Here is a 56,827-nt window from a genome sequence, read left to right on the forward strand (position 1 = left end):
GAGGAGCGCGGCTCCCCCTTCCTCGAAGGCGCGAGCGTGACGGTGGCTGGCGCCGCGCTGGCCGAGCGCGTCGCCGCCGCGGCCGATGCGGCCGGCGGGCATCTCGTCTCCTCCAGCGTGGAGCTGGGCGCCTCGCCGCTCGGCCCGGGCTTCGTGGCGGTGGCCGCGACCGTCGATATCGGGCAGGAGGATTTGCAGAACCTGCTATATGATATCGAGAGCGGCCAGCCCTTCCTGTTCATCGACCCGCTCGTGGTCCAGGCGCAGGGGCAGGGTGCCGTATTGGGGCAGCTGGACACCGAAGGGACCGAGGGACGGATGCAGGGGGATGGCGCGGAAGCACGGGGGCAGGAGGGGCGCATCCAGGTGATGCTGACCGTCCATGGCCGCTGGCGGGGGGCGCGATGATCGCCCCAGCTCAGACTCCCGCGCGCCCTTTGCCCGCGTGCCGCTTCTGCCGGCTCCCCCTCGTCGTGGCGGGCCTGATCGCCGGCATCGCGGCGGCCTCGGCCGAGGTGGAAGCCCCCGTGCCGCAGGTGGACTTCGTTGTCCCCGGCCAGCCCTCCACCCGCGCGGCGACGGCTCCGGCCGATCGCGAGCGGGGAAATCCCCTGTGGACCGTTCCCATCGAAAGCCTCTCGGCGACCCGCGATCGCCCGCTGTTCACGCCATCCCGCCGTCCGCCCGAGCAGCCTGTCGCCCTTGCGCCGCCGCCGCTCCCCTCCGCTCCCCCCGCTGCCGTCTCGCCACGGCCGCAACTGGCGCTGATGGGCACTGTGGTGAGCACGGCGGGCAGCATCGGCATCTTCACGGATCAGGCGAGCGGGCAGATCGTGCGCCTGAAGGTGGGCGATGCCCATGGCGGCTGGACCCTGCGCAGCGTCGGCCCGCGCGACGCGGTGCTGCACACGGGCGCCGACACCGTGACGCTCGCCCTGCCGGTCCCCGGCAAGGGCAGTCCCCAGCCGCCGCGCGGGTCCGAGGGTCCGTTCGCCGCCGCGCAGGTGGGCGGGGCGAAGCCCGTGGCCGGGCAGGTGGTGGTACCGCGCCGCACCAGGCCGTCGCCGGCGGATCTCGATTCCAGCCACTGAGCTTGACGCCGACGTTCATCGTCAGGACGTCATCGTGGGGGCGTCATCGTCGGGTCATGGCCCATGGGGAAAGTGCGCCGTCTTCCCGTCTCGCGCACATCGGCCGGCCTGTCGTGACCCAGCTCATCGGACTTTTCCCCACCCCCGTGATGCGCGTCGAGGGCCTCATCGGCCCCGCCGACGTGGAGGCGCTCGCGGCCGAGGTGGCGGACCGCACCTCCCTCACCAACGCCTATTCGGACCTCCTCTCCCACACCCCGGTGGCGGGCGACCAGTCCGACACGCTGCTGTCGCGGCTCGGCGCGCTGGTGCTGCCCAAGGTGGCGGAGTTCGGCGAGGTGCTGTTCGGCGAGGCGCTGAGCTGGCAGATCAAGGAAATCTGGGTGAACGTGCTGGAGCCGGGCGGCCATCAGGCCATCCACACCCACGCCAACAGCTTCATTTCCGGCGTCGTTTACCTGACGGAGGCGCACCCCTCCGCCAACATCGTCTTCCACAAGGCCATCGGCGGCAGCGGCTTCATCTTCGGCAACACCAATCCCGGCGCGCGCATCAACGCGTTCAACGGCGGCAAGTTCGCCATGCCGCAGACGGGTGCGGGCGACCTCGTGATGTTCCCGAGCTATCTGCTGCACGAGGTGCCGGTGAACAAGGGCGGGCGGCGCATCTCGGTGGCCTTCAATGCCATTCCCGACCGGCTCGATAATTTCGGCTACGCCATCCACTTCTCGTGAACGCAAGCCTTTTCAGGGAGAGGCCCATGCGCCTTCATGCAGCAATCGCGGTGCTGGTCCTCACGTGCCTCGCGGCGACGGGGGCGCGGGCACAGTGCGCGTTCGACCAGTCGGTGCCCAACGCCAACGAGGTGCTCACCGAGACCCAGCCGGAAGTCACCATCGACTTCACCGACGAGTTTCGGCTCGATGACGTGCGCGTGGTGAGTCTCGACGACAAGGCCGAATGGCCCACCGACTGGGCCCGCCCCTCCGAGGAGGTGCGCCAGACCGCGTTCCGCATGGCCAAGCCCCTGCCGCCCGGCAAGTATCTGGTGGAGTGGAACGGCTATCTGCGCCGCCATCACCATGCGGATGGCGGCTCCATCGCCTTCACCGTGGCGAAGCCCGGCGAGATCCCGCCCGCTACGCCGGCGGTAGCTGAGCCAAGAGCCGCCGCGCGTCGGGGCGGCTCGGGTTCGCCCTATCCAATGCTTCTAGGAGCCGCCGGGCGCCCGAAGGATCAGTGACGGCGAGCTGGCGCGCCATGGCCAGCACGGGGGCGTAGGCGGCATCGAAATCCGGGCTGATGCGCACCAGCTCGATGAGCTGCGGCGCCAGCGTGCCGATGACGTCGCGCGGTCCCTTCGCCGCCAGCGCCCGGGCGCCCATGCCGATATAGCCGTCCCGCGCCTTCCAGTAGTTGGAAAGGCGCGCCTGGGTGGCGGGATCGGCACCCGCCAGCAGCGTCGGCGGCGCCGGGTGAAGCGCCGCGAGGAGCGCCACCAGACGGTCGGCGGGCCGCTCGCTTGCGGCATAGGCGGTGCCCGGCGCGGAGGCCGTCACCACCGGCCGGTCATCGGTGTTCAGGGGGGCATTGCCGGCGAAGCGGGCGAGGTCCGCCGGGCCGGCAAGGTGCAGGCCGAAGAGCGCGAAGCTGCCGTCCATGTCCACCGCCTTCAGCCCCGTCGCCAGCGCGCGGTCGCGCACCCGGCGCTCCACCCAGTCGGACGGGTAAGTCGCGGGCGCGCGGCGGCCGATCAGGGCGACGAGGGGCGTCTCCACGCTGAACTGCGCAAGCCACGCCGTCGTGTCCGGGAACACGTCGAGGAAGGTGCGCACGATCACCTTCAGCGTCTCCATGTCCAGCTGGTGCAGCGGCAGCCATTGGCAGAACAGCCCGTCCGGCGCGAGGCGGTCGCGGATGGCGGCGAAATGCTCGCGGGCATAGAGGGCGCCGGAGCCGTCCACGGAGGGGTGGTAGAGGTCGGCGACGATCACGTCATAGGGCGCGGTGCCGGCGCGCACGAAACGTCGTGCGTCGGCCACATGGATGCGGATGTCCGGATTGCCGGCGAGGCGCGGCGGCGTGCGCTCGAAATAGGGGAAGCTCTCCACCACCTCGGGCACCAGCTCCACGCCCTCTATCCTGAGGCCCGGATGGTCGCCGGCGGCGGAGAGCGTCGCGCCGGTGCCGAGGCCGAGGAACAGCGCGCTGCGCGGGTTGGGATGCAGCAGCAGGGGGATGTGCGCCTGCCGGTGGTCCGAGCGCATAGAGGCGCTGCCGCCCATGCGGAAATGGTTATTCACCTGAAGATGGCGGTCTCCGGCGGCATTGCGCACCACGCTCACCGCCGCCATCACGCCGTCGCGGTGCCATTCCAGCGCGCCGCCTTCCGGCACCTGCACGAAGCGCAGGGAGACGGGCGCCAGCACCAGCGCCAGTGTCGCCGCGAGCGTCAGCCCGCCACCGGCCAGCGCGGCGCGGCTCCGGAGCGGCAGCGCCAGCACATAGGCGGCGGCGAGGAGCGCGAAGGCATATTTGGCGCCCATCAGAGGCAGCAGGACAGGGCCGAACAGCATGGGCGCGAGCGCCGCACCGAGGGTATTGGCCGCAAGCCCCGGCCCGACGCCGCCGAGGCGGTCGGATGCGCGCTGGGCAAGCGCCGTGAACAGGGCGCCCATGGCGATCGTCGGCGGCAGGAAGGCCACCGAGGCCATGGCAAGTTCGGCGGAGAGACGCCCGGCCACCGTCACCGGCAACGCGGCCTTGAGGGCCGAGAGAATCTGCCCCGACGCCCCGAGCAGCCCCGCGCCGGCGAGGCAGGCGAGGGCGGTGAGGGTGACGAGGAGGGCCACTGAGCCGTCCGCACCCGGCCCGCGAATGGACCGCCACCTGGCATAGAGGGCGGCGCCCAGCGCGGTGCCCGCGAGGTAGCAGGCCAGGAGCACGGCAAAGGTGTAGATGGTGTTTTCCAGAATCTGGCTCAGCACCCGCACCGTCAGCACCTCATAGCCGATGCCGAGGAGGCCGGTGAGGAACAGGGGCGCGAGGACCGGGAGCAAGGCCGAGCCGGTTTCGGGCGCGCGAATCGGGCGTGCCGCCGGCGCTGAGGCCGAATCGCGGGCCACGGCCAGCATAGCCGCGGCGCAGACCGCATTCAGCACGGCGCACAGCACCAGCGTGGCGGAGAGGCCGAGCGCGGGGATGATGAGGAAGGCGGTGGCCAGCGTTCCCGCCACCGCGCCGAACGTGTTGGCCGCATAGACGTGCCCCACCGCCGCGCCTGAGGCGAGACGCGGCGCCAGCACGGCCTCCAGCGCCGGCAGGGTGGCGCCCATGGCCAGTGTCGCCGGCAGCAGCAGCACGAAGGGCAGAGCGAAGGCGACGGACCATTGCCGCAGCGCCGAGGCATCCACCGGTACCAGCGCGGGCACGAGGTCGCCGAACAGCGGCGTCGCGCCGATGAGAACCAGCGCCCACGCGCCGATCACCAGTTCGAGGCCGGCGTACCAGGCGGCCGGCCGGCGGCTCCCGGCGATGGCGCGGCCGAGCAGCAGGCTGCCCAGCGCGAGGCCGCCGAACAAAGCCGAGATGACCCCCAGCACCGCCACCAGTTCATGGCCGAGGCTGACCGCGAGCATGCGGGTCCAGACGATCTCGTAGCCGAGGCCGGCAAAGCCCGAGAGGGTCGCGACCAGCGCGATGGCGATGCCCGTGCGGGCGTTTTGGCCGAGCGTCAGGCGTTGCGGCGCGGCGGATTCGGGTTCCGAAGCCTGAACCTGGGACATGACAGAAACCGTTCCTGAAAGCGAAAGAAGCCGGAGGCCCGAAGGCCCCCGGCATCCGAAGGTCTCGCGCCGGCCGTGGCCGGCGCTTGTCTTCTGTCAGTTCACCATCACTTTGGCGAACGTCACTTGGCGAGGGAGACCGCGAGCTTCTCGTTGGTCTCGACGAGGAGTTCCGGCTGGTCGGAGACGCGGATGAAGACGGGGTTCGTGTAGAACCACAGGTCCGACCACGCGGCCACGTCGTAGCTGGAGATCTTCTGGCCGTCGCGCACCACGAGGTGGGACGGGCAGGCGGCGTCGTTACAGGGCACGAACGGGCCCTGCGCGGCGTTTTCCGGATCCCAGTCGTTGAGCGGGTTGCCCTGGGCGTCCGTTTCGGCCGGCACGGAGGCCGGCAGGTTGGAGCCACGCACGCGGACGTACATGTTGTTCTGCACGTTCGGGATGGTGACGGTCATGGTGCGCTTGGTGCCGCGCGCCTTCCAGGTAGTCGGGCCGAAGGTGGCGATGATCGCCGCCGAGGCATTGGTGCCGGCGGTGTAGTTGGCGCTGCCGGGCGCGACGACGCCGGTCACGTCACCCTTGATGAACTGCACCTGGCGGAGCGTCGGCTTGTTGAGGGGCTCCTGGATGCCGATCTGGGCCAGCGACGGGTTGTTGAAGGTGTAGGGCGAGTAGTTCGGGTTCGTAGGGACATTGACCTCGAGGGTCAGCGTCACCGACTTGCCGCGCTTCACCACCAGCGTGTCACCCATGCCCGCCTTGGCGCCGAAGCCGGCCTTGGCGTTGTAGGTCAGCTCGCCGGTGATCAGGTCGCCCTGCACCGAGTAGACGTTGCCGGAGCGCACGCCGTCGACCACCACCTGCGGGCGCAGGGCCACATTCCGCTTGGGACGCGGGATGTAGAGCTTCTGGAACTCGCCCGGATAGAAGTCGTTGGTGGTGCCCTTCTCGTAGATGGAGAAGGCGCCGCGGTTGTGCCAGTCGGAGCTGGCGAAGAAGAACCAGTTGCGGCCTTCACCCAGCATGGCGTCCCACACGCCGCCGATCTTGGCGGCATAGATGCCGGTGCCGCCGAAGGTGGTCACGCCCACCGAATCGCAGCCATTGCCGCAGAAGCCGGCGCGGTATTCGCCGCGGTTGTTCGACGCCTGGTGGCCGGGCTGGCTCTCGAAGCCCACCGCGACGGTCGGGCCGGCATTGTTGAAGTCGCGGAAGTGCTCGATGTTGAAGCCGTTGTTCTTGTCCGGATTGAACACGCCGGCGCGCTCCACGTGCGCGGGCACGTAGTAGCTGTCGAGCGGGTAGTACTTCTGCAGCCACTGGACGGAGGGAACCGCCTTGGCGTCGTGGTTCTTCTGGCCCGAGCCGGAGCCGGAGGCGTTGGCCACCTTGCCTTCCCAGTTGTGGGTCGGCGCGCCCTTGCTGAAGTCCGAATCGGAGCGGTCGAAGCGGTATTCGAACTCGGCCACGGCGCTCGCGTTGCCGGTGTCCTTGTCCTTGTTCTTGTTGCCGAACAGGCCCTTCTTCTCGATGGCGTTCTGCGGCTTCTGATTGCCGATCACCGCCATGGAGGTGTGCTCGTGGCCGGGCACGTTGGTCTCGATGCCGGCATAGAGCATCGGCACGCCGGTTTCCTTGGCGAGGCGGACGAGCTCGGGGAAGATGATCTCTTCCGCGCTCTGCCAGCGCCACATGGAGCGGTGGCCCTGCGAGGTGGCGGTGTCGCCCTTGATGACCAGGCCCTGGACCTGATCGAAGAAGCGGCCCTTGCCGGTGGTGGAGCCGTCACCTTCCGGATCGTCCACGCGGCAGTCGCGCGGGCTGGAGCCGCCGTGATCGGCCGCGCCGAGCCATTCCAGGCCGTAGCTCTGGACCGCCTTCTTCACCATGGTCTCGACCGACGAGCGGCCGTCCGAGCACGGCGTGTGATTGTGGAAGTCGCCGGCCATGTAGCTGTCGGCGAACGCCTGCGTCGGCGCAAAAGCCGCTCCGCCGGCAACAACGAGGACCGACGCCCCCGCGATGAGCTGCTGTGTCAGCACCCCGCCCTTCATGCTCCAACCCCTAATTTCCCACGGACGCCAGTCCGCCCGTAGGGGCCTCCTAGCCGCGTTCTGTGACCGCGTGCTGAAGGTTCTGTGACGCCGGGGAAGGTGAGCCGGGAAACCTTGCGAGACCTTTCGGACCCTGCGTCCGCCGCAACGCTGTCATCAAGCCGACACCGGTCCGCCGCTAGGGGATGCGCCGTCAGCAGGCGTGGAAGCACGACGTGGCGGGGATGCGCTTTTTCGCGTCCCTGTGGGCGGGGGACGAGTCTTGACGTCATCGGGTTTGAATACGGGCGCGGATGCCCCGGCCGGCACCAGGAACAAGAGCCTCATCCGGCGGCTGATCGGCGAGCCGCTGCTTCAGTTCATGGTGCTCGGCACCATGATCTTCGCGGCCCATGCGGCGGTGACGCCGGCGATCCCGAAGGAAAAGCTCATCGAGGTCACCCCCGAGGTGCGCCAGAGCATCGTCGATGCCTTCAAGTCCACCCACGAGGGCCGCGAGCCGGGGGCGGACGAGTATCGCAAGCTGGTCGACGTGTGGGTCCTGAACGAGATCACCTTCCGCGAGGCACTGGCGCAGGGCCTCGACAAGGGCGACGAGATGATCCGCGACCGCATCGTCCACAAGATGCGCCTGCTCATCTTCAACGGCGTGGAGGTCAAGGAGCCGACCCACGCCGAGCTCGAAGCCTGGTACGAGAAGCGCCGGGCGCAGTATGACGTGCCTGAGACCATCAGCTTCATCTCCGTGCCCTTCACCGGCCCGAACGCCGAGGCGGACGCCCGCGCGACGCTGGAGCAGATCGTCGCCGGCGAGGAAACCGAAGAGACCCAGAACCGCGCCCTCATCTTCGGCGAGAGGCCGCGCAAGTCGCTGGAGCCGTCGTTCGGCACGCCGTTCGTGGAGACGCTGGTGGCGCTGCCGCAGGGCGAGTGGCGGGTGGTCCCGTCGAAGGACGGCTGGAACGTGGTGCGGCTCGATGCCTATGCGCCCGGCCATCCGACCGACCTCGACGAGGTGTCCGCCCAGGTCGCGCTTGCTTGGAAAGACGAGCGCCGCCGCATCCTCGGCATCGCCGCGACCAAGGACCTGGGCAACGCCTACGTCATCCGGCGTGGTGAGCCATGATCGCCGGAGCCATAACGGCGCGAGCACCCCGCGCCTTCCGGTCCGGCCTGCTCGCGGTCCTGGCGCTGTTCTGCGCGCTTCTCCTGCCGTCGCTGGCCGCACAGGCGCATGAGGCGACCATGGCGGTCATCACCCTGCGCGAGATCGCGCCGGGCCGCTTCATCGGCCAGTGGACCATGCCGCCGGCGGACGTGACCCTGCAACCCATTTTCCCCGCCCACTGCCAGTGGAACCCGCCCGAGCTGGTCTGCGGCGAGCGCGGGCTCACCGGCCGCCTCAGCTTCATGGGCCTCGGCAGCAAGCAGTCGGTGGCCACCATCCGGGTTGTCCCGCGCGAGGGGCCGGCCGTCGTCTACACGGTGAGCGCCGCCAAGCCGACCATGATGGTGGCGAGTGAGCCGGGGACCAATCTCGCGGTGTGGGCTGATCTCGCCGACACCTACGTCAATCTCGGCATCGACCACATCCTGCGCGGCATTGACCACCTCCTGTTCGTGCTGGGCCTGATCTGGATCGTGAAGGGCGGCTGGCGGCTGGTGAAGACCATCACCGCCTTCACCGTCGGCCATTCCATCTCGCTCGCCGCCGCCACCTTCGGCTGGGTCGGCGTGCCGGAGCGGCCGCTGAACGCCGCCATCGCCCTCTCCATCGTTTTCGTGGGCGTGGAGATCGTGAAGCTGCAACGGGGCGAGCCGGGGCTGACCGCGCGCTATCCCTGGATCGTCGCCTTCGCTTTCGGCCTCCTGCACGGCCTCGGCTTCGCCACGGCGCTGACGGCGCTCGGCATCCCGCAGGCGACGCTGCCCATCGCCCTGCTGTTCTTCAACGTGGGCGTCGAGATCGGCCAGCTGATGTTCGTTATGGCGGTGCTCGCCCTCATGTGGGCCCACCGGCAGGCACAGGCGCTGCTGCCCCGCTGGGGCGCGGCCATCCCGGCCTATGTCATCGGCTCCGTCGCGTCGTTCTGGTTCCTCACCCGCATCTGACCCTGCCTGGGGCGCACACCTTGGAAGGACATTCGTCATGAAGTCCCACAGCCCGAACCCGGCGCTCGTCCTCGCCGGCCTTCTCGCCATGATCCCCCTGTCGCCGGCCCTCGCCCATACGGGCACGGGCACGCAGATCGGCCTTGAGAGCGGTTTTCTCCATCCGCTCTCCGGCGCGGACCACATCATCGCCATGGTGGCGGTGGGCCTGTGGGGCGCGCAGCTCGGCAATCCGGCCATCTGGGTGCTGCCCATCACCTTCCCGCTGGTGATGGCGGTGGGCGGCCTGCTCGGCGTCATGGGCATCGACCTGCCCTTCGTCGAGCTTATGATCGCGCTGTCCGGCATCGCGCTCGGCGCCATGGTGGCCCTGAACATCCGCCCGCCGCTGTGGGTGGCGGCGACCATCGTCGGCGTGTTCGCCATCTTCCACGGCTATGCCCACGGCAAGGAGCTCCCGGATGCGGCCGATGCGGTGGCGTTCGCGGTGGGCTTCGTGGTGGCCACCGGCATGCTGCACCTGCTCGGCATTCTCATCGGCGTCGCGGTGCGCTGGGAGGCGGGGGCCAAGGCGGTGCGCGCCTGCGGCGCCGCCATCGGCTGCCTCGGCGTCTACTTCCTGCTCGGTGCCATCGGGATCATCGAATGACACGTCTTGCCCGTCGCGCCGGCCTTGCCGGCGCGGTTGCCCTGGTTCGTCGCGCCGGCTCCGTCGGCGCGCTTGCTCTCGTCTTCGCGCTCACCCCCGGCCTTGCCCACGCCCATCTCGTGGACACGCGGCTCGGCGATTTCTATTCCGGCGCGCTGCATCCGCTGACGGATTTCGAGCAGGTGCTGCCCTGGCTCACGCTGGCGGTGCTCGCCGCCTTCCAGGGACCGCGCACGGCGCGCTGGGTGGTTCTGGTCTTCCCGCTGGCGCTGGCCGTCGGAGGGGTGCTGTCGCTGGTGCTGCCGCCGCCGCCCTTCGCGCCGGTGGCGGGCGTGACGCTGGTGGCGCTCACCGGTCTTGCCGTCGCCGCGCAGCTGAGGCTGCCGCTCGCGGCCCTGCTGGTGCTGGCGGTGGGGCTCGGCCTGCTGGACGGCTACCAGAATGGCGCCGCCATGGTCGCCACCACGGACCAGTTCCTGTTCCTGTCGGGCGTGACGGTCATCGGCTACGCCTTCGTCACCCTCGCGCTCGGCTGCGCCATCGCCTTCCTCGCTGGCGTCGGCGGCTGGCGGCCCATCGCGCTCCGGGCGGCGGGAAGCTGGGTCGCGGCGGTGGGCATTATGGTGCTCGGCCTGCATCTGGTGTCGCGCGGGGTCGGCTGATCCCGCGCCGGAGCGTGGTTCACGGCATCGCGAGCGACATTACGGAAGCTTAATCCGGCCGCCAGATTGCCGTAACGATCCAACGCATAGGTTGCGTCTCGAACCTGCCCGGCATGGCAGGCAACAGAGAGACGCGACGCATGACCCGCTCCCCCTCCACCCCTTCCGTGACGAAGCGCAACCGCCGTGCCATGCTCGCGAGCGTTTTCGGTCTCGCCCTCGCCGGCGTCGTTGCCGGCCAGTTCATCCCGCCTGCCAATACGCCTGCCCTCGCGCAGATCACCACCAGCCAGCCGGCCAACACCTTCTCCTTCGCCGACATCGTCGAGAAGGTCTCGCCCGCCGTCGTCTCGGTGAAGGTGAAGAAGGACATCGGCGACCAGCAGATGGCCATGGGCGGCGAGGGCCTCGGCGGCAACGTCCCGCCCCAGATCGAGGAATTCCTGAAGCGCTTCGGCTTCGGCCAGGGCGGCCCCGGCATGGGTCCCGGCGGCCCGGGTGGTCCCGGTATGGGTCCGCGCGGCGGCATGGGCCCCAAGGGTGAGCGCCCCGTGGTGGGCCAGGGCTCCGGCTTCATCATCTCGGCTGACGGTTATGTCGTCACCAACAACCACGTGGTGGATGGCGCCGACGAGGTGGACGTGACCACCACCGACGGCAAGGAATACGTCGCCAAGGTCATCGGCACCGATCCGCGCACCGACGTGGCCCTGCTCAAGATCGACAACGTCACCAACATGCCGTGGGTGAAGCTCGCCGATGGCGCCCCGCGCGTCGGCGACTGGGTGATCGCGGTCGGCAACCCGTTCGGCCTCGGCGGCACCGTGACCGCCGGTATCGTCTCGGCCCGCGGCCGCGACATCGGCTCCGGCCCCTATGACGACTTCATCCAGATCGACGCCCCCATCAACCGGGGCAACTCGGGCGGCCCGACCTTCTCGCTGAACGGCGAGGTGATCGGCATGAACACCGCCATCGTCTCCCCCTCGGGCGGCAACGTGGGCATCGCCTTCGCCATCCCCTCCGAGACGGTGAAGACCGTGGTGACCCAGCTGCGTGACAAGGGCTCGGTGGCCCGCGGCTACATCGGCGTCCAGATCCAGCCGGTGACGGAGGATCTCGCGTCCGGCCTCGGCATCAAGAGCGCCGAAGGCGCCCTCGTCGCCCAGGTGCAGCCCAACACCGCCGGCGCCAAGGCTGGCCTCAAGGCCGGTGACGTGGTGGTCAAGGTGAACGGCGAGCCGATCAAGGAAGCCCGCGAGCTGTCCCGCAAGGTGGGCATGATGAAGCCCGGCGCCGAGGTCCAGCTCTCGGTGATCCGCGACACCAAGCCCATGGACATCAAGGTGGTGCTCGATCAGCTGCCCAACGAGCAGGTGGCCTCCCGCACCAACACCCCGCAGGGTGAGGACGACAGCGCCGGCAACAAGGACATGCCGCGCCTCGGCCTTCAGCTCGCTCCCTCCAAGAGCGTGCAGGGTGCCGGCGGCGAGGGCGTGGTGGTCACCGGCGTCGAGCCCAACGGCCCGGCCGCCCAGCGCGGCCTGAAGACCGGCGACGTGATCCTGAAGGTCGGCGACAAGACCGTCGCCACCCCTAAGGACGTGCGCGACGGCCTCGCGGCCGCCAAGGCCGAGAACCGCAAGGCGGTGCTCATCCAGGTGAAGAGCGGCGAGGGCGTGCGCTTCGTCGCCATCTCGCTGGAAGGCAAGGCCAAAGGCTGAGCCAAGATCGGCTGAGCCCGCTCAGCCGGCCTGAGACAAGGCCCGACCGCATGACACGCCGGGGGCAATCCCCCGGCGACGGGCCTCCGGACCGAGGTGGATATCGCCATCGCCCCTGATGCCGCTTCGGCTCCGCAGGCGCGGGAAGCTCCAGAGGGCTTCCCGCGCCACTTTTTTCGGTGCGCACCCCTCGCATGGACCTGCCTGAAAGGTGAGCTAGAGTGATGACAACGAATCTCGATCCGGGTCCGCTCTCCGCCATGCGCCTTCTCCTGGTCGAGGACGACCGCGACGCCGCCGAATATCTGCGCAAGGCCTTCCGCGAGGCCGGTCACGTGGTGGACCATGCCGCAGACGGCGAGGAGGGGCTCGCCCTCGCGCTCGACGGCAAATACGACGTGATGGTGGTGGACCGGATGCTCCCCGCCCGCGACGGGCTCTCCCTCGTCACCGAGCTGCGCGGGCGCGGGCACACGACGCCGGTGCTGATCCTCTCGGCGCTCGGGCAGGTGGACGACCGGGTGCAGGGCCTGCGCGCCGGGGGCGACGACTATCTGCCCAAGCCCTACGCCTTCACCGAGCTTCTGGCGCGGGTGGAGGCGCTGTCGCGGCGCGGCGTCAGCCAGGGCGCGGAAACGGTCTACAAGGTGGCGGACCTCGAACTCGACCGCCTTGCCCATCGCGTCACCCGATCCGGCAAGGAGATCCCGCTCCAGCCCCGCGAGTTCCGGCTGCTGGAATATCTGATGCGGCACGCCGGGCAGGTTGTGACGCGCACCATGCTGCTCGAAAACGTCTGGGACTATCATTTCGACCCCCAGACCAACGTCATCGACGTCCACGTCTCCCGCCTCCGGTCCAAGATCGACAAGGGCTTCGACGTGCCGCTGATCCACACCGTCCGCGGCGCCGGCTACATGGTGCGGGCGGGGCTGGTGGCGTGAAGGGGGAGGGCGCCCCGGCGGGTGCAGGTCCGCTCGGCAGCGGGGGGAGGGGGCACGGCGCGATTGCCAGCCCCATCGCCCACGCGGCGCGCCTGGTGCGCACCACGGCGTTCAAGCTGCTCGCCGCCTATCTCGTCGTCTTCGCGCTGTTTGCGGTCTCCGTCATCGTCTACACCGCGTGGCACACCCGCGCCCTGATCCAGGGGCAGGTGGCGGACGACCTCGACCGCGAGGTCGTCGGGCTCTCCGACCAGTACCGCATCGGCGGCATCCAGCGGCTCGTCTATGTCATCGACCGGCGGACGCGGCGGCCGGGCTCGTCCATCTACGTGCTCTCCAATTTCCAGGGCGAGGTGCTGGCCGCCAACGTGACGGACCTGCCCATCGGCCTCCTCGACAAGGAGGGCACCCGCTTCACCACCTACAACCGGCCGGACGATCCCGTGGCCAAGAGCCATGTGGCCTTCGTGCAGACCATGTTCCTGCCCGGCGGCTATCGCCTGCTCGTCGGCCGCGACATCGAGGAGCGCGACACCCTGCGCGATCTCGTGGCGCGGCCGGCTCAATGGGCCGTAGTGCTGATCGTGGTGCTGGGCCTCGCCGGGGGCGTGTTCGTGACGCGGCGGGTGCTGAAGCGCATCGATTCCATGACCGCGACGGCCGAGACCATCATGGCCGGCAACCTCTCCGGCCGGCTGGCGCTGGCCGGCACCGAGGATGAGTTCGACCGCCTCGCCCACTCCCTCAACGCCATGCTCGATCGCATCGAGGGGCTGATGGTGGGACTGAAGGAAGTCTCCGACAACATCGCCCACGATCTGAAGACCCCGCTCACCCGCCTGCGCAACCGTGCCGAGGAGGCGCTGCGCACCGCCCACACTGAGGAGGCCTGGCGGGCGGCTCTGGAGGCCACCATCGAGGAGAGCGCCGGCCTCATCCGCACCTTCGACGCCCTCCTGATGATCGCCCGCGCCGAGGCGGGGCAGGGGCGGGCGACCATGGGCGACGTGGATCTCGCCGAGATCGCCGAGGCGGTGTCCGAGCTTTACGAGCCGCTGGCGGACGAGCAGGGGCTCGACCTCACCGTCAGCGCCGTGCCTGCTACCGTCCACGGGGTGAAGGAACTGCTGGCGCAGGCGCTCTCCAACCTCATCGACAATGCCATCAAATACGGCCGCCCGGCCGACGGGGGGCGGGGGCGCATCACCGTGACGCTGACGCGCGACGGGGCAGAGGCGGTGCTGGCGGTGGCCGACACCGGTCCGGGCATCCCGGCCGCCGACCGGGAGCGGGTGGTGGAGCGATTCGTGCGGCTGGAGGCGAGCCGCACCCGTCCCGGCTCCGGCCTCGGCCTGTCGCTGGTGGGGGCGGTGGCGCGGCTGCACGGGGGTACGCTGGCCTTTTCCGACAACAAGCCGGGGCTCGTTGCGACCTTCCGTTTGCCGACGAAATGACAGCGGGACGTGAACCAAGCCGTCGGCGCGGGCGTTAACCTCCGTAATGACCTCTTCATTCCCCACTCACTATGATGCGTGCCGTGCCTCCCGCTGCGGCACTTCGATGAAAGAAGGCTTGCGCGCGGCAAGTCGCTGGTGCCTTTAGACCTGACCATGCGTTGGCCCACGGAACCGGATTCGGCGGACCGGCCGCCCCTCGCCCTGCAGATGCGGGAAGCGCCCGTCGTGGCGGATGCGAAGGCGGCAAAGATTAAGCTTTCCCACGCCATCGAACGGCTGGCGCCGGAGACGCGCGCCGCCCTTGATGCGCTGTTCGCCGAGTCGCCCTGTGCCGAACAGGTCTGTCTCGGGATCGCCGAAAGTTCGCCCTTCCTCACCGAAGTGGTCCGCGCCGAGCCGGAGCGGCTGTTGCGCGTGCTCGGACGCTCGCCACACGCCCACCTCGATGCGCTCGTCGCCGAATGCGCGGCTGTGGATGGCTCGGAAGCCGATGTGATGCGCGCGCTGCGGCGGATGCGCAGCGAGGCGGCCCTGCTGATCGCCATCGCCGATATGGGTGGCGTGTTCGGCCTCGTGGAGGTGACGGCGGCGCTGACCGACGTGGCCGACGCGGCGGTGCGCAAGGCGCTGTCCTTCCTTCTCGGCGAGGCGGTGAAGGCCGGGCGGCTCATGGTGCCCGATCCCGCCGATCCGCAGGCCGGCTCCGGCCTCGCGGCGATTGCCATGGGCAAGCACGGCGCGCGGGAACTCAACTATTCCAGCGATATCGACCTCGTGGTGGTCTACGACCGCGAGAAGGCGCAGCTCGCCGACAGCGTGTCCGCCTCGCCCTTCTTCGTGAAGATCACACAGGGGCTGGTGCGGCTGCTGCAGGAGCGCTCCGCCGACGGCTATGTGCTGCGCGTGGACCTGCGCCTGCGCCCCGATCCCGGCTCGACGCAGGTCGCCCTCTCCACCGTCTCGGCCCTCGACTATTACGAGCGCGAAGGCGCCACCTGGGAGCGCGCCGCCTACATCAAGGCGCGCCCCGTGGCGGGCGATGCGGAGGTGGGGCGGCAGTTCCTCGCCGATCTCTCACCCTTCGTCTGGCGCCGCGTGCTGGACTTCCAGGCCATCGCCGACGTCCACGCCATGAAGCGCGAGATCCACGCCTTCCGCGGCCATGACGTGGTGGCGGTGGAGGGGCACAATGTGAAACTCGGTCGCGGCGGCATCCGCGAGATCGAGTTCTTCGTCCAGACCCAGCAGCTCATCGCCGGCGGGCGCGATCCCTTGCTGCGCACCAGCCGTACTCTCGATGCGCTCGATGCGCTCACCGCCCATCGCTGGATCGAGCCGAAGGTCCGTGACGATCTCGCCGAGGCCTATCTCTTCCTGCGCCGGGTGGAGCACCGCATCCAGATGGTGGCGGATGCGCAGACCCATTCGCTGCCGGAAAGCCGCGAGGCCATGGAAGGCTTTGCCCGCTTCATGGGCTATCCCGACCGGGACGCCTTCGCTGCCGCCCTCGTCCAGCGCCTGACGACGGTTCAGGGCCACTATGCCCATCTGTTCGAGGATGCGCCGCCGCCGGCCGTGCTCGACGCCGACCTGCTCTTTCCGCCGGACGAGAACGACCGACCGACGCTCGCCGCCCTTTCGCGCCTCGGTTTCAAGGACCCGGCGGCGGCGAGCGGCATCGTCCGGCGCTGGCTTGCCGGAGGGCCGCGCGCGCTGAAGACCGAACCCGCCCGCGCCCATCTCGCCCGCATCGTGCCGCTGATGCTGGAGGCGCTCTCGCGCGGCGGCGACCCGGACGGCGCGCTGATCGCGGCCGACCGTTTCCTCACCGAGCTGCCGGGACCGCTCCTCCTCACCGCGCTGGACCGCCACCCGGACCTCGTGCGGCTGCTCGCCACCATCCTCACCGCCGCCCCGCGCCTCGCCGAGACCCTGGCCCGCCGCCCCTCCCTCACCGACGCACTGCTCGATCCCGCCTTCTTCGATGTGCTGCCCGACGAGGCGAGCCTGTCCGAGCACCTCGAACTGCTGCTCGACACGGCCGAGACGGACGAGGAGCAGTTCGACCGCGCCCGCCGCTTCCGGCAAGAACAGCATGTGCTCATCGGCGTGCGCATCGCCTCCGGCACGCTGCCGGCGGCGCGGGCGGGCGAGGCCTATGCGACGCTCGCCGAGGTCATCATCCGCGCCCTGCACCGGCGCGTGTGGGAGCGCTTCTGCGAGGCCCACGGCCGCATTGCCGGCGCCGAGACGGCCGTGCTCGCCATGGGCAAGCTCGGCGGCCGCGAGATGACGGCGGGCTCTGACCTCGACCTCATCGTGCTCTATGATTTCGATCCCGAGGCCGATCCCACCTCGGACGGTCCGCGCCCGCTCACCGGCGCGCAGTATTTCGCCCGCTTCACCCAGCGCCTCGTCACGGCGCTGACCTCGCTGACCAATGCCGGCAAGCTCTATGACGTGGACCTGCGGTTGCGCCCCTCCGGCCGCTCGGGTCCGCTGGCGACGCGGCTCTCCTCATTCGCCACCTACCAGCAGGCGGATGCCTGGACGTGGGAGCACATGGCGCTGACCCGCGCCCGCGTGATCGCCGCCACGCCGGAGTTCGGCGCCATCGTGCGCGACGTCATCGGCGGCATCATGGGCCAGGCGCGCGACCAGCGCCGGCTGGCGGGCGACATCCTCGACATGCGCGGCGCCATCGCCGCCGAGAAGGGCGCGGATGACCGCTGGAACCTGAAGCACGCGGCCGGCGGGCAGGTGGATGTGGAGTTCCTCGCCCAATATCTCGTGCTGGCCCATGCGCACGATCATCCCGAGATCGTGGACACGGCCACCGCCCGGGTGCTCGCCACCGCCGAGCGGCTGGCCTTGCTTGAGCCGGAAGACGCGCACGTGCTGCTGCGTGCCTGCCGCCTCTACCAGAACCTGACGCAGGTGCTGCGCCTGTCGGTGGACGCCCACGTGGTGCCGCAGGACGCGAGCCCGGCGCTGCGCGCACTCCTCGCCCGCGCCGGCGAGATGCCGGACTTCGCCACGCTGGAAGCCGATCTGTTCGAGACCGAGCAGAAGGTCCGCGCCATCTTCGAGCGCGTGCTGGAGATGGCGGCGGAGTAGGGGCGGCGGCGCCAAAAATGACCATCATCCCCCGGCTTGTCCGGGGGATCCACCGTTCCGCCCGCGCGTTGCCCGGAAACCCCAAGCCGCCCAACCGTGGATCGCCCGGACATGCCGGGCGATGACCATGCCGAAGGTTTGCGGGCCCGAAGCCCCGCTTTCACCCCAGCGCGCGGGTGGCGATGTCGGCCACATCAGGCGAGAGGCCGGGCGTCTCGGCCACCTTGCGCAGGGCCCGCTCCGCGCTGGCGCGGCGCATCGGCTCCAGCTGGCGGAAGGTCTTGAACGAGGCGAGGAGGCGGGCCGCCACCTGGGGGTTCTTGCTGTCGAGTGTCAGCACCACGTCGGTGACGAAGTCGTGCCCGGCGCCGTCCGCCCGGTTGAACTGGGTGGGGTTGGTGGCCGCGAAGGCGCCCACCAGCGAGCGCACCCGGTTGGGATTGCCCAACGAGAAGGCCGGATGCAGCATCAGGTCCTTGATGCGCTCAAGGGTGCCGGGAGCTGCGATCTGCGCCTGCAGCGTGAACCACTTGTCGATGACCAGCGCATCCCGCTCGAAACGATCGTAGAAGGCCTGAAGCGCCGCTTCGCGCTCCGGCACCTCGTGCTGGGTCAGCACCGCAAGGGCGGTGATGCGGTCGGTCATGTTGTCCGCCGCCTCGAACTGCGCCTTGGCGCGGGCGATGCCCTCCGCCGCGCCCGTGACAGCGAGGAAATCCAGCGAGAGGTTGCGCAGCGCGCGACGCCCGGCAGAGGCCGCATCCGGCGAGAAGGGGCCGGTGGCGGCCATCGCCGCATAGGTGGTGGCGAACGCGCCTTCCAGTGCCGTGCCCACCGCGATGCGCAGCGCCTTGCGGGCGGTAAACACCGCGTCCGGGTCCACGTCCTTCGCCAACTCCCGGGCCACCTCGCCCTCGCCGGGCAGGGCCAGCGCCTGCGCCTTGAAGGCGGCATCGAGCGTGGTGTCGGCAAGGATGGCGCGGGCGGCCGTCACCAGCGCCTCCGTCGCCGGCAGGCTGCCCGTGCGCGCGCCGGTCTTGAGCATTTCCAGCGCGATGCGCTGGATGGCGTCGAAGCGATTGAACGGGTCAGCATCATGGGCGGCGAGGAACACGCGGTCGGCCTCGGTGAGGTCGCTCACGAGGTTCACCGGGGCCGAGAAGCCGCGGTTGAGCGAGGGCACGGGCCGCGCGTCGAGGCCGGTGAAGAGGAAGCTCTGGCGCGCCTCGCTCACCTCCACCACGCCGTTCTCCACCGGCACGTTGCCGAGCGCCAGCGGCTGGTCGCGCCCGTCCGGGCCGACGAGGCCGAGGGCGAGGGGAATGAGCATGGGCTTCTTGGTGGGCTGGCCCGGTGTGGGGGGCACCTCCTGCGCCACGTCGAGGCGATAGGTGCCGGCCTCGGCATCCCACGCGCCGCTCACGGTGAGCACCGGCGTGCCCGACTGCGCATACCACAGCGCGAACTGCGAGAGGTCGCGGCCGGTGGCATCGGCGAACGAGGCGACGAAATCCTCGATGGTCGCGGCCTCGCCGTCATGGCGCTCGAAATAGAGGTCCATGCCCGCCCGGAACCCGGCCTCGCCGAGCAGGGTCTTCAGCATGCGGACCACCTCGGCGCCCTTCTCGTAGACGGTCGCCGTGTAGAAGTTGTTGATCTCGCGATAGGTTTCCGGCCGCACGGGGTGCGCGAGCGGGCCCTGGTCCTCGGTGAACTGGGCGGCCTTGAGCGCCCGCACGTCGGCGATGCGCTTCACCGGGCGGGAGCGCTCGTCGGAGGAGAATTCCTGGTCGCGGAAGACGGTGAGGCCTTCCTTCAGGCACAGCTGGAACCAGTCGCGGCAGGTGATGCGGTTGCCGGTCCAGTTGTGGAAGTATTCGTGGGCGATGACGCCCTCGATCCCCGAATAATCCGCGTCGGTTGCGGTCTCCGGGGTGGCGAGGACATACTTGTCGTTGAAGACGTTGAGGCCCTTGTTCTCCATGGCCCCCATGTTGAAGTCCGACACGGCGACGATGTTGAACACGTCGAGGTCGTACTCGCGGCCGAAGGCCTCCTCGTCCCAGCGCATGGAGCGCTTCAGCGCGTCCATGGCGTAGCCGGCGCGGGCCTCCTTGCCGTGCTCCACATAGATGCCCAGCTCCACCTCGCGCCCCGAGCGCGTGAGGAAGCTGTCCGAAATCTTGGCGAGGCGCCCGCCCACGAGGGCGAACAAATAGGACGGCTTCGGCCACGGATCATGCCACACGGCATAATGGCGGCTGGTGCCGTCCACCTTCCCGCTTTCCACCAGATTGCCGTTACCGAGCAGCACGGGCGCCTCGGCCTCGTCCGCCTCGACACGGGTGGTGAAGACAGAGAGCACGTCCGGCCGATCGGGATAATAGGTGATGCGGCGGAAGCCCTCGGGCTCGCACTGGGTGCAATAGTTGCTGGAGGTGCGGTAGAGCCCCATCAACTGGGTGTTGGCGGTGGGGTCCACCAGCGTCTCCACCTCCAGCACGAAGGCGTCGGCCGGGGGATGGGCGAGGGTGAGGCGGTCCGGTGTCGCCTCAAAGCTCGGGCCGGCCACCGGCTTGCCGTCGATGGCGAGGCGGACGAGCGTCAGCCCGTCGCCATTGAGCACCACCGGCGCGCCGGGGGCGCCCGCCGGGTTGCGGCGCAGGGACAGCTTCGACGTGACGCGGGTCTGCGAGGGGTGCAGGGAGAAATCAAGGTCCACCTTGTCCACCAGCCAGTCCGGGGCGCGGTAGTCGGAAAGGTGGATGGCCTTGGGTTCGGCATCACGCATGAACATGAACTCCCCGCGCGCCGCCGCATTGGGCGCGTCGCCTTGTGCGATGTGATCTTGGGCTGAGAGTAAGGCCCGGCGCGCCGGGAGGGAAGCGCGCCGCTATGCGCCCGAGGCCGAGCCGTGCCGCCAGATCTTCCAGGCCGACATTACAAGGATGGCCCCGAGCAGCGGCAGCAGCATGGAGGCCGGCACGACGCCAAGCAACTGCCCGCCGAGAAACGCGCCCAGCATGGAGGCGGCCGTCATCACGCCCAGGAACGTGAGGTTCTCCCGCACGACGCCGAGGGTGTTGTCGCGGCCGAAACGGGCGAAGCCGACAATGAGGGTGGGCAGGCTCACAGCGAGCGCGACGCTGCCCGCGAGCTTCACCGGCAGGGCGAACAGCAGCACCAGCGTTGGCACCAGCAATTCCCCGCCCGAAACCCCCATGAGCGCCACCGCGAGCCCGATGATGAAGCCGGCCAGCACCCCGACCACCAGCCGCACGGTGCCGTCGATGGCCATGTGCTTGAGATCGGGATCGTCCCCCAGCACCAGCAGGACGGCGGTGAAGACGAGCATGGCCGCAATGGTGCGGAACAGGGTGCGCGAGGCGAACCGCGTGGCGTAGGTCGCTCCAGTCCAGGCCCCCGCGAGACTGCCGGCCAGCAGGGTCGCGATCACCCGCCAGTGCTCGGCCACCTCGGCGAAGGGAATGGTCGCGGCGCGGGACGGCAGGGCGAAGGCCACCACCACGAGGCTGAGAACCCGATTGATGATGATGGCGGGCAGCGCCTCGAACCCCAGCGCGATCAGGACCGGCAGCCGTATTTCCGCGCCACCGAGACCGATGAGGCCGCCGACGGTCCCGATGGCCAGCCCAGCCAGTGATCCGTGCAGCAGGCGACGCCTCAGGGACGTTGCGGAAGGCTCGAAAGACATGCCGATCACGCTCCCTTGAACGGGCCGCTTCGCACCGTCACCTCGGCCTCAGAATAGGACGCGAGCCGTTGAGATCAAAGAATTCTCGTCGATTGTCCAGAAATCCCCACCGATTGTTTCGCTAAGGGAGCCTTATCGAATTTTGCGGCGCACCCTAGCTCCTAGCCATCAAAGGGCGTGGTGGGGTTGGTATTTAAGGAGATCAACATGCGTAATCTGACTTTTAGCGCCGTCGCGCTCGCCGCCCTCCTTGCTTCCGGCGCGGCCTTCGCGGGTGACGAACCGTCCCTCGCCGCCGCCGATGCTGAGGCGCAGGCCGCTGCGACCCTCCATTCGCAGGCGCAGCCGCTCGGCTACGCGACGCCCCGCGCCGGCCATCCGGCCTTCGTGGCGCTCTCCGCCGGTCAGGAGCGGAGCTCGCTCTCGGAAGCCGACCGCCTGTTCCTGGCGCAGGGTGACCGCGGCCTCGGCACCAACTGACGAAAACCCCCGGCCGGCGTCCTGTGCCGGCCGGGGGCATTCACGAAGGTCAGCTGTTCAGCCGTTCAGCCGCGCGTCCAGCGCCTCGTAGAGCGGATTGTCGGCGGCGAAGACGTATTCGATGGGGCCGACCGTCACCATGCTGGCGCCGCGCTGGCGCAGGAAGGTGGCGAGAGCGTGCAGCGTGTCCGGCGGGCAGTGCAGGGTCAGCATGCCGGACGATGTCGGGCCGCCGAAGGGTGCCACGCAGCGATAGGCCGCCACCGCCTCGTCCACCAGCGAGGCATCGCAATCGGCAAAGCGCGTGCGCACCTCCCGCATGGTCCGGGCGCGCTTCTCGGCTCCCAGCCGGTCGAACATGGCGCGGGCCGCCGCGAGGGGACCGCCGCTCCAGTTGGCGGTGAGGGAGGCGACGAGGTTCGCCTCGGACTTCAGGATGATGCCGTCGTCCACCACCTTCAGCGCATTGGCGGCCAGCGTCGCCCCCGTGGTGGTGATGTCCACGATCAGCTCGGCCGTGCCGGCGGCGGGCGTGCCCTCGGTGGCGCCAGCGCTCTCGACGATGCGGTAGTCGATGATGCCGTGGCGGGCGAAGTAGCCGCGCGTCAGGTTCACATATTTGGTGGCGACGCGGATGCGCCGGCCGGTGCGGCCATGGAAGTGGCTCGCCACGTCGTCGAGATCATCCATGGTGCGCACGTCGATCCACGCCTGCGGCACCGCGACCACCACATTGGCATGGCCGAAGCCGAGCTTTTCCAGCAGCGCCACGCGGCTGTCCGCCTCATGGATGTTCTCGCGCACCAGGTCCTCGCCGGTCACGCCCAGATGGGCGGTGCCGGAGGCCAGCGCCGCGGCGATTTCCGAGGCGGAGAGATAGGCGACCTCCACCCCTTCCACCCCGCCCAGCGCGCCGCGATAGTCGCGGGCGCCGCGGGCCTGCGTCAGCGGCATGCCGGCGCGGGAGAAGAAGGCGTGGACATTTTCCTGAAGCCGCCCCTTGGACGGCACGGCGAGGATGAGCGGCGTGGTCATCGGGCGTCCTCCGCGGCACCTGAGAGGCCGGCGAGGCGCTCCACCCAGGCGGCAAGACCGACGCCGGGGATGGCACCCTCCGCGCCGAGCCGCGACAGCAGCCGGTCATAGCGCCCGCCCGCCACCAGCGGGCCGGCGCCGGGACGGGCCGGGTCGTGCAGCTCGAACACCATGCCGCTGTAATAATCGAGCGGCCGCCCGAAGGCGGTTGAGAAGCGCACGGACGACAGGTTCACCGCATAGGCGGTGAAGAAGCCGGTGCGGCGGTCGAACAGATCGAGGGCGGCGTTGAGGTCGATACCCGCATCCGCCGCCAGCGCCCGCATCCGGGCCGAGGCGTCGTCCGGCGTGCCGGAGATGGCGAGGTAGCGCGAGAGGATTTCCGAGGTTTCCGTCGAAAGCCCGCCGCCTGCGTCGAGGGAGGACTGCTCCAGGAACCGCTCGGCGATCTCCGACACGCTGCGTCCGCCCACCGTCGAAATGCCGGCGATGGAGAGAAGATCGGTGATGAGCGCGCGAGCCGCCGCCGGGTCCGCGCCGTCCAGCGCCGCCAGCACGCCGGCATGGGCGGGGGCGCCCTCGCGGCTCTTGTCGTTGAGTTGGGCGAGATCGAGGTTCACCCGTCCCTGGCCGAAATCCTTCAGCAGCCGGCGGCGCATGGCCGGCGCCAGCGGCAGGGCATCGAGCAGCGCCGTGAACAGGCCCACATCGCCGAGCCGGATGTCGGGCTGGGGCAGGCCGTAGAGCGCGCAGGCATTGAGGCCGAGGGACAGGATTTCCGCGTCCGCCGCCTCGATGTCGGTGCGGCCGAAGGATTCCACGCCGGCCTGCCGGAACTCGCCGGGGCCTTCGCCACGGAAGCGGAAGACGGGGCCGAGATAGCTCACCCGTGCCGGCATCGCCATGCCCTCGGCCAGCACCGCGCGGGCGACCGGGATGGTAAGGTCCGGCCGCAGGCACAGCTCGTGGCCTTCGGCGTCCGCCGTCAGATACATGCGGCGGCGGATGGATTCGCCCGAAAGGTCGAGGAATACGTCGGCCGGCTGAAGGATGGGCGGATCGAGGCGCGCGAAGCCGGCGGCCGCGAAGGTGGCGACCAGCGCCTCCTCGAGGCTCGGGGACGTGCGGGAGGTGAGGGGCGCGGGCGCCGCGGGCGACATGGGTGCAAGGTTTCCGTGAGGTCTTGCGGGCTTCTAGCAAAGCCGGCGCCTTACGGCCACCCCGGCGCCGACTCGGCCCACCGCCCGGGGACTGAAGCGCCGCGCTTCGGGTGGCGGCGGGTGTCGTCTATGGTGAGCGCCTGTCGAATCAGGAGGCGGCCATGGCAGGCGCGAGCGGAGCAAAGGGCGGCACGGCGGTGGCCGGCGTCGAAAATCTCTCGTTCGAGCAGGCGCTTGCCGAGCTGGAGGCCATCGTCGCCAATCTCGAACGGGGCAACGTGCCGCTGGAGGAATCCATCGCCATCTACGAGCGCGGCGAAGCCTTGAAGCAGAGGTGCGAGGCCTTGCTGAAGGCCGCCGAGGCGCGGGTGGAGACCATCACCCGCGACGCCGCCGGCCGCCCGGCGGGCACCCAGCCGCTCGATCCGGACGCCTGACAAGCGTCCCGAAACGGCACAGTTGCAGGATTTGTCGGGGACAGTGGGGGAACGCAGCGGGACCGAATCGCTGCCGCGCCCGTTTTCCCGCTTCGTTCAGTAGATGCCCGGAATGACGCGCCTGGTGCGCCGGGCATAGGCGTCATACTCGGCGCCAAAGGCTTCCCGCATCATCTGCTCCTCGCGCCCGACGCGGAAGAAGAAGAGGATGCCGAATCCGATCAGGCCGGCCAGTCCGGCGATGAAATTCGGCAGAAGCAGCGCCTGCGCCAGGGCCCACAGGAAGAAGGCCGAGTACATGGGGTGGCGTACCTTCTGATACACCCCCGAGGTGATGAGCTCGTGCTTATCCTTGATCTCCAGCGTCACCGACCAATACTTTCCAAGCTGCCGGTGGGTGCGCCAGAACAGCAGAAGTGAGCCGGCGAACACCACCACGCCCGCCACCAGCTGAAGCACGGTCGGCGGGTAGGAGGCGAACCTGGGGAAGCCCGTCGCCGCATAGATCGCGGGGATGATGCCCAGCCCCAGCGTGGAGATGGACAGAAGGATCATCTCCCGCAGATTGCGGTGCCGCGCATCCGCCACGCGCTGGCGTTTTGCCTTTCGTTCGAAAGGGATACGTAGGACGTACCAGGATACAACGCCCACGGCCCAGGCGATCTTGGCGAAGGTCAGGAGGCTCATGCGGCGGTCTCGGGTTCCGGGAGGGGGAGGATGCAGCCGGCGTCGTCATAGACCAGCGGGCGCAGGGTTCCGTCGGGCAGGAGATAGGCCCGTAAGCTATTGGTATGCGAGGCCAAAACGTCGAACGACAGGGGTCCGCAGACATACGCATAGAAGTCATGCGTCGAACGGATATCGCCGGCGAGGAAGCACTGGCAGTGCAGGCGCATCACGTCGAACCAGTGGCGGCGGTAGATGGCCGGCGAGATCATCTGCCGGATTTCTACGTGTCGGATCAATGGCTTGAGGAAATAGTCGCCGGGCGGCAGCAGCACCGGGGCGAAGCTGACGGGGCCGAGGGTGACCGGGTTCACCTTGTAGAAGGAGACGATGTCGTCGCGCGACTGCACCTCCACCCAGCCGATCTGCTCGGCCGCCGCAACCCGTTCTGCTGCCTCGCGAAAGCGTCCGCCGGCGGGGTGCAGGGCGAACTTGGCGGTGGTCGAGCCGAGGGTGAGGATGCGCACGCGGGCGCGGGTGCCGAAGGCGGGATCGGCGGTGAGCGCCGCGGCCATCGCGCTGACCGCGAGCATGGCGCCAAGGCTATGGCCTGCAACGATAATCTCGTCGATGCCCTGTGCCGCCGCCTCCGCTTCAACTGCCCGCAGACGATCGGCGAAGGCGCGGATGCGGGATTCCACCTCGGGATGCCGCCCGCGGACGAAATCCACTGAGAATTCAGCGAGATCCAGCGACTGCTTCAGCCGGAAGCGGCGCCCCGGCCAGCGCATCAGGAGGAGCCCTCCGGCGAGGGTCACGGCAAGACCGGCGATCGTCGCGACCAGCGTGCCGAACGCCGCAAGCCATTGATGAACAAGGAAACCCGCCGCCGCTGCCAGCCCCCAGAACAGGGCGAGCAGCATGTAGGTGAAGAGGAAGAACAGGCCGTAGCGCCGGCTGGAGCGGAAGTAGTTGGCGATGGTGCCGCTCGACACCATGTCCGCCATGGCCCGCACCGAGCCCTTCATGTGGCTCCACACTGAACGGCCCATGTCAGCCCGAGTCAGGTCATGCCACCCCAGGTTTTCGAACGTGGTTTCGGTATGCCAGTTGGGGCCGTCAGCTTCGGTTCGCCAGAATCCGCCCGTGGGCGTCGGCACGGGTGCCGAGTCGCGGCAGTGGGTTCGCACATTCCACACGTCGCCGAAGCGTTTTAGCTCGCGCACGAAGATGCGGTGGTGCCCTTCCACCGCCATGGGGTCGAAGCCGGCAATGAAGAAGACGTGGCGGCGGCGGACCCGGGCGCGCGCGTCCGCGTCCTGGGGCGGGATACCGCGCGCTTCGGCGTCGGTCCCGGCGGTGGGGCCTGCGAGCGTTCCCTCGGCGTCGTGCATGGGGCGCCTTCTAGCGAAGATGGCCGGGCGTGGCTAGTTGCGGCAACGGCAGGCGCCGGGATAATGGAGCCGTCCCACCTCGGCAGGGCAGGGGCGGCGGGCCCCTCATCGCGGCGGGCATGGAGAGGGCATGGCGAGGCTGCGGGATCTGCTGACCGCCATGTGGAAGCCATCGGCGCCCATGGGTGGCGACGCGGCCGCCCCCTTGGTGCCCGAGCCTCCGGCGCTGCCCCAGGCCGAGGCGGAGCCGGTGCAGCCCGTCCCTTCCCCCAGCTTCGCGCCCGGCCTCTGGGACAGTCCCCTGTCCCGCCTCGCCGCGCTGGGCCCGACGCCGTCGCTGCTGGTGGTGAAGCTCGATCATGCGGGGGATTTCGTCACCGCGCTGCCGGCGATCCGGCGGCTCCGCGAAGCCTTTCCCGCCTCGCGCCTGACGCTGCTGTGCGCGCCCTTCATGTGCGATTTCGCCGCCACGACCGGCCTCTTCGATGCGGTGCACGGCTTTGATTATTATCCGGCGCGGGGCCATCCGCCCGCTGGCGTGCCGGACGCCGCGCTGGCGGCGGTCGCGGCGCTGGATCTGCCGCCCGCCGACATCGCCATCGACCTGCGCCACGCCGACGATTCCCGCGCGCTGCTGGCCGCGCTGCCGGTGCGGTTTCGCGTCGGCTTCGCCGGGCTCGGCGCCCGCCATGCTCTCGACCTCGCCTTGCCGGAGATGGAGGCCTCGGCCCGCGCAGGCGGCCTGCTGGCGCCGCTGCCGGCGGGGGTGCGCCTCTCCGCCCTCGCCGAGGTGCTGGTCAGCGCCTTTCGGGCGGTCCAGGCCGACCAAGGGGCGCCCATCCCTCTCGGTGCCCCACCGGCTGTGCCGGATTTTCCCGATGGCTATGTGGTGCTCGCCCCCGGCGCCCGCCTCGCCATCAAGCTCTGGCCCGTGGAGAATTGGCGGGTGCTGGCGGAGCGGCTGCTGGGCGCAGGCGCCCTCGGCCTCGTGCTCACGGGCACGGCGGAAGAGGAGCCGCTGTGCGCCGCCATCGCTGCCGGACTGCCGGCGGATCGCGTGGTCAACCTGGCGGGCCGGCAGGATCTGGCCGGGCTCGCAGCCGTCATCCACGGGGCGCGGGCCGTGGTGGCGCTGGATTCCGCCCCGGCCCACCTTGCGGCGGCCCTCGGACGGCCGACCCTGTGCCTGTTCTCAGGCCTTGCGGATATCCAGAGCTGGGCGCCTGCCGGCCCGCGCGTGGCGGTGCTGAGCGCCCATGCCAGCTGCGCGCCGTGCTTCCTGAACGATGTGGCCGACTGCACCCACGGCCACGGCTGCATGACGCGCCTCACGCCGGACCATGCGCTGGCGGGGCTCGCCGCCCTCGGCCTTGAGTTTGCCTGCGTTCCGCTGCACTAGAGCGCCCATGATGCGCCCCTTTCCGACCGTGGCGGAGGCCCCGTCCGATGAGGACGGCCCACGGCCCGCTCCCGCCGACGTGACGGTCGTGTTCGTCACCTACAACAGCTCGGCCGTCATCGGCCGTGCGGTGGCGAGCGTTCCGGCGGAATGCCCGGTGGTGGTGGTGGACAATGCGAGCCCCGAGGGCACAGCGTGGGCGGCGGCCCTCGCGCGGCCGGTCGATTTCGTCGCCATGCCTGTCAATGCCGGCTTCGGCACGGCCTGCAATGCCGGCGCCCGGCGGGCGGGGACGCCCTATGTCCTCTTCCTCAATCCCGATGCGGTGCTGGGGCCGGATACCCTTCCCCGCCTGCTGGCGGCGGCCCGGCTCTATGGCGAGCCGGCCATTCTCATGCCGGCCATCGTGGGCGAGAACGGGCGGCTCATGCGCAAGGAAGGCTCCATCCTGGAGAAGGTCCCGCGCAGCGCCCGCCTCGCGCCGGAGGAGATTGCGGGGGATTATTGCACCCGCTTCGTCCATGGCGCCGCCTTCATGGTGTCCCGCGCCGCCTTCCTCGATCTCGGCGGCTTCGACGAGGCCATATTCCTCTACCACGAGGACGATGACCTCTCGCTCCGCGTATTGGCCCGCCGCATCCCCATCGTGGTGGTGACGGACGCACGGGTGACCCATGCGGGCGGGCGCTCCAGCACGCCCTCCTTCGGCCAGACCTTCCGCATCAGCCGCGCCAAGATGCACTCGGAACTCTATGTGCGGGAGAAATACGGCCGCGCCGGCGGGCGGGCCTCGCGGCTCCTCTGGCTGGGGGCCGGCTGCGCGCTGGCGCTGGCGCTGTTCGACCTCCACCGGGTCGCCATCCGGGCGGGAAAATTCGCCGGTTGCCTCGATGGAGTGCGCCGGAATGCCCCGCCGCACGTATAGGTTTCAGGTGTAGACGAAGGTCGCCCGAGCGTCGCCGCAAGGTCAGCCTTTGTACGTTGCATACCAGCGAGCCCGTGTGTAAGGCTCGGTTTCCCGGTTCGTTCCGGTCGGAGTGGTCCGTGACTTTGCTGAAGACCCCGTTGCTCGATACCATCCGCGAACCCGCAGATGTGCGGCGGCTGCCCCAAGAGAAGCTGGCCCAGCTTGCGGCCGAGCTGCGCGCCGAGACCATCGATGCGGTTTCCGTCACCGGCGGGCATCTGGGCGCGGGCCTCGGCGTGGTCGAGCTGACGGTGGCATTGCACCACGTCTTCAACACCCCCCACGACCGGCTGATCTGGGACGTGGGCCACCAGTGCTATCCCCACAAGATTCTCACCGGGCGGCGCGAGCGCATCCGCACGCTGCGCACCGGCGGCGGCCTCTCCGGTTTCACCAACCGGGCCGAGAGCGAATACGACCCCTTCGGCGCCGGCCATTCCTCCACCTCCATCTCCGCCGGCCTCGGCATGGCGGTGGCGCGGGATCTCGGCGGCGGCGAGCGCAATGTGGTGGCGGTGATCGGCGACGGCGCCATGTCGGCGGGCATGGCCTATGAGGCCATGAACAATGCCGGCGCCATGGATTCGCGCCTCATCGTCATCCTCAATGACAACGACATGTCCATCGCCCCGCCCACGGGGGCCATGTCGGCCTATCTGGCGCGGCTCATCTCCGGCCAGACCTACCGTTCGCTGCGGGAGATCGGCAAGCAGATCGCCGGCCACCTGCCCAAGTTCGTGGAGCGCGGTGCCCAGCGGGCCGAGGAGTTCGCGCGCGGCTTCTGGACCGGCGGCACCCTCTTCGAGGAGCTGGGCTTCTATTATGTCGGCCCTATCGACGGGCACAATCTCGACCACCTCCTGCCCGTTCTGAAGAACGTGCGGGACGCCAAGACGGGGCCGATCCTCGTTCATGTGGTCACGCAGAAGGGCAAGGGCTACGGCCCGGCCGAGCAGAGCGCGGACAAGTACCACGGCGTCGTGAAGTTCGACGTGGTGACGGGCGCGCAGGTGAAGGCCAAGTCCAACGCCCCGTCCTACACCCGCGTGTTCGCCGAGAGCCTGATCTCCGAGGCGCGGCGCGATCCCAAGATCGTCGCCATCACCGCCGCCATGCCTTCCGGCACGGGGATCGACCTGTTCGGGCAGGCCTATCCCGACCGCACCTTCGACGTGGGCATCGCCGAGCAGCATGCGGTGACGTTCGCGGGTGGCCTCGCGGCGGAAGGCTTCAAGCCGTTCTGCGCGCTCTATTCCACCTTCCTTCAGCGGGCCTACGACCAGGTGATCCACGACGTGGCGCTGCAGGGCCTGCCCGTGCGCTTCATCGTCGACCGCGCCGGCCTCGTGGGGGCGGACGGGGCGACCCATGCGGGGGCCTATGACCTCGCCTATCTCGGCTGCCTGCCCGGCATGGTGCTGATGTCGCCCGCCGACGAGGCGGAGCTGATGCACATGATCGCCACCGCCGTGGCCTATGACGACGGCCCGTCCGCCGTGCGCTTCCCGCGCGGCGAGGGCGTGGGCGTCGAGCGGCCGGACCGGGGCGAGGCGCTGCCCATCGGCAAGGGGCGCATCGTGCGCGGAACCGGGGAGGGCGATGTCGCCATCCTCTCGCTGGGCACCCGCCTTGCGGCCGCGCTGGACGCCGCCGAGCGGCTGGAGGCGGCCGGTTTCACGGTGACGGTGGCCGATGCCCGCTTCGCCAAGCCCATCGACCGCGATCTCGCGCTGAAGCTGGCCTCCGGCCATGCCGCGCTGGTGACGGTGGAAGAGGGCTCCATCGGCGGCTTCGGCAGCCAGGTGCTGCAATTCCTCACCGACGAGGGCGTCCTGGATCGCGGCACCGTCAAGGTGCGCTCCATGGTGCTGCCGGACATCTATATCGACCACGACACCCAGGCCCGCCAGATCGCCGAAGCCGGCCTCGACGCCAACGCCATCGTGGCGAAGGTGGAGGGGCTGCTGGGCACGGCCAAGGCGGCGGGGCTCTCCGGGCGCGAGCTGTCGCGGGCGGGGTGAGGGGCGGGGCTCCTTGGGGCCGTCCAGATCGGCGCATTCCGCCCTCACAGGTGTCATGGCCGGGCTTGTCCCGGCCATCCACGTCGTGACGCTAGCATCAACGTCCGAATGCCGTTCCCGGCCTAACCACGTGGATGCCCGGTACGAGGCCGGGCATGACGGGTGTTATGGTGGCGCGGCCTGCGCGTTTCTCCGGTTCGGCTCGTCCCCTCAGCTCACCGCCGCCTGACCATCCCGGCGCGGGTCGCTCGCCGCTGCGTAGCCTTCCACCGCCGGATCGCCCATGCGCCAGATGAACTGGCCGGCGCCGAAATCCTGATAGGTGTCGTTGAGCACGGCCACCTCGTGGCCCAGCGCCGCGAGGCCGTCCAGCAGCTCCGGCGTGTTGCCGGGCTCGAGGTTGATGGAGAGGCCCTCGTCGAAGCGCCAGCGCGGGGCGTCGCAGGCGGCCTGCGGGTTCTGGGCGAAGTCGAGCATCCGCACCAGCGTCTGCACATGGCCCTGCGGCTGCATGTTGCCGCCCATCACGCCGAAGCTCATCACCGGCTGACCATCCCTGGTCAGGAAGCCGGGAATGATGGTCTGGAACGGCCGCTTGCGCGGCGCCACCACATTGGCGCGCTCCGGGTTGAGGCTGAAGCCGAAGCCGCGGTTCTGGAGCGACACGCCCCAGTCCGGCAGCACCACGCCGGAGCCGAAGCCCTGATAATTGCTCTGGATGAAGCTCACCATCATCCCCGAGGCATCCGCCGCCGTGAGGTAGATGGTGCCGCCGCGCACCGGATTGCCCGGCGCGAACCGCTGGGCGCGGCGCGGGTCGATGAGGCGGGCGCGGCCGGCGATATAATTCTTGTCCAGCATGTCCGCCGGGCTGATCTCCATGGCCCGGGGATCGGCCACGTAGCGATAGACGTCGGCGAAGGCGAGCTTGATGGCCTCGATCTGGAGGTGCTGGGCCTCCACGCTGTCCGCCGACAGGCCCGAAAGATCGAAATGGGAGAGGATGCCCAGCGCCATCAGCGCGGTGATGCCCTGCCCGTTGGGCGGGATCTCGTGCACCGTATAGCCGCGATAGTCCTGCGCCACGGGCGTCACCCAGTCCGGGGCATAGGCGGCCATGTCGGCTGCGGTGAGGGCGCCGCCATTGGCCTTGGCGTTCGCCTCCAGCGCGTCGGCGATCTCGCCGCGATAGAAGGCCTCGCCCTTGGTCTCGCCGATCAGCCGCAGCGCGCGGGCGGCGCCCGGCATGGTCACGTGCTCGCCGACGAAGGGCGCGCGGCCCTTGGGTAGGAACACTTCTTTGAAGCCCGGCTGGCTCGTGAGCTGGGGCAGCGTCGCGGCGGCGGCCCACTTGTGCTGCACGTTGGTGGAGACGAGGAAGCCGCGCTCGGCGATGGCGATGGCCGGCTCCAGCAGGTCCGCGAAGGGCAGCTTGCCGAAGCGTTCGGAGAGCGCGACCCAGCTCGCGACCGCGCCGGGCACCGTCACCGCGTCCCAGCCGCGCTGGGGCAGGGTCTTGGCATCGGCGCCGTACTTGGTGCGGAAGTATTCGGGCGTCCAGGCGGCGGGCGAGAAGCCCGAGGCGTTGAGGCCGTGCAGGCCCTTGCCGTCCCACAGGATGCAGAAGGCGTCCGAGCCGAGGCCGTTGCTGCATGGCTCCACGATGGCCATGACGGCGGCGGCGGCGATGGCGGCGTCCACCGCATTGCCGCCCCGCCCGATCATGGAGAGCCCCGCCTGCGCCGCCCGGGGATGGGAGGTGGAGACCACATTGTTGCCGAACACGGGCAGGCGCCGCGAGGGATAGCCGGCGGACCAATCGAACGACGCAGTCATGGTGCAGTCCCGCAATGAGAGAAACGTCAGCGCTCAGGGCCGAACACGGCATCGAGCCGCGCGATGTGGGGCTTAAGGTCGATGCCGTGCTCGGCGAGCCAGGCATCGTCATACAGGGTGGAACGGTAGCGCGCGCCGGAATCGCACAGCAGGGTCACGATGGACCCGCCTTTCCCCTCCGCCGCCATCTCCTCGATGAGATCGACGCAGGCGGAGATATTGGTACCGGTGGAGCCGCCGCAGGCGCGGCCGATCACGGCGCTGATCCGGCGGGCGGCGGCGATGCTCGCCGCGTCGGAAATCACCGCCATGCGGTCCACCACCGAGGGGATGAAGGAGGGCTCCACCACCGTGCGGCCGATGCCCTCGATGACGCTCTTGCAGGCATCCACCTGCATCACCGCGCGGTCGGCATAGTGGCGGTGGAAGACGGAGGCCTCCGGGTCCGCCACGCACAGGCGGGTGGGGAATTTGCGGTAGCGGATGAAGCGCCCGATGGTCGCCGCCGTGCCGCCGGTGCCGGCGCTGCACACCACCCAGTCGGGGATCGGAAACGGCTCCCACGCCATCTGCGAGAAGATGCTCTCGGCGATGTTGTTGTTGCCGCGCCAGTCGGTGGCGCGCTCGGCAAAAGTGAACTGGTCCATGTAATGGCCGTCCAGCTCCTCGGCGAGGCGGCGTGCCTCTTCCGAGGTGTTCCAGCCGTCGATGAGGTGGGGCTCGCCACCCTCGAAGGCGATGGCCGCCACCTTCTCCGCCGAGGTCCGCCGGGGCATCACCGCGATGAAGCGCAGGCCCAGCAGCCGGGCGAAATAGGCTTCCGAAATGGCGGTGGAGCCGGACGAGGATTCGATGATCGTGGTGTCCGGCCCGATCCAGCCGTTGCACAGGGCATAGAGGAACAGCGAGCGCGCCAGCCGGTGCTTGAGGCTGCCGGTGGGGTGGCTCGATTCGTCCTTCAGATAGAGCGTGATGCCGGGCACGCGCGGCAGCGGGATGCGGATGAGGTGGGTGTCGGCCGAGCGGTTGATGTCCGCCTCGATGCGCGCGATGGCCTCGGCCACCCACGCCTGATCGGGCACCGCGCGGGGCGGGGCGATGACGTTCATGCCGGGCTCCCTGCGGGGCTCATTTCGGCCGTGCTCACATCGGCGATCGCGCGCCGCTTCAGCGCGCTGCGGTCGATCTTGTTGGTGGTCGCCAGCGGCATCTGGTCGAGGAACCAGATGCGGCGGGGATGCTGGTAGGCGGGGGCGTTGGCGAGCATGAACTGCTTCAAGGCCTCCTCCCCGATGTCGGCACCGGCGCGGCGCACCACGAAGGCCACGGGCTTCTCGCCCTTGATGTCGTCGGGCACCGGCACGACGCAGGATTGAAGCACCTGCGGGTGCTTGTCGAGCACCGCTTCCACCTCGCCGGGAAAGATGTTCTCGCCGCCGCAGACGAACATGTCGTCGGTGCGGCCGAGGAAATAATAGAAGCCGTCCGCGTCGCGCCGGAACACGTCGCCGGTGCGGTAGAAGCCGTCCGCCGTGAGGGGCGAGCGCACGTCCGGCCGGTTGTGATAGCCGAGCATCACCGCCGGGCTCTTCATCTCCAGCTCGCCGCTCTCCGGCGCCTCCGGCCCCACGAGGCGCACGGCGACTTGAGGATGGGGATAGCCCACCGAGCCCATGGGCACGGGCCGCCCGTCCGGATGGCCGGAGAACACGATGGGGCCGCCTTCCGTGGTGCCATAGGCGTTGATGATGGCGGCGTTGGGCAGAAGCTGGCGGATCTGCTGGGCCAGCGAATCCGTCACCGGCGCCGAGCCCATGCGCAGCATGCGCACGCCGGAGAGGTCGGCCTTCGCCAGCGCCGCCTTCTCCCGCAGCATCATGGCGATCATGGGCGGCACGGCGGTGAGGAAGGTGCAGCCGTGGCTGGCGATGGCCTCGATATAGGGCACCGCGCGGAACTGGGGCAGCAGCACCGCCGTGCTGCCGGACGCGCAGGTGAGCAGCGCCAGCGCCAGCGCGTTCATGTGGTAGAGCGGCGCGGCAATGAGCATCCGTTCGCGGGAGAGATCGGTCTCGGTGCGGCGGGTGTCCGCCACCCACCGGTGCGCGGCGTGGGAGAGCAGCACGCCCTTGGGCCGTCCGGTGGAGCCGGAGGTGTAGAGGCTGAGCGCCGGTTCGTCGGGCACGGGCACCACCGGCTCGAACGCGCCGGGATCGAGGAGGGCGGCGAGCGTGCCCGGTCCGGTGCCGTCGAAATCCACGAAGGCGACGCCCTCGGGCGGTTCTGAGGGCAGGAGGGCGCGGCGCTCTCTATCGTGGACCACGAGGCGGGCGCCGCAATCGGCGATCACGTCGGCGATGGTCGCGGCCGGGAACTTGAAGTTCACCGGCACCGGCACGATGCCGGCGCGAATGGCCCCCATCACCACCGCCACATAGTCCGGCCGGTTGGCCGCGAGGATGGCGATGCGGTCGCCGCGCACGAGGCCACGGGCGAGCAGGCCGCGGGCCACGGCGTCGGCGAGGGCGTCGAAGGCGGCGCGGGTGAGCACGGTGGTGCCGCCGTCGAAATCGAGGCCGATGAACAGGGGATGGTCCGGCGCGTTGGTGCGGCAGACGAAATCCCCGAGGTTCGCGGGCAAGCTCATCGGCTGCTCCTGCAGGTCAGGTTCAGGTCAAAGGCGGGCAGGCTGAGCAGGCCCGCATCGGGGGAAAGGGGCTGCCAGCCGGCATCGTCGCGCGCGGCGGCGCGGGCCGCGATGTCGTCGAGGCTGGCGAAGCGCAGCGTCGCGGTGCGGAAGGCGGCTGTCTCGCCCGGCACCACCAGCACGTCGGCATCGTCCAGCGGCACGCGCCAGCCCTCGGCGTGGGGCGTTGCGGTGCTGTCGAAGGCCATGGCGAGGCGGCGGGCCTCCGCCTCCGGGTCGGTCGAGGCGATGGTGAAGGCGTCGATGGCGAGGAAGCCGTTGGGATGGGTCATCCATTCCGGCCGCCAGACCAGTTCCGGCGTCAGGTGCTCGCAGAAATAGACGCGCCCGGCCGGGAAGGTCTCCGGCGGCAGGCGCACGGTGCGGAAGCGGGCGTCGTGCTCGACGCCCTCCACGTCCACCGGCCGCGAGAACGCCACCGGCCCGGTCGGGGCGAATCCAGCGGCCGCGAGGCGGTCGCGGGTGGCGTCGGCGTCGAAGGTGCGCAGCACGAGGCCGTTGAGGCCGAACGGGCTGTCCAGCACCTCCTGGCGCTGGCGGCCGGTGTCCGGCACCCCCACCAGCTCCAGATAGGCGCCGGGCGTCATCATCAGATGGTTGATGGACCCGAGCGAATGGTACCCCCGCGGCGTGAGCGTGAAGCCCAGCGCCGCAAAGAGGTCCGCGGCCGCGTCCATGGACTTGAGGGTGTTGATCACCACATGGTCGAGCGCGGCCACGGGTTTCCTCCTCAGGCCTTGGGCGGGATCATGTAGACCCCGCGCCCGGAGGCGAGCAGCTTGCCGTCCTCGTCCAGAACCTGCGCCTCGGAGACGCAGAGCTGGCCGCCGAACTTGATGACCTTGCCCACGCAGATGAGGTCGTGCTGCATGGCGGCGCGGTGGTAGTCCACCCGCAGGTCCACGGTGGGCACGCCGCGGCCGGTCTTGGACACCAGCGCCCAGTCGGCGGTGAGGTCCACCAGCGTGGCGAGGATGCCGCCGTGGGCGTAGCCCTTGTCGGCGTTCACCACCCATTCCGGGCGCCACTTGGCGCGCAGGCGGATGGTGCCCTCGCCCACGTCCTCGACGGTGAGGCCGAGCCACTGGTGGAAGGGGCCCTTCAGGAGAAGGGCCTGGACCTGTTCCTTGGTCAGGGGAGCGTCAGACATGGTGCGGCCTCTCAGGGGGTGACGACGATCTTGCCCATGACCTCGCGGTCGCGGATCATGCGCAGGCCCTCGGCGGCCTCTTCGAGGGGGAGAACCTTGTCCACCACCGGCTTCAGCTCGCCCTTCTGGATCATGTCCATGAGGGCGGAGAGGTTCTCGTGGTAGAAGCTGTTGGAGCCGATGACCTTCAGCTCGAAGCTCCAGATGTAGCGAAGATCTTCCTTCGGATCGTGGCCGGCGGTGGCGCCGCACACGAGGATGGTGCCGCCGCGCTTCACGCAGCGGAGCGAAGGCACCCAGGTGTCGCCGCCGGTGAAGTTCACCACCACGTCCACGCCGCCCTCATAGGTGCGGCGCTGGGGCTTGCCGTACTTCTCGACCGCCCACTTGGAGAAGTCGGTGGTGCGGTAGTTCACGACATGGTCGGCGCCCAGTTCCTTCAGGCGGGCCATCTTGTCGTCGGAACCGGCGCAGGCGATCACCTCGCAACCCATCTGCTTGGCGAGCATCACGCAGCCCGTGCCCACGCCCCCCGAGGCGCCGAGGATGAGCACCTTGTCGCCTGCCTTCACCGTGTTGTGGGTGACGAGCATGCGGTGCGCGGTGCCGTAGGCGACCGGCAGGGAGGCGGCGTCGGTGAAGCTCACGCCGTCCGGCATCTTGATGAGCTGGCCGGCGGTGACAGCGCAGTATTCCGCCATGCCGCCGTCCATCATCTCGCCCATGAGCCCGACCTTGGGGTTGAGCGGGTTCACCAGCACCCGGTCGCCCACCGACCAGCCGGTGACGCCCTCGCCCAGTTCCACGATCTCGCCGGCCATGTCGAGGCCGATGATGACGGGCAGCGGCACCTTGATGCCGGGCATGCCCTTCACCGTGAACACGTCGTGATAATTGAAGGACGACGCGCCGACCCGGATCACCACCTCGCCCGGCTTCGCGCTGGGGACGGGATAGTCGTTGACGACCACGAGATCGCTCACGTCGCCATGTTGCTTCAGCAGCAGGGCCTTCATGGTTTTTGTCATTTCACTTCTCTCTGCTTGGAACGTTTCGGCGGCTTGAGCGCCAGGGCGACTACTTGATGGCCTTGGAAGCCTGGTAGGGGGCGGGGTCCAGAGCCGCGTCGGGCAGGTCGCCCTTTACTGCGCCGACGCTTTTGAAGACTTCGAACTCCGCCTTCATCGACGCGATGTCTGCGGGTTCCATGGAGACGGTGTAGATGCCGTCCCAAAGGGCGGCGTAGGCCTTGGCATCGTCTTCCGGGATGTTGCCGGCGGCCATCAGGGCCTTGGCGACGGCGGCCTTGTCGGCCTTGCCGGCCTCGTAGGCGCCGCGCATGCCCGCGATGACCTTGGCGGCGCCCTCGGGATTTTCCTTCATCCACGCGTTGCGCATGAGGCCGACGCCGAGCACGGGCGGGGCCTCCTTGCCGGTGACTTTCGCCCACTCGCCACGGAAGGAGGCGAGCTTGCGCAGCTTCACGTCGGGCAGGAGGGCGATGGTGACGGTGCGCAGCGCCGCGGCGTCGATGTTCTTCTGCACCAGGAACTGGGCGAGGCGCGGATCAGCGCCCGGCACGGCCTCGAAATCCGAGGCGGTCATGCCGTAGTTCTTGATGAGGATGGCCGCGCTGATGGCCGCCGTGGCGCTGCCCGACGGCGACATGCCGATCTTCTTGCCCTTCAGCTCCTCCATCTTGGTGATGGGGGAATCCGCCATCACCACGAAGTCGAGGTCGGCCACCTGCGTCGCGAGCACGATGGTCACGGGCAGGCCGTCGGCGGCGACCGAGAAGGCGCTGCCGGCGCTGGCGCCGATGGCGAAGTCGATGGCGCCGGCGGCCATGGCCTTGGTGGGGGCGTTCACATCCGGAAACTTCACGAACTCGGCTTCGAGCCCCTGCTTTTCCATGAACTTGCCGGCTTCCAGAAAGGAGCCGAAGCCGAGGCTGACGCCGGAGCTCCAGTATCCGATCCGCACTTTCGCGGCTTCGGCGGGAAGAGATGACAGGCCGATTGCGACTGCGGCGGCCAGTAAAGCAAGACGCTTCATATCGAAATCCCCGTGATGGAAGGTTGTATTGTTTTTTGGCTTTATGGGTTTCAGGCCGGGCGCGGCTTGCGCCAGGCGAAGAGATGCGTTTCGAGGGGCTTCAGCAGCACCGCCTCGATGAAGATCATCAGGATGACGAGGGTGAGGGTCCAGGCGAACACCTGGTCCGTCTGCACGAGGTCTGCCGCCTGCCGCAGCCGATAGCCGATGCCGCTCGACGCGCCGAGGGCCTCCGCCACGATGGAGACGCGGGCTCCGAAGCCGAAGGCGAGGCGCGCGCCGGCGAAGAACTGGGGCAGGATGGTGGGCAGGTAGATCTTCAGAAGAACCTGCAGCCGCGACATGCGGAAGGTCTGCGCCAGCTCGATGAAATCGCGGTTCACCGTGCTCGTGCCCTGCCAGACATTTGTGAGGATGAGCGGCATCGCGGTCATGAACACCACGAAGATCGTCGACCAGTTGGACAGGCCGAACCAGATGAGCGCGAAAATCGCCCAGATGGACGAGGACACCGTGTTGATGACCACCAGCAAAGGCTGGAAGAAATCGCCCAGCGTGCGGCTCGCCCCGAGCAGCAGGCCCAGCACCACGCCCACCACGGTGGCGAAGATGAACCCCATGGCGATGCGGTAGAAGGTGATGCCGAAATCCGCCCAGAAGCCGGGCGTGACCACGAGCTGCGTCCACACCCCGAACACCCGGCGCGGGCTCGGCAGGATGAAGGCGGGCGCGCCCAGCGAGCCGATGCCCCAGAGGCCGACCACGATGATGATGAGCAGCAGCCTGAGGCCGATGAGGCGCAGCCGGCGGTCCTGGGTCATCTGGAGGGGGGAGCGCTTCATCTGGCTCGGCTTCTGCGAAGGAGGACGGACGCGGCGGAACGCGGCAGGGAACGTATTCACAGGCTGAGGCGCAGCAGGCGCACCTCTTCGGCGACCTCGGGCGAGAGCGGATTGCGGGGGTAGGGCAGGTCGATCTCGCGGGTTTCCTTCACCCGTCCGGGGCGGGGCATCAGCACCACGATCTTGTTGGCGAGGACCACCGCCTCCTCCACGTCGTGGGTGACGAACAGCACCGACATCTGCCGCAGGCCGGCGATGCGCAGCACCTCGTCATGCATCTGCGTGCGGATGGAGGGATCGAGCTTGGAGAAGGGCTCGTCCATGAGCAGGATCGACGGCTCGGTGACGAGGCTGCGGCCCAATGCGGCGCGCGAGCGCATGCCGCCGGACAGCTCGTGGGGGAAGGAGTCGGCGAACTTCTCCAGCCCCACCAGCTCCAGCACCTGCATCACCCGATCGCGCCGCTCCTTGCGCGGCATGCCGGCGGCTTCGAGGCCGAGGGCGACGTTCTGGGCCGTGGTGCGCCAGGGGAACAGACGGTCCTCCTGGAACATGTAGGTCATGGTGCGCCAATCCTTGAAGGCGCTGGATTTCTGGCCGTTCAGGAACACCGTGCCCTGATCCGGCGGGATGAGGCCGGCGACGATGTTGAGCAGAGTGCTCTTGCCGCAGCCCGAGGCGCCGACGAGGGCGACGATGGAGCGCTCCGGCACGTCGAGATCGATGTTGCGCAGCACTTCGAGCTGCTCGCCGTCGCGGCGCATGAAGCTCTTGCCGACGCTTTCCAGCTGGACGACGCTCACCGCTCCCTCCCGCTCAGGCTGGAGAGCGGGGCGACGGGCACCACCGCGGCGGAATCCCTGAGCGAGGCGATGACCTTTTCCATGGTCATCTCGCGGAACGTCTCCACATGGCGCCGCGCCACTTCGGCGGCGGCCGCCGCATCGCCGGCGGAGAGATATTCGATGAGCAGGACGTGATCGTTGGCGATGTTGGGGCGCACGCCCTGCACGCCGAAGCCGAGCGCCACGAGGCGCGTCATCTCGTCGAGGAGGCCGGAGAGCGAGCGGCACAGGCGCTGGTTTCCGGCGGCCTCGGCGATGGCCATGTGGAAGCTGCGGTTGGCTTCGAGGAAGAAGTCGATCTGGTTGCCCACATCGGTCGTCAGCTTCACCCGGCAGGCCTCTTCGAGCCGCTCCAGATGCGCCCGGTTGACCCGCCCGGCGGCGCCGCGCGCGGCCAGCGGTTCCAGCACCAGCCGGAGCGCGAAGACTTCTTCCACATCCTTCACGGTGATGGGCGTGACGCGGTAGCCGTGGCGCGGCATGGAGGCGACGAAGCCGTCCTGGATGAGCCGCTGGAGGGCGATGCGGCAGCTGGCCTTGCCGATTTCCAGCCGCTCCATCAGCTCCGCCTCGGTGAAGCGGGTGCCCGGCAGGATGCGGCAGGAGACGATCTCGCGCCGGAGCAGGTCGTAGGCCTGCCGGCCTTTCAGGGTCGCGCTCGGAATTTCGAGGACATGCCCCGCATCCGATCCCCGGTCGCTGTCGCGCTCCTCGGTCACGCTCATCACCTCTCGGCTGACTGGTGAGAAGCCTACAGAACGACCTGACTGGGGAGAAGGCTAAATAGATAGCACGCTATGAAAAAATTTATCGATGTAAATCAACCATATGGTGTCCATCTGTCGCAAAAGCGGGCGGTTTTGGTGGGAGGCTCACAGGGCGCTGCCCAAGAAAGGGCCAGTCCCGGCCCCGGCGATGGGCGCTGGAGGGGGCGTGAGCGTGGGGCCTTGGAAACTTGGCGTCTCTCCCTCTAAAACCGAAAGGGGTTCGCGGCCCGGAGGGTTGCGGAAGATGGTGCGCGGCGCTCGACGCCCGCCCGGACGGGTCTGCAGGCGAGCGGAGGGGTGGTGATGGCGGCCAAGGGCAAGCATCAGGCGCAGGAGATGGCGGCGCCGGAGAGCTTCGAGGTCGCCCCGCTGCACCGGATGACGCTCGGCTATCTCATCAGCCTGCTGGCGCGGCTGCTTGCCCAGTCCCTGAAGGTCCGCAACGGGCCGGATGGAATCCTCCCCGGCCAGTATCCCATCGCCGTGGAACTGCTCGCCCAGGACGGCATGAGCCAGCGCGATTTGTGCGAGGTGGTGCGCATCGAACAGGCCACCATGGCCAACACCCTGAAGCGCATGGAGCGCGACGGCCTCATCACCCGCCGCCAGAGCGCCGAGGACGGCCGGCTCGCCACCATCCATCTCACCGAGGCGGGCGTGCGGCTCGCCCGCGATGCCGTCCGCAACGCCGCCGAAGTCAACAGCGTGGCGCTGGAAGGGCTCGATCCGGCGGCGCAGAAGGCTCTGCGGGACATGCTGATCGATCTCACGGAGCGGCTGGAGGCCGATATCCAGCAGCGCGACTAGGGCTCTGCCTAAAATTAGCGCATGACCATTCTGTAGACTTGCATACCAAGCTATGTATTATGTCTTCCGTGGTCGCTGGGCTCCGGCGTGTCCGCCCCAACGTGACAGCGTGTTGATGGTGTAGAGCGCAGCACCTCTCGAAGCCATTCGGCATTGGAAGGTGAACGGCTCGCCATGGGCTGCGTTTCCGAGGGGTTCCGTATCATGAGTGATGCGATAACTGCCGTAGGGTTAGAGTTCAGCAGCTCGAATTGGCTGCGAGTGCCCTGAACAACTGCAAATAAGATTGGCATTTCTGTCGCGGCGTCCGGCGGGCGTGTGGCCGATGTTCGCGATGGCGGCGTGAAAAAGTCCATCAAATCGGGAGGGGCGCGGCGTCATGCCGGGCCTGTTCAGTGGCGTGGCCACGGCACGTGGCGCGCGTGGAGCGTGACAGATGCGGCACGATACCGAGACGTTTCGCCAGTTCCTGGGCCGGCTTCGCGATGAGGGCGAATTGATCGACCTGCATCAGCCGATCGACATCCGCCACATCGCCACGCTCGTGGACCAGTCCGACAAGGCGTTGTTCTTCCATAACGTCATCGGCTACGACGTGCCTGTCGTCTCCGGCATCATCCGCTCGCAGAAGCGGGCCATCATGTCGCTCGGCTGCACCGCCTATCCCGAAATCGAGATGAAGCTGAGGGCGGCCATCGACCGGCCGGTGAACCCCAACATCGTCAACACCTCGCCCACGCAGGAAGTGGTGATGGAGGGCGATGCGGTCGACCTCTACAAGCTGCCCATCCCCATGAGTTCCATCTATGACGGCGGCCCGATGATCACCGCCGGCGTGGTGATCGCGCGCGATCCCGAATTCGGCCTCAACGCGGGCATCTACCGCTTCATCGTCAAGGAAAAGAACCTCACCGGCATCGACATCGTCACGCCCAACAACATGCGCCTGTTCGCGCAGCGGGCCTACGAGGCGGGCCGGCCGTGTCCCATCTCCATCTCCATCGGCACCCACCCCTACGAGATCATGGGCTCGGGCTTCCGCGCGCCCCTCGGCGTGGACGAGATGGCCATTTCCGGTGGCCTGCGCGGCGGCCCGGTGGACCTGGCGCCCTGCCGCACCATCGACGTGCCCTACATCGCCGACGCCGAGATCGTGCTGGAGGCGGAGATCCTGCCCCACGGCTGGATCTATCCGGAAGGCCGCTTCGGCGAGTTCACCCGGCTCATGGGCGGGCTGCACTGGAACCCCATCGTGCGCATCAAGTCCGTCTCCATGCGCAAGGATGCGGTCTATTACGCGCTCCACATGCCGTGGGAGAACACCTGGCTCGCCGCCCCCACCCGCTACGCCCTCATCCGGCAGGCGCTGAAGACGGCCGGCGTGCAGGTGAAGGACATCACCGTCACCCTCGGCGGCTGCGCCTTCTGGCACGCCGTCATCTCCATCAAGAAGCAGCCGGGGGAGGGCAAGAACGCTTTGCTCGCCGCCCTTTCGGTGATGGACCTGAAGCATGTGGTGGTGGTCGACGACGATATCGACGTCTTCAATCCCATGGACGTGGAATGGGCCATCGCCACCCGCGTGCAGGGTGACAAGGACATCATGATCGTCACCGGCGCGCGCGGAAAGCCGCTGGACCCGAGCCTGCCGCCGACGCCGCCCGGCGTGGTGCCCACCACCGCCAAGGTGGGCATCGATGCCACCATCTCCGAGGGCATCCCGAAGGAGCGCTACGAGCGCATCGCCTATGCCTATGCCGATACGGCCAAGATCGGCGACTACGTCTCCGGCAAGGCGGATGAGCCCGGTGCGGCAGCGGGCGAGGAAGATGTCGCTGAGCTGGCCGAGAAGATCGCCCAGATGATCGGCGAGGCGCCGCGCTATTACACGGATATCGCGGAAGCGTTCAGCGGCTACAACTTCGCCGTCATCGCCCGCGCCCTCGGCCATCTGCACGCCACCGAACGCCTGTGGCAGGACGCAAAGGGCGCCATGTGCCTGCGCGGCTCGCGCTTTGCCGCCAAGCCGCCGGGCGCGTGAGCCGGGCGGGCGAGACGATGGGCGTGGTGGCTGCGGGGACATCACGCCCATCGTTTTCAAATCGGAAAAGACCAGCTTTCCGGCAAGTCTGGCCCGAAGAACGTCCGGTCCGAAGAACGTCCGGCCCGAAGAAAAAACATCGCCCGGAAAAGAGAAGCGGCGAGAGCGTTTGAGGTTGGTGAAGCATTCTTCCACTCTTCCAGAGGGTGAACACATGCGTCGCAGGTTCCAGTCTCTTCTTTTCGCAGCGGCGCTTCTGCCGCTGGCCGGCCTGTCGTCCATGGCCGCCTCCGCCGAGACGCTGCTCAAGATCGGCGTCGCCCAGCTCTCGGCCGGCGGCCTGCCGGTCCTCGTGGCGGACCAGAAGGGCTTCTTCGCCGAAGAGGGCCTCAAATATGAGCGCCTCGACTTCAAGGGCGGGGGGCCGGTGGCGCAGGCCCTCGCCTCCGGCAGCATCGATCTGTGCATCTGCGCCGCCGACCATGCGGTCCATCTCCAGGATCGCGGGCTCGGCGGAAAGGTGCTGGTGGCGCTGGCCGAGCAGCACAGCTACGCGCTGATCGGCAAGGCGGATTCCACCGCCAAGAGCATCGCCGATCTCAAGGGCGAGAAGATCGGCATCACCACGGCGGGCAGCCTCACCGACACCACGGTGCGCTACGCCATCCGCAAGGCTGGCCTCGACCCGGACAAGGACTTCGTGCTGCTCTCGGTGGGCCGCGCGGGCGCGCAGAAGGCCGCGCTGCAGGCCGGCGCCATCGCCGGCGGCATGTTCTCGACGCCCGACATCCAGATCGTCATGGCCGAGAAGGGCGCCTATCGGATCATCGAGGATTTCCGCAAGCTGCCCTATCCGGCGCAGGATCTCATCGCCACCGATACCTGGCTGAAGGCCCACCCCGAAGACGCGCGCAAGGTGGCGCGGGCGGTGGTGAAGGCGCTGCGCCTCATCCAGCAGGACAAGACGGTGCTCTATCCCGCCATCAAGTCCCTGTTCCCCGAGATGAAGGACGACGCCATGGTCGCCCAGCTCGCCGATGACCTGGCCGCCGGCTATCTCTCCAAGAACGGCGTCATGTCGCCGGAGAGCTTCAACTTTCTCATGGCCATGATGACGATCGCCGAGCCGAAGCTGAAGCCGATGCCCTACGCCGACATCGTGGCCCTCTCCTATCTGCCCAAATGAGGCGCCGCATGAGCGACAGCATCACCACGCGCGGGCCGGCCTTCGCCCGGCCGGGACGGCGAAGCTTCTCCTTCGGGATCGGCGCGACGGGGCTGCGGCAGATCGGCCTCATCGCCGTTCTGCTCGGCCTGTGGGAACTCGCCTCCCACACCCTCTTCAACCCGTTCTGGAGCAGCCGGCCGAGCCTGATCGCGGCGCGGCTGTGGGAGCTCGCTCTCAACGGTGAATTGTGGCTCCACACCAGCACCACGTTGCAGGAGGCGGGCGCCGGGCTCGTGCTCGCGGCGGTGATCGGCATCCCGCTCGGCATCGTGCTGGCCCGCGCGCCGGAAGTCGCCCGCACCCTCGATCCGGTCATCATGGGGCTCTACGGACTGCCACGCGTGGCGCTGGCGCCCTTGTTCATCCTGTGGTTCGGCATCGGCCTGTTTTCCAAGATCATGATGGCCTTCACCATGGTGGTGTTCATCTTCCTGATGAATGTCATGGAGGGCATCCGCACCATCGATCCCGACCATCTGGACCTGATGAAGTCCATGCGCGCCGGGCGCTTCTATCTGGTGCGGCGGGTGCTGCTGCCGGCGGTGACGCCGTGGATCCTCGCCTCGTTCCGCATCGGCATCGGCCTCGCCCTCATCGGCGCGGTGGTGGGCGAGCTGATCGGCGCCAATCGCGGCCTCGGCTGGTACGTGGAAAGCCGGGGCGGGCAGCTCGACACAACAGGCGTGTTCACCGGCCTCATCGTGCTGATGGTGCTGGCCATGCTGGCCAACCAGCTTGTCGGCTTCGTCGAGCGGAGGATGATCACATGGCGCTGACCAACTTGGCGCTGACCGCCGAAACGCCGAGGCCCCGCGCCGCGCTCAAAGACCTCTCCATCTCCTTCCCCCGGCCGGACCTGCCGCCGCTGGAGGTGGTCTCGGGCATCTCGCTTGATGTGGCGGAGGGTGAGTTCGTCGCCGTGGTGGGGCCCTCGGGCTCGGGCAAGTCCACCATCCTGCGCGCCATCAGCGGGCTGCTGAAGCCGTCCGGCGGGCGTGTGGAGGTGGACGGGGTGGCGGTCACGTCGCCGCCGCCCAAGGTGGGCTTCATGTTCCAGAAGGATGCGCTGCTGCCGTGGCGGACGGTCGCCGAGAACATCCGCGTCGGCGCCGAGCTGGGCGGCACGCCCTCCGGCGAGCAGGCGGCGCAGGTGGCGCGGCTCATCAAGCTGCTGCGCCTCGACGGCTTCGAGAATGCCTGGCCGAAGCAGCTTTCGGGCGGCATGCGCCAGCGCGTGTCGCTGGGGCGCCTCCTGGCCTATCGCCCCTCCCTCATGCTGATGGACGAGCCCTTCGGCGCGCTCGACTACCAGACCAAGATCGCCATGGGCCTCGAACTGCTCAGGGTGTGGGAGGCGGAGCGCCGCTCCATCATCTTCGTCACCCACGACATCGAGGAGGCGGTGGCGCTGGCCGACCGCGTGGTGGTGTTCAGCGCCCGCCCGGCCCGCATCCTCGCCGAATACAAGGTCCACCTGCCGCGACCCCGGCACATGCGCACCATGCGCAGCGATCCCGCCTTCACGGACCTGACCGAGGCGATCTGGTCGGATCTGGCGCTGCCGGATTGATGACATGAAACGTCTCGTGGTGGCCATCACCGGCGCGTCGGGCGCCATCTACGGCATCCGCGCGCTCCAGCTTCTGCGGGAGCGGGGTGGGGTCGAGACCCATCTCGTGCTCTCCGCCTCCGGAGCGCGCACCATCATCGCCGAAACCGACTTCACGCCGGATGCGGTGCGCGCCCTCGCCCACCACGTCCACAATCCGAAGGACATCGGCGCGTCCGTCTCCTCCGGCTCGTTCGTGACGGAGGGGATGCTGGTCGCGCCCTGCTCCATCAAGACGCTGAGCGGCATCGCCCATTGCTACAATGACGAGCTGGTGGTGCGCGCCGCCGACGTGTGCCTGAAGGAGCGGCGCCGCGTGGTGCTGCTGCTGCGCGAAACCCCGCTCCACGCCGGCCATGTGGAGCTGATGGCGCAGGCGACCCGCAACGGCGCCATCCTCATGCCCCCCGTGCCGGCCTTCTACCACCGGCCGACCTCCATCCTCGACATCGTGGACCAGACCATCGCCCGCGCCCTCGATCTGTTCGGCCTCGATTTGCCGACGACGAAGCGCTGGAACGGAAAGGGCGTGGATTGAAATCGATTGCCTCGGTCGCCTCGCTTCCAGATTGCGCCGGTGCGGAGCTCAGGGAGCACGGCGTGGTCTGTCCTCAGTCCCACCAGAAATACCAGCGGCGCGCGGTGCGCAGGCGGGCGATGTAGTCGCTGATCTGCTCGAAATAGACTTCGTTGCCGGCGATGTAATGTTCTTTCGCAAGGCGCGTCGCTGCGTCGAAGGTGGTCGGTGGTCGGGCGACCACGAATTCGAGCGTGTCGAAGGTGACGGCGGCGAGTTCCGCGCCGTAAAGCAGCTTCCAGCGTCGCGCAAAGGCTGCCAGTGAGGCCGTGTCGGGGCAATTGTTCCAACCGCCGAGTCCGAGCAGCAAAGGCACACGCCAGCTGTCGGGCGTGGGCAGGCGGGTGATCGCTACCTGAGGGTAGGGGGCATTGAGATAAAACGAGTTGATGTCGTTGAACTGCTGCGTCTGTGGCTCAGTGTCTGGCGCGGTAGGCGGCAATTCCTTAACATTGTTAAAGAATTCCCGATCGAAACCGTATGCTCCGTCCCGGTTATAATCTTCCGCTTCAGCCAGTGCGGCAGCGACCTGCTCAGCAGAGGCATCCCTGATATTGTAGGGCCCTGTTTTATTTTCGGCGGCCCAGTCCTCAAAAAGGAGCTTGCGCACGTAATCGTCCACGATCGTCTCGGGAGATGCGATGTCCTCTTCCGCTATCTCCCGCTGATCCTTCGGAATTTTCAGAGTCCGTGGCGTAATCAGGATCGGCGAGAAGCCCTCGCGCGCACCGATGGCCGCCTCCTCGAACCATGCCGCCGTCGCCTCGGTGCCGGGGACGAGCCGCAGCGGGTAGGGCCATTCGGCGATGAGGCGCTGCCAGTCTGCGTGTTCCTTAAGGGCCATCTCGGCCGAATGATCCAGCTTGGGCCGGCGCCTTCCGAACAGGCCTCTCAGCCATGACCACATGACGACTCGCTCCCGCCTCTGCGCCCGATATTCCAAAGCAGAGCATAGATGCAGCCGCACGTCATGGCTGTGTCAGATCGCCCCCGCCACCGCCTCCACATTCCTCCGGTGCACCGCCTCATAGGGCTCGAAATAGGAGATCGCGCCCGTGGCGAAGGCCTCTGCCGCGAACGCGCGCAGGTCTTGCCCCGCCAACGCCGGCTCGTCCTTCAGCCTGAGCAGTTTCTCCACATAGAGCCGCGTCGCGTCGATGAGCGCCGGCCCGTAGCCGCCCGCGGCGATCACTTCGGGTGCGCCGTGGCAGGGCAGGATGCGCGTGGCGCCCAGCGCCGCGAGCCGCTTCAGGCCTTCGAGGTGCGCGGCGAGGCGGTCGGGCTCGTCCACATAGGTGATCGGGTCTTCCAGCGTGTCGCCGGCGAGGAGGATGCCGCCGGGCAGCAGCGCGACGGTGCCGTCGCGGCTGTGGATGTCCACATGGACCAGCTCGACGGGCAGGCTGCCGACCATCAGCGACAGTCGGTCCTCGAACAGAAGGTTGGGCAGGATGAGCGGATTGATGGGCGGGTCCGCGGCCTCCAGCCGGGCGCGGTTGGCGCGCAGCAGCGCGTCGGTCTCGCGATTGGCGATGATCTCGCAATCGGCGAACACCTCGTTGCCGGCCACATGGTCGTCGTGCCAGTGGCTCAGCACCACGCGGATGCGCCGGGCGCCCCGCTCTTCCAGCGTCGCGCGGATGAGGCGGGCGTGGGCGAGGGTGATGTGGGTGTCGTAGACGAGGGCGTCGTCCCCGTCGATCACCGCATAGGAGGCGATGCCGAGGGCGAAGGCGCCATCGTCCAGCCAGTTCTCCTGCGGCCCATGCAGCCGCACGCCGGGGAGGCGCCCGTCATAGAAGGCGAGCACGCCGGGCGCCGGCTCCAGCACCCTGAGGGTGGAGCCCGGCGCGATGGCCTGCGCCCCGTTCACTCCGCCGCTTCGAGAGTGTGCCCCAGCCGGTGGGAGAGCGTGTGCAGCAGCTCCTTCGCCGCATCGGCGATGACGGTGCCGGGCGGGAAGATGGCTTCGGCGCCGAAGGCCTTCAGCGCCTCATAGTCCTGCGGGGGCACGACGCCGCCCACCACCACCATGATGTCGCCGCGCCCTTCCGCCTCCAGCGCCGCTTTCAGCGCCGGCACGAGGGTGAGGTGGCCGGCGGCCAGCGAGGAGATGCCGACGACATGCACGTCGTTTTCCACCGCCTGTCGGGCGGCTTCCTCGGGGGTGGCGAAGAGGGGGCCGATGTCCACGTCGAAGCCGAGGTCGGCGAAGGCGGAGGCGATCACCTTCTGGCCGCGGTCGTGCCCGTCCTGGCCCACCTTGGCGACGAGGATGCGCGGGCGGCGGCCTTCGGCGGTCTCGAACGCCTCCACCAGCTTCTGCACCTTGCCCACCTTGTCCGTCATGGCGGAAGCCTCGCGCTTGTAGACGCCGGAGATGGCGCGGATCTCGGCGCGGTGGCGGCCGAACACTTTCTCCAGCGCGTCGGAAATCTCGCCCACGGTGGCCTTGGCCCGCGCCGCCTCGATGGCCAGCGCGAGGAGATTGCCGTTGCCGGCGGCGCCGTTGGTGAGGGCTTCGAGCTTGGAGGCCACCTCGGCGGGGTTCCGCTCGGCCTTGAGGCGGTTCAGCTTGTCGATCTGCGCGGCGCGCACGGTGGCGTTCTCCACCTTCAGCACGTCGATGAGGCGGTCCTTGAGCGGCTTGAACTTGTTGACGCCCACCACCGTCTGCGCCCCGCCGTCGATGCGGGCCTGGGTGGTGGCGGCGGCCTCCTCGATGCGGAGCTTGGGAATGCCGGCCTCGATGGCCTTGGCCATGCCGCCCAGCGCTTCCACTTCCTGGATGTGCGCCCACGCCTTGGCGGCGAGATCGGCCGTGAGCTTCTCCACGAAATAGGAGCCGCCCCACAGGTCGATCTGCCGGGTGGTGCCGCTCTCCTGCTGGAGCAGGATCTGGGTGTTGCGGGCGATGCGGGCGCTGAAGTCCGTGGGCAGCGCCAGCGCCTCGTCGAGCGCATTGGTGTGCAGCGACTGGGTCTGGCCCTGGGTGGCCGCCATGGCCTCGATGGCCGTGCGCATCACGTTGTTGAACACGTCCTGCGCGGTGAGCGACCAGCCGGACGTCTGGGAATGGGTGCGCAGCGGCAGGGACTTGGGGTTCTTGGCCCCGAGATCGGTCATCAGGCGCGTCCACAGGAGGCGGGCGGCGCGCAGCTTGGCCACCTCCATGTAGAAGTTCATGCCGATGGCCCAGAAGAAGGAGAGGCGCGGCGCGAACACGTCGATGGGCAGGCCGGCGGCGGCGCCGGCGCGGCCGTATTCGACGCCGTCGGCCAGCGTGTAGGCCAGCTCCAGATCCTGCGTCGCCCCGGCTTCCTGCATGTGGTAGCCGGAAATGGAGATGGAGTTGAAGCGCGGCATCTCCTTCGAGGTGAAGGCGAAGATGTCCGAGATGATGCGCATGGAGGGTGCGGGCGGATAGATATAGGTGTTCCGCACCATGAATTCTTTGAGAATGTCGTTCTGGATGGTGCCCGAAAGCTTGGAGGCCGCCACCCCCTGCTCCTCCGCCGCCACCACATAGAGCGCCAGGATCGGCAGAACCGCGCCGTTCATGGTCATGGACACGCTCATCTGGTCTAGCGGGATGCCGGAGAACAGGGTGCGCATGTCGTAGATGCTGTCGATGGCGACGCCCGCCATGCCCACGTCGCCAGCGACGCGGGGGTGGTCCGAGTCATAGCCACGATGGGTGGCGAGGTCGAAGGCCACCGACAGGCCCTTCTGGCCGGCGGCGAGGTTGCGCCGGTAGAAGGCGTTGGAATCCTCCGCCGTGGAGAAGCCGGCATACTGGCGGATGGTCCAGGGCTGGGTGGCATACATGGGCGCATACGGCCCGCGCAGGAAGGGCGCAATGCCGGGGTAGGTATCGATGTAGCCGAGCCCCTCGATGTCCGCCGGGCCGTAGAGCGGCTTCACCGGAATACCCTCGGGCGTCGTCCACGCCTCGGCGGCGGCGGACGGGACGGCGGGGGCGGCGGCACGCCAGTCGATCTCGGCGAAATTGGGGATCCGGCTCATGGCATCCATCCTAGCTCAAATGGACTCGGGTCGCGACGGCGCAGGCCTGAGCGGCGACCGGGTCCGGGATTTCATCTCGTCCAGAATGTCCTGCATCTCGCACAGCGCCAGATGCAGCCGGATGCGCGGCAGGCGCGACACCACATCCGCAAGCGAGGTGTTGGCGGCGAAGGCGGAGAGCAGGATCTCCAGCTCCTCCGCGCTGCTGCCGCGCACCATGGCCCAGAACAGATAGGCGCGCGGGTGACGCACCGGGCCGCGCCAGCGCGGCGAGGTGCGGATCGTTCCGCGGTCGTCCTGCATCTGATCCACATCGGCCCAGATGGCGTCGCACCTTTGCGCCAGTTCCGCATCGGTGAGCCGGGCCAGATCGAATCTGAGATTCAAGGCCAGTGTCATTGCGTCCCTGCCCTGAGGGGATGAATGCCAGTGGAGTCATTCTAGGCCGGCCGCAACCTGTGCGCGAGTCAGTGTTTCCAGCGCGTCGCAGCCGGCGAAGATGAAGTCGGTGACGCCCGCGGGCGCAAGCGTCGCCTGAAGCTCGGCGGCGGGCTTGCCGGCGAGCCAGACGGCGGTGGCGCCGGCCGCCTTCAGCGCCTCGGCCGCCGCCACGCCCTCGGCGCCGTAGACCTCATCGGAGGAGACGAGGCAGGCGAAGGGCGTGCCCGACGCCTTGAAGGCGGCGACCAGCGCGTCGCGGTCGGCGAAGCCGTCCGGCACCGGGGCGGCAATGCCGCCGGCCTCGAAGAAGTTCTTGGCGAAGGTGGCACGGGCCGTGAAGGCGGCCACCGGGCCGAGGGCCGCGAGGAACACCACGGGCGCCTTGGGCGCGGCCTCGGCGGTGTCGCGCAGGGCCTCGAAGGCCTCGGCGATGCGGGTGGGGGCAAGCGCGCCGTCCGCCACCGGAGCGGTGGGCGGCAGCGGCGCCAGCACTTCCGGCACCTCCTGCACCAGAATGGGGAATTCCGAGGTGCCTGTGATGGGGGCCTTGCGGGTGGCGACGTCGGCGTCGCGCTTGGCCTTCACCTCGGCGATCTCGGCCTTGAACCAGCGGTCCTCCAGCACGTCGGCCATGCCGCCGCGCTTCTCGATGGTGCGGAACAGGTCCCACGCTTTGGCCGCGAGGCCATCCGTGTGCGCCTCCATGGCGCCGGCACCGGCGGCGGGATCGGCGACGCGGTGGACGTTGCTCTCCTCCAGCAGCATCACCTGCGTGTTGCGGGCGAGGCGGCGGGCGAAGGCATCCGGAAGGCCCAGCGCCTGGGTGAAGGGCAGCACGGTCACGCTGTCCGCCCCGCCGACGCCGGCCGCGAAGGCGGCGACCGTGTTGCGCAGCAGGTTCACGTAAGGATCGCGGCGGGTGAGGGAGCGCCACGCGGTGGTGCCGTGCAGCTTCAGCGGCTTTTCCGGCAGGCCGCATTCGCGCAGCACGGCGGCCCAGAGCAGGCGGAGCGCGCGGAATTTGGCGATGGTGGCGGTCTGGTTCACATCCGCGACGAGGGCGGCCTCGATGCGGCCGGCGGCCTCCTCCAGCGCGATGCCGGCTTCGGCATAGGCCTTGAGGTACGCGACCATGGTGGCGAGCACCGCCGCCAGTTCCTGCGCATCCGAGGCGCCGGCCGCGTGATAGACGCCGCCGTCCGCCCGGGCGAAGGGGCCGGCGAAGCCGCGCGCGCCGAGGATGGCCGAGGTTTCGGCGAAGCGCTTGGCCAAGAGCGGCCACGCCATGGGCAGGGTGCCGTGGGCGGCGAAGTCGCTCAGGGGATCGAGGCCGAAGGAGACGGAGACGCCCTCCGGCTTGAAGCCGCGCGCTTCCACGAGATCGGCGAAGGCGAGGGCATCCTCGCGGCCCTGGAAGGCGCCGCTCTCGATGCGCACGTCGATGAGGTCGAGCAGCACGTCCTTCAGGACGATGGCGAGGTCCGTGCCCTCCGGCAGGCCGAAGCCGTGGGCCGAGGGGGAGGCGGAGAAGACGAGGGACAGGCCCGAGGCGCCGCCATCGAGGTCTTCCAGCGCCTGCGCGTTGGCCTCGGCGGCGTCGGTCTGGTCCACCCGCATGGAGATGACCCACGGCGCGCCCGCCGGCCGCCCGGCGACGATGGGCGCATCGGCCTTGCGCTCGGGCAGGGCGTCCAGCGCGAGGCCCTCATAGGTGCGCGTCACGAGGCGCTTGTCATAGGGCGCGCCCTTCAGCACGCCTTCCACCAGCTTCAGCCAGTCCGCGCGGGTGACGGGGGCGATGTCGGTTGCGAAGGGGAGGGCGGTGGCGTCGGTCATGTCAGGACCTCGGGAGGGAGGAAAGGCGCGCGGGGCACTTCACCGCCGTCATGGCCGGGCTTGTCCCGGCCATCCACGTGGCGCGGCCGGGCGCGGAGATGCGAACGGTGTGCGATCGGATCGACGTGGATGCCCGGCACGAGGCCGGGCATGACGGCGGTTTGGAGTGTCGGGACCACCCCCATCACCGCCGCTCCCGCGCGGCGAGCGCGCGCTCGGCGTCCACGATGTAGTCGCGGATCACCGGCACGTCGTCGCGCTTCTCGGAGAGGAGGAGCTGGAACACCATGTTGGAGCCGTGCAGGAAGCCCAGCTCCACGGCGGCGAGGTAGAATTCCCACATGCGGCCGAAGCGCTCGCCCATCATGGCGTCGGCTTCCGCGCGACGGGCCATGAAGTTCCGCCGCCAGGCGCGGATGGTCCAGTAATAGTGCAGCCGCAGCACCTCGCAATCGTCCACCCAAAGATGCGTGCGCTCGGTGGAGGCGAACACCTCGGACAGCGCCGGCACATAGCCGCCGGGGAAGATGTACTTGCGGATGAAGGGCGCCGTGGTGCCGGGAGGCGACATGCGGCCGATGGCGTGGATCAGCGCGAAGCCGCCCGTGTCCAGGAGGTTGCGGATGGTGGTGAAATATTCGTCGAAATGGGCGACGCCCACATGCTCCATCATGCCGATGGAGACCACGCGGTCGAACTTGCCGGTGAGGTTGCGGTAATCCACCTCGCGGAAGTCGATGCGGTCGATCACGCCTGCCGCTTCCGCCAGACGCCGGCTCTCGGCCAGCTGCTCGGGCGAGACGTTGATGGCGGTAACCTGCGCGCCGCATTCCTTCGCCATGTAGATGGCGAGCCCGCCCCAGCCGGAGCCGATCTCGGCCACCCGCATGCCGGGGGAGATGTTCAGCTTGGCCGCGATATGGCGGAACTTGTTGCGCTGGGCGTCAGCCAGCGGCTCGTCGGGATGGGTGAAGTAGGCGCAGGAATACGCCATCGTCTCGTCCAGCCACAGCCGGTAGAAGTCCGCCGGGTGGTCGTAGTGGGAGGAGACGTTCTCCTTCGCCTTGGAAACGGGGTTGGCCTGCTGGAACCGCCGCACCGAGCGCCACGCCTTGCGCAGCGCCTGCTGCACCGGGTGGGAGCCGAGGCCCTTGCGGTTCACCGAGAACAGGTTGAGCAGCTCGAACGCGCCGGCCCCGTCCTCGAAGGAGAGGCGGCCGTCCATATAGGCCTCCGCCGCCACCAGCTCCGGATTGAAGAACAGGTCGCGCTCCAGCTTCTTGTCGTGCATCCGCACCGTGACGGACGGGCCGTCCTTGCCCGAGCCGAACACGTGGCGCTTGCCATCGGCCGTGATGACCGTGAGCTGGCCTTTTTCCACGAAGCGGCTGAGGAGGTGGGAGAGGAGGCGCATTCAGAGATCTTTCCGGGCGATCGCCACAATGAAGGAACCGTCATGGCCGGGCTTGTCCCGGCCATCCACGTGGATGGTCCGGGAGCATACCCGAGCACAGTGCGCCAGCGACGCGACGTGGATGCCCGGGACAAGCCCGGGCATGACGATCCCCTGACGCAGGCCGAAAATAGCCTGACGCCCGCCCGGCATCACGCGAATTCCAGGATCACCGCATCCACCGCGAGGCTGTCGCCCGCCTTGGCGTGGACGGCCTTGATCATGCCGTCGCGCTCGGCGCGGAGCACGTTCTCCATCTTCATGGCTTCGACGATGGCGAGGATCTCGCCGTTCTTCACCTCCTGGCCGGGCACCACGGCGACGGAGACCACGAGGCCGGGCATGGGGCAGAGCAGTTCCTTGCCGCCACCGGCATTCTCCTTCTTCGGCATCAGCGCCGCCAGCGAGGCGGACAGCTCGGTGTAGACCTGCGCCTTGGTGGAGATGCCGCGGTGGGCGAGCACGTAGCCGTTGGGGATGGGGCGCACCTGCACCGCCACCTGATCGGCGTCGATGGTGCCGGTCCACACCACGTCGCCGGGCTTCCAGGTGGAGCGCAGCAGGTGGATGTGGCCGGGGGTGCCGTCCGCCTCGAAAATCTGCACCTTGAAGCCGCCGTCCACCGCCTCGACCTCGCACGGGGTGGAGATCGTCGCCTCGCCGGCCGAGAGGTTGACGATGCGGCGCTTGGCGAAGCGCCACGTCACGCCGGAGGTCTGGCCGGAGATCTGGCGCTTGCGGGTGTTCTGGATGTGGTCGATCACCGCCGCCACGGCGGAGAGCGTGTGCGTCAGCTCGCCCTCGGGGGCGCGGGCGACGAAGCCCTCGGGGTATTCCTCGGCGATGAAGCCGGTGGAGAGGTTGCCCGACTGCCAGCGCGGATGGGACATCAGCGCCGAAAGGAACGGGATGTTGTGGCCGATGCCGTCGATGGCGAAGGCATCCAGCGCGTCTGCCTGCGCCTCGATGGCGATGGCGCGGGTGGGGGCGTGGGTGACGAGCTTCGCGATCATCGGATCGTAGAAGATGGAAATCTCCCCGCCCTCATACACGCCCGTGTCGTTGCGCACGGTGATGGGGCCGTCCTTGCCTTCCGCCGGGGGCCGGTAGCGCACGAGGCGTCCGGTGGAGGGCAGGAAGTTGCGGTAGGGGTCTTCCGCATAGATGCGGCTTTCCACCGCCCAGCCGGTGAGCTTCACGTCGTCCTGGGTGATGGTCAGCGGCTCGCCGGCGGCGACGCGGATCATCTGTTCGACGAGGTCGATGCCGGTGATCAGCTCGGTGACGGGATGCTCCACCTGCAGGCGGGTGTTCATCTCCAGGAAGAAGAAGCTCTTGTCCTGCCCAGCGACGAATTCCACCGTGCCGGCGCTGTCGTAGCCCACCGCCTTGGCGAGGGCGACGGCCTGCTCGCCCATCTTCTTGCGGGTGGCTTCATCGAGCAGCGGGGAGGGGGCTTCCTCGACCACCTTCTGGTTGCGGCGCTGGATGGAGCACTCGCGCTCGCCGAGATAGATGACGTTGCCGTGCTTGTCGCCCAGCACCTGGATCTCGATGTGGCGCGGATCGACGATGAACTTCTCCACGAACACGCGGTCGTCGCCGAAGGAGGACTTCGCCTCCGAGCGGGCGCGGTCGAAGCCGTCCTGCACCTCGTCGCGGGAATAGGCGATGCGCATGCCCTTGCCGCCGCCGCCGGCGGAGGCCTTGATCATCACGGGATAGCCGATCTCGT

At 68.8% G+C, this 56,827-nt stretch carries 48 protein-coding genes (1 of these 48 cut by a window edge); 23 read left to right on the forward strand and 25 right to left on the reverse strand.

Annotated elements, in window-relative coordinates; genetic code table 11:
• The 4 genes from gspM to ACE3QW_RS19800 form a co-directional block, all read left to right on the forward strand.
• Positions 1-408, forward strand: a 408-nt coding sequence (gene gspM / locus ACE3QW_RS19785; protein ID WP_374253472.1) for a type II secretion system protein GspM, incomplete at its 5' end; no start/stop codon positions are given.
• 65 nt (positions 409-473) lie between these two features.
• Positions 474-1,091: a hypothetical protein gene (locus tag ACE3QW_RS19790; RefSeq protein ID WP_374253474.1), complete on the forward strand. Its 618-nt coding sequence runs from the start codon at positions 474-476 to the stop codon at positions 1,089-1,091.
• A gap of 113 nt (positions 1,092-1,204) precedes the next feature.
• On the forward strand, positions 1,205-1,825 hold the full coding sequence (locus ACE3QW_RS19795; RefSeq protein ID WP_029559015.1) for a TIGR02466 family protein: 621 nt from the start codon (positions 1,205-1,207) through the stop codon (positions 1,823-1,825).
• Positions 1,826-1,851: 26 nt separating this feature from the next.
• Positions 1,852-2,334 (forward strand): copper resistance protein CopC, encoded by a 483-nt coding sequence (locus tag ACE3QW_RS19800; protein ID WP_374253476.1) that lies wholly within the window; start codon positions 1,852-1,854, stop codon positions 2,332-2,334.
• Here ACE3QW_RS19800 and ACE3QW_RS19805 read toward each other — a convergent pair.
• Together ACE3QW_RS19805 and ACE3QW_RS19810 are read right to left on the reverse strand one after the other, a co-directional pair.
• The gene (locus ACE3QW_RS19805; protein ID WP_374253478.1) at positions 2,231-4,876 is read right to left on the reverse strand and encodes a fused MFS/spermidine synthase; all 2,646 of its coding nucleotides are present in this window, start codon (positions 4,874-4,876) and stop codon (positions 2,231-2,233) included. The two genes, ACE3QW_RS19800 and ACE3QW_RS19805, sit on opposite strands and share 104 nt — an antisense overlap.
• Before the next feature lie 122 nt (positions 4,877-4,998).
• Positions 4,999-6,933, reverse strand: a complete 1,935-nt coding sequence (locus tag ACE3QW_RS19810) for a hypothetical protein (protein WP_374253480.1) — start codon at positions 6,931-6,933, stop codon at positions 4,999-5,001.
• 262 nt (positions 6,934-7,195) lie between these two features.
• On the opposite strand from ACE3QW_RS19810, the gene ACE3QW_RS19815 reads away from it, so the two are divergent.
• The 8 genes from ACE3QW_RS19815 (at position 7,196) to ACE3QW_RS19850 (ending at position 17,598) form a co-directional block, all read left to right on the forward strand.
• A complete protein-coding gene (locus tag ACE3QW_RS19815; protein ID WP_156026417.1) occupies positions 7,196-8,059 on the forward strand; it encodes a peptidyl-prolyl cis-trans isomerase in 864 nt (287 codons plus the stop codon).
• Positions 8,056-9,045: a HupE/UreJ family protein gene (locus tag ACE3QW_RS19820; RefSeq protein WP_374253482.1), complete on the forward strand. Its 990-nt coding sequence runs from the start codon at positions 8,056-8,058 to the stop codon at positions 9,043-9,045. The genes ACE3QW_RS19815 and ACE3QW_RS19820 overlap by 4 nt, the downstream gene beginning before the upstream one ends.
• Positions 9,046-9,082: 37 nt before the next feature.
• Positions 9,083-9,694 carry a HupE/UreJ family protein gene (locus ACE3QW_RS19825; protein WP_024278378.1) on the forward strand — a complete coding sequence of 204 codons (612 nt, stop codon included), beginning with the start codon at positions 9,083-9,085 and terminating at the stop codon, positions 9,692-9,694.
• Positions 9,691-10,356 carry a HupE/UreJ family protein gene (locus ACE3QW_RS19830; protein WP_374253484.1) on the forward strand — a complete coding sequence of 222 codons (666 nt, stop codon included), beginning with the start codon at positions 9,691-9,693 and terminating at the stop codon, positions 10,354-10,356. Before ACE3QW_RS19825 ends, ACE3QW_RS19830 begins: the two co-directional genes overlap by 4 nt.
• Before the next feature lie 140 nt (positions 10,357-10,496).
• Positions 10,497-12,080, forward strand: coding sequence for a Do family serine endopeptidase (locus tag ACE3QW_RS19835; RefSeq protein ID WP_029559009.1), 1,584 nt, complete (start codon positions 10,497-10,499; stop codon positions 12,078-12,080).
• 224 nt (positions 12,081-12,304) lie between these two features.
• A complete protein-coding gene (locus ACE3QW_RS19840; protein WP_024278381.1) occupies positions 12,305-13,024 on the forward strand; it encodes a response regulator transcription factor in 720 nt (239 codons plus the stop codon).
• 74 nt (positions 13,025-13,098) lie between these two features.
• Positions 13,099-14,478 (forward strand): ATP-binding protein, encoded by a 1,380-nt coding sequence (locus tag ACE3QW_RS19845; protein ID WP_374253543.1) that lies wholly within the window; start codon positions 13,099-13,101, stop codon positions 14,476-14,478.
• A 156-nt stretch (positions 14,479-14,634) separates the two neighbouring features.
• Positions 14,635-17,598 (forward strand): bifunctional [glutamine synthetase] adenylyltransferase/[glutamine synthetase]-adenylyl-L-tyrosine phosphorylase, encoded by a 2,964-nt coding sequence (locus tag ACE3QW_RS19850; RefSeq protein WP_374253487.1) that lies wholly within the window; start codon positions 14,635-14,637, stop codon positions 17,596-17,598.
• Between the two features lie 160 nt (positions 17,599-17,758).
• On the opposite strand, the gene pepN is transcribed toward ACE3QW_RS19850, so the two are convergent.
• Both pepN and ACE3QW_RS19860 read right to left on the reverse strand, forming a co-directional pair.
• Positions 17,759-20,389 (reverse strand): aminopeptidase N, encoded by a 2,631-nt coding sequence (gene pepN, locus ACE3QW_RS19855; RefSeq protein WP_374253488.1) that lies wholly within the window; start codon positions 20,387-20,389, stop codon positions 17,759-17,761.
• A 102-nt stretch (positions 20,390-20,491) separates the two neighbouring features.
• Positions 20,492-21,313 (reverse strand): sulfite exporter TauE/SafE family protein, encoded by an 822-nt coding sequence (locus ACE3QW_RS19860; protein ID WP_374253490.1) that lies wholly within the window; start codon positions 21,311-21,313, stop codon positions 20,492-20,494.
• A gap of 207 nt (positions 21,314-21,520) precedes the next feature.
• Here ACE3QW_RS19860 and ACE3QW_RS19865 point away from each other — a divergent pair, with 207 nt between their 5' ends.
• Complete coding sequence (locus ACE3QW_RS19865) at positions 21,521-21,793, forward strand: hypothetical protein (protein WP_374253492.1); 273 nt, start codon at positions 21,521-21,523, stop codon at positions 21,791-21,793.
• A 57-nt stretch (positions 21,794-21,850) separates the two neighbouring features.
• Here ACE3QW_RS19865 and hisG read toward each other — a convergent pair whose 3' ends face one another.
• Together hisG and ACE3QW_RS19875 are read right to left on the reverse strand one after the other, a co-directional pair.
• The gene (gene hisG / locus ACE3QW_RS19870; RefSeq protein WP_029559003.1) at positions 21,851-22,828 is read right to left on the reverse strand and encodes an ATP phosphoribosyltransferase; all 978 of its coding nucleotides are present in this window, start codon (positions 22,826-22,828) and stop codon (positions 21,851-21,853) included.
• Complete coding sequence (locus ACE3QW_RS19875) at positions 22,825-23,988, reverse strand: ATP phosphoribosyltransferase regulatory subunit (protein WP_024278389.1); 1,164 nt, start codon at positions 23,986-23,988, stop codon at positions 22,825-22,827. The genes hisG and ACE3QW_RS19875 overlap by 4 nt, the downstream gene beginning before the upstream one ends.
• Positions 23,989-24,149: 161 nt before the next feature.
• On the opposite strand from ACE3QW_RS19875, the gene ACE3QW_RS19880 reads away from it, so the two are divergent.
• On the forward strand, positions 24,150-24,425 hold the full coding sequence (locus ACE3QW_RS19880; RefSeq protein ID WP_029559001.1) for an exodeoxyribonuclease VII small subunit: 276 nt from the start codon (positions 24,150-24,152) through the stop codon (positions 24,423-24,425).
• 96 nt (positions 24,426-24,521) lie between these two features.
• Here ACE3QW_RS19880 and ACE3QW_RS19885 read toward each other — a convergent pair whose 3' ends face one another.
• Both ACE3QW_RS19885 and ACE3QW_RS19890 read right to left on the reverse strand, forming a co-directional pair.
• Positions 24,522-25,112 carry a protein-S-isoprenylcysteine O-methyltransferase gene (locus ACE3QW_RS19885; protein ID WP_374253495.1) on the reverse strand — a complete coding sequence of 197 codons (591 nt, stop codon included), beginning with the start codon at positions 25,110-25,112 and terminating at the stop codon, positions 24,522-24,524.
• Positions 25,109-26,485: a hypothetical protein gene (locus tag ACE3QW_RS19890; RefSeq protein WP_374253497.1), complete on the reverse strand. Its 1,377-nt coding sequence runs from the start codon at positions 26,483-26,485 to the stop codon at positions 25,109-25,111. Before ACE3QW_RS19890 ends, ACE3QW_RS19885 begins: the two co-directional genes overlap by 4 nt.
• Before the next feature lie 130 nt (positions 26,486-26,615).
• Here ACE3QW_RS19890 and ACE3QW_RS19895 point away from each other — a divergent pair, with 130 nt between their 5' ends.
• The 3 genes from ACE3QW_RS19895 (at position 26,616) to dxs (ending at position 30,872) form a co-directional block, all read left to right on the forward strand.
• A complete protein-coding gene (locus tag ACE3QW_RS19895) occupies positions 26,616-27,884 on the forward strand; it encodes a glycosyltransferase family 9 protein (protein ID WP_374253499.1) in 1,269 nt (422 codons plus the stop codon).
• A 7-nt stretch (positions 27,885-27,891) separates the two neighbouring features.
• Entirely contained in the window at positions 27,892-28,809 is a 918-nt protein-coding gene (locus ACE3QW_RS19900; protein ID WP_374253500.1) for a glycosyltransferase family 2 protein, read from the forward strand.
• 119 nt (positions 28,810-28,928) lie between these two features.
• Positions 28,929-30,872 carry a 1-deoxy-D-xylulose-5-phosphate synthase gene (gene dxs / locus ACE3QW_RS19905; RefSeq protein WP_374253501.1) on the forward strand — a complete coding sequence of 648 codons (1,944 nt, stop codon included), beginning with the start codon at positions 28,929-28,931 and terminating at the stop codon, positions 30,870-30,872.
• Positions 30,873-31,082: 210 nt separating this feature from the next.
• Here dxs and ACE3QW_RS19910 read toward each other — a convergent pair whose 3' ends face one another.
• From ACE3QW_RS19910 to ACE3QW_RS19955, 10 genes are read right to left on the reverse strand one after another with little or no spacing between them, the layout of a single operon-like run.
• Positions 31,083-32,708 (reverse strand): gamma-glutamyltransferase family protein, encoded by a 1,626-nt coding sequence (locus tag ACE3QW_RS19910; protein ID WP_374253503.1) that lies wholly within the window; start codon positions 32,706-32,708, stop codon positions 31,083-31,085.
• Between the two features lie 26 nt (positions 32,709-32,734).
• A complete protein-coding gene (locus ACE3QW_RS19915) occupies positions 32,735-33,817 on the reverse strand; it encodes a PLP-dependent cysteine synthase family protein (RefSeq protein WP_374253505.1) in 1,083 nt (360 codons plus the stop codon).
• Complete coding sequence (locus ACE3QW_RS19920) at positions 33,814-35,355, reverse strand: class I adenylate-forming enzyme family protein (RefSeq protein ID WP_374253507.1); 1,542 nt, start codon at positions 35,353-35,355, stop codon at positions 33,814-33,816. Before ACE3QW_RS19920 ends, ACE3QW_RS19915 begins: the two co-directional genes overlap by 4 nt.
• Entirely contained in the window at positions 35,352-36,134 is a 783-nt protein-coding gene (locus tag ACE3QW_RS19925; RefSeq protein ID WP_374253509.1) for a VOC family protein, read from the reverse strand. The genes ACE3QW_RS19920 and ACE3QW_RS19925 overlap by 4 nt, the downstream gene beginning before the upstream one ends.
• 11 nt (positions 36,135-36,145) lie before the next feature.
• On the reverse strand, positions 36,146-36,565 hold the full coding sequence (locus ACE3QW_RS19930; RefSeq protein WP_029558991.1) for a PaaI family thioesterase: 420 nt from the start codon (positions 36,563-36,565) through the stop codon (positions 36,146-36,148).
• Positions 36,566-36,576: 11 nt separating this feature from the next.
• Positions 36,577-37,593, reverse strand: a complete 1,017-nt coding sequence (locus ACE3QW_RS19935) for a zinc-binding dehydrogenase (protein WP_029558990.1) — start codon at positions 37,591-37,593, stop codon at positions 36,577-36,579.
• 49 nt (positions 37,594-37,642) lie between these two features.
• Positions 37,643-38,620, reverse strand: a complete 978-nt coding sequence (locus ACE3QW_RS19940) for an ABC transporter substrate-binding protein (protein WP_029558989.1) — start codon at positions 38,618-38,620, stop codon at positions 37,643-37,645.
• A 50-nt stretch (positions 38,621-38,670) separates the two neighbouring features.
• A complete protein-coding gene (locus ACE3QW_RS19945; protein ID WP_197023041.1) occupies positions 38,671-39,462 on the reverse strand; it encodes an ABC transporter permease in 792 nt (263 codons plus the stop codon).
• Between the two features lie 56 nt (positions 39,463-39,518).
• Positions 39,519-40,265 (reverse strand): ABC transporter ATP-binding protein, encoded by a 747-nt coding sequence (locus ACE3QW_RS19950; RefSeq protein WP_374253512.1) that lies wholly within the window; start codon positions 40,263-40,265, stop codon positions 39,519-39,521.
• Complete coding sequence (locus tag ACE3QW_RS19955; RefSeq protein ID WP_250168101.1) at positions 40,262-41,032, reverse strand: GntR family transcriptional regulator; 771 nt, start codon at positions 41,030-41,032, stop codon at positions 40,262-40,264. The genes ACE3QW_RS19950 and ACE3QW_RS19955 overlap by 4 nt, the downstream gene beginning before the upstream one ends.
• Positions 41,033-41,377: 345 nt before the next feature.
• Here ACE3QW_RS19955 and ACE3QW_RS19960 point away from each other — a divergent pair, with 345 nt between their 5' ends.
• From ACE3QW_RS19960 to ACE3QW_RS19985, 6 genes are all read left to right on the forward strand, one after another.
• Complete coding sequence (locus ACE3QW_RS19960; RefSeq protein WP_374253515.1) at positions 41,378-41,881, forward strand: MarR family winged helix-turn-helix transcriptional regulator; 504 nt, start codon at positions 41,378-41,380, stop codon at positions 41,879-41,881.
• Positions 41,882-42,317: 436 nt separating this feature from the next.
• On the forward strand, positions 42,318-43,922 hold the full coding sequence (locus tag ACE3QW_RS19965) for a UbiD family decarboxylase (RefSeq protein WP_374253517.1): 1,605 nt from the start codon (positions 42,318-42,320) through the stop codon (positions 43,920-43,922).
• 214 nt (positions 43,923-44,136) lie between these two features.
• A complete protein-coding gene (locus ACE3QW_RS19970) occupies positions 44,137-45,108 on the forward strand; it encodes an ABC transporter substrate-binding protein (RefSeq protein WP_374253519.1) in 972 nt (323 codons plus the stop codon).
• Between the two features lie 8 nt (positions 45,109-45,116).
• Positions 45,117-45,926: an ABC transporter permease gene (locus tag ACE3QW_RS19975; RefSeq protein WP_374253521.1), complete on the forward strand. Its 810-nt coding sequence runs from the start codon at positions 45,117-45,119 to the stop codon at positions 45,924-45,926.
• Positions 45,917-46,720 carry an ABC transporter ATP-binding protein gene (locus ACE3QW_RS19980; protein WP_374253523.1) on the forward strand — a complete coding sequence of 268 codons (804 nt, stop codon included), beginning with the start codon at positions 45,917-45,919 and terminating at the stop codon, positions 46,718-46,720. The genes ACE3QW_RS19975 and ACE3QW_RS19980 overlap by 10 nt, the downstream gene beginning before the upstream one ends.
• Before the next feature lie 4 nt (positions 46,721-46,724).
• Entirely contained in the window at positions 46,725-47,297 is a 573-nt protein-coding gene (locus ACE3QW_RS19985; RefSeq protein WP_250168106.1) for a UbiX family flavin prenyltransferase, read from the forward strand.
• A 73-nt stretch (positions 47,298-47,370) separates the two neighbouring features.
• Here the strand turns inward: ACE3QW_RS19985 and ACE3QW_RS19990 are convergent, their stop codons facing one another.
• The 7 genes from ACE3QW_RS19990 to ACE3QW_RS20020 all read right to left on the reverse strand — a co-directional run.
• Complete coding sequence (locus ACE3QW_RS19990; protein WP_374253525.1) at positions 47,371-48,243, reverse strand: DUF4253 domain-containing protein; 873 nt, start codon at positions 48,241-48,243, stop codon at positions 47,371-47,373.
• A 72-nt stretch (positions 48,244-48,315) separates the two neighbouring features.
• Entirely contained in the window at positions 48,316-49,209 is an 894-nt protein-coding gene (locus ACE3QW_RS19995) for an MBL fold metallo-hydrolase (RefSeq protein WP_374253527.1), read from the reverse strand.
• Entirely contained in the window at positions 49,206-51,362 is a 2,157-nt protein-coding gene (gene scpA / locus ACE3QW_RS20000) for a methylmalonyl-CoA mutase (RefSeq protein ID WP_029558978.1), read from the reverse strand. The genes ACE3QW_RS19995 and scpA overlap by 4 nt, the downstream gene beginning before the upstream one ends.
• A 15-nt stretch (positions 51,363-51,377) precedes the next feature.
• Positions 51,378-51,761, reverse strand: coding sequence for a hypothetical protein (locus tag ACE3QW_RS20005; RefSeq protein ID WP_029558977.1), 384 nt, complete (start codon positions 51,759-51,761; stop codon positions 51,378-51,380).
• 36 nt (positions 51,762-51,797) lie between these two features.
• The gene (locus ACE3QW_RS20010) at positions 51,798-53,639 is read right to left on the reverse strand and encodes a methylmalonyl-CoA mutase subunit beta (protein ID WP_374253529.1); all 1,842 of its coding nucleotides are present in this window, start codon (positions 53,637-53,639) and stop codon (positions 51,798-51,800) included.
• 184 nt (positions 53,640-53,823) lie between these two features.
• Positions 53,824-55,053 (reverse strand): class I SAM-dependent methyltransferase, encoded by a 1,230-nt coding sequence (locus ACE3QW_RS20015; protein WP_374253531.1) that lies wholly within the window; start codon positions 55,051-55,053, stop codon positions 53,824-53,826.
• Positions 55,054-55,244: 191 nt separating this feature from the next.
• A protein-coding gene (locus ACE3QW_RS20020; RefSeq protein ID WP_374253533.1) for an acetyl-CoA carboxylase biotin carboxylase subunit crosses the window boundary here: on the reverse strand, positions 55,245-56,827 show its 3' portion. It continues 445 nt past the right edge of the window; 1,583 of the gene's 2,028 nt are visible here — the last part of the coding sequence; its start codon lies beyond the right edge, outside the window; the stop codon is at positions 55,245-55,247.

It is taken from the genome of Xanthobacter sp. (assembly GCF_041911315.1).
GTDB lineage: Bacteria > Pseudomonadota > Alphaproteobacteria > Rhizobiales > Xanthobacteraceae > Xanthobacter > Xanthobacter aminoxidans.

What these genes read in the sequence shown, in the direction of transcription:
- ACE3QW_RS19800 (WP_374253476.1), top strand. Translation starts at nt 1,852, where the DNA reads ATGCGCCTTCATGCAGCAATCGCGGTGCTGGTCCTCACGTGCCTCGCG.
- ACE3QW_RS19805 (WP_374253478.1), bottom strand. Translation starts at nt 4,876, where the DNA reads ATGTCCCAGGTTCAGGCTTCGGAACCCGAATCCGCCGCGCCGCAACGC.
- ACE3QW_RS19810 (WP_374253480.1), bottom strand. Translation starts at nt 6,933, where the DNA reads ATGAAGGGCGGGGTGCTGACACAGCAGCTCATCGCGGGGGCGTCGGTC.
- ACE3QW_RS19820 (WP_374253482.1), top strand. Translation starts at nt 8,056, where the DNA reads ATGATCGCCGGAGCCATAACGGCGCGAGCACCCCGCGCCTTCCGGTCC.
- ACE3QW_RS19825 (WP_024278378.1), top strand. Translation starts at nt 9,083, where the DNA reads ATGAAGTCCCACAGCCCGAACCCGGCGCTCGTCCTCGCCGGCCTTCTC.
- ACE3QW_RS19830 (WP_374253484.1), top strand. Translation starts at nt 9,691, where the DNA reads ATGACACGTCTTGCCCGTCGCGCCGGCCTTGCCGGCGCGGTTGCCCTG.
- ACE3QW_RS19835 (WP_029559009.1), top strand. Translation starts at nt 10,497, where the DNA reads ATGACCCGCTCCCCCTCCACCCCTTCCGTGACGAAGCGCAACCGCCGT.
- ACE3QW_RS19840 (WP_024278381.1), top strand. Translation starts at nt 12,305, where the DNA reads ATGACAACGAATCTCGATCCGGGTCCGCTCTCCGCCATGCGCCTTCTC.
- ACE3QW_RS19850 (WP_374253487.1), top strand. Translation starts at nt 14,635, where the DNA reads ATGCGTTGGCCCACGGAACCGGATTCGGCGGACCGGCCGCCCCTCGCC.
- pepN (WP_374253488.1), bottom strand. Translation starts at nt 20,389, where the DNA reads ATGCGTGATGCCGAACCCAAGGCCATCCACCTTTCCGACTACCGCGCC.
- ACE3QW_RS19860 (WP_374253490.1), bottom strand. Translation starts at nt 21,313, where the DNA reads ATGTCTTTCGAGCCTTCCGCAACGTCCCTGAGGCGTCGCCTGCTGCAC.
- ACE3QW_RS19865 (WP_374253492.1), top strand. Translation starts at nt 21,521, where the DNA reads ATGCGTAATCTGACTTTTAGCGCCGTCGCGCTCGCCGCCCTCCTTGCT.
- hisG (WP_029559003.1), bottom strand. Translation starts at nt 22,828, where the DNA reads ATGACCACGCCGCTCATCCTCGCCGTGCCGTCCAAGGGGCGGCTTCAG.
- ACE3QW_RS19875 (WP_024278389.1), bottom strand. Translation starts at nt 23,988, where the DNA reads ATGTCGCCCGCGGCGCCCGCGCCCCTCACCTCCCGCACGTCCCCGAGC.
- ACE3QW_RS19880 (WP_029559001.1), top strand. Translation starts at nt 24,150, where the DNA reads ATGGCAGGCGCGAGCGGAGCAAAGGGCGGCACGGCGGTGGCCGGCGTC.
- ACE3QW_RS19885 (WP_374253495.1), bottom strand. Translation starts at nt 25,112, where the DNA reads ATGAGCCTCCTGACCTTCGCCAAGATCGCCTGGGCCGTGGGCGTTGTA.
- ACE3QW_RS19890 (WP_374253497.1), bottom strand. Translation starts at nt 26,485, where the DNA reads ATGCACGACGCCGAGGGAACGCTCGCAGGCCCCACCGCCGGGACCGAC.
- ACE3QW_RS19895 (WP_374253499.1), top strand. Translation starts at nt 26,616, where the DNA reads ATGGCGAGGCTGCGGGATCTGCTGACCGCCATGTGGAAGCCATCGGCG.
- ACE3QW_RS19900 (WP_374253500.1), top strand. Translation starts at nt 27,892, where the DNA reads ATGATGCGCCCCTTTCCGACCGTGGCGGAGGCCCCGTCCGATGAGGAC.
- ACE3QW_RS19910 (WP_374253503.1), bottom strand. Translation starts at nt 32,708, where the DNA reads ATGACTGCGTCGTTCGATTGGTCCGCCGGCTATCCCTCGCGGCGCCTG.
- ACE3QW_RS19915 (WP_374253505.1), bottom strand. Translation starts at nt 33,817, where the DNA reads ATGAACGTCATCGCCCCGCCCCGCGCGGTGCCCGATCAGGCGTGGGTG.
- ACE3QW_RS19920 (WP_374253507.1), bottom strand. Translation starts at nt 35,355, where the DNA reads ATGAGCTTGCCCGCGAACCTCGGGGATTTCGTCTGCCGCACCAACGCG.
- ACE3QW_RS19930 (WP_029558991.1), bottom strand. Translation starts at nt 36,565, where the DNA reads ATGTCTGACGCTCCCCTGACCAAGGAACAGGTCCAGGCCCTTCTCCTG.
- ACE3QW_RS19935 (WP_029558990.1), bottom strand. Translation starts at nt 37,593, where the DNA reads ATGACAAAAACCATGAAGGCCCTGCTGCTGAAGCAACATGGCGACGTG.
- ACE3QW_RS19940 (WP_029558989.1), bottom strand. Translation starts at nt 38,620, where the DNA reads ATGAAGCGTCTTGCTTTACTGGCCGCCGCAGTCGCAATCGGCCTGTCA.
- ACE3QW_RS19945 (WP_197023041.1), bottom strand. Translation starts at nt 39,462, where the DNA reads ATGAAGCGCTCCCCCCTCCAGATGACCCAGGACCGCCGGCTGCGCCTC.
- ACE3QW_RS19955 (WP_250168101.1), bottom strand. Translation starts at nt 41,032, where the DNA reads ATGAGCGTGACCGAGGAGCGCGACAGCGACCGGGGATCGGATGCGGGG.
- ACE3QW_RS19960 (WP_374253515.1), top strand. Translation starts at nt 41,378, where the DNA reads ATGGCGGCCAAGGGCAAGCATCAGGCGCAGGAGATGGCGGCGCCGGAG.
- ACE3QW_RS19965 (WP_374253517.1), top strand. Translation starts at nt 42,318, where the DNA reads ATGCGGCACGATACCGAGACGTTTCGCCAGTTCCTGGGCCGGCTTCGC.
- ACE3QW_RS19970 (WP_374253519.1), top strand. Translation starts at nt 44,137, where the DNA reads ATGCGTCGCAGGTTCCAGTCTCTTCTTTTCGCAGCGGCGCTTCTGCCG.
- ACE3QW_RS19975 (WP_374253521.1), top strand. Translation starts at nt 45,117, where the DNA reads ATGAGCGACAGCATCACCACGCGCGGGCCGGCCTTCGCCCGGCCGGGA.
- ACE3QW_RS19980 (WP_374253523.1), top strand. Translation starts at nt 45,917, where the DNA reads ATGGCGCTGACCAACTTGGCGCTGACCGCCGAAACGCCGAGGCCCCGC.
- ACE3QW_RS19985 (WP_250168106.1), top strand. Translation starts at nt 46,725, where the DNA reads ATGAAACGTCTCGTGGTGGCCATCACCGGCGCGTCGGGCGCCATCTAC.
- ACE3QW_RS19990 (WP_374253525.1), bottom strand. Translation starts at nt 48,243, where the DNA reads ATGTGGTCATGGCTGAGAGGCCTGTTCGGAAGGCGCCGGCCCAAGCTG.
- scpA (WP_029558978.1), bottom strand. Translation starts at nt 51,362, where the DNA reads ATGAGCCGGATCCCCAATTTCGCCGAGATCGACTGGCGTGCCGCCGCC.
- ACE3QW_RS20005 (WP_029558977.1), bottom strand. Translation starts at nt 51,761, where the DNA reads ATGACACTGGCCTTGAATCTCAGATTCGATCTGGCCCGGCTCACCGAT.
- ACE3QW_RS20010 (WP_374253529.1), bottom strand. Translation starts at nt 53,639, where the DNA reads ATGACCGACGCCACCGCCCTCCCCTTCGCAACCGACATCGCCCCCGTC.
- ACE3QW_RS20015 (WP_374253531.1), bottom strand. Translation starts at nt 55,053, where the DNA reads ATGCGCCTCCTCTCCCACCTCCTCAGCCGCTTCGTGGAAAAAGGCCAG.